Source organism: Flavobacterium restrictum (genome assembly GCF_007097245.1).
In the GTDB taxonomy this organism is placed as follows: Bacteria; Bacteroidota; Bacteroidia; order Flavobacteriales; family Flavobacteriaceae; genus Flavobacterium; species Flavobacterium restrictum.
On record NZ_VJZT01000017.1, the window covers coordinates 12,865 to 65,134 of the forward strand.

54 protein-coding genes are annotated in these 52,270 nt (G+C 35.8%); 26 read left to right on the top strand and 28 right to left on the bottom strand.

Annotated elements, in window-relative coordinates:
* The 3 genes from FNW21_RS16450 to FNW21_RS13835 form a co-directional block, all read left to right on the top strand.
* Positions 1-183 (top strand): hypothetical protein (locus tag FNW21_RS16450; RefSeq protein ID WP_221932065.1); only part of this gene is annotated, 183 nt, incomplete at its 5' end.
* A gap of 439 nt (positions 184-622) precedes the next feature.
* Positions 623-2,602, top strand: a complete 1,980-nt coding sequence (locus tag FNW21_RS13830) for a S9 family peptidase (protein WP_144257345.1) — start codon at positions 623-625, stop codon at positions 2,600-2,602.
* A gap of 202 nt (positions 2,603-2,804) precedes the next feature.
* The gene (locus tag FNW21_RS13835; protein WP_144257346.1) at positions 2,805-4,274 is read left to right on the top strand and encodes a peptidoglycan endopeptidase; all 1,470 of its coding nucleotides are present in this window, start codon (positions 2,805-2,807) and stop codon (positions 4,272-4,274) included.
* 4 nt (positions 4,275-4,278) lie between these two features.
* On the opposite strand, the gene FNW21_RS13840 is transcribed toward FNW21_RS13835, so the two are convergent.
* Together FNW21_RS13840 and FNW21_RS13845 are read right to left on the bottom strand one after the other, a co-directional pair.
* On the bottom strand, positions 4,279-4,731 hold the full coding sequence (locus tag FNW21_RS13840; protein WP_235889643.1) for a VOC family protein: 453 nt from the start codon (positions 4,729-4,731) through the stop codon (positions 4,279-4,281).
* Positions 4,732-4,742: 11 nt separating this feature from the next.
* On the bottom strand, positions 4,743-5,123 hold the full coding sequence (locus tag FNW21_RS13845; protein ID WP_144257347.1) for a hypothetical protein: 381 nt from the start codon (positions 5,121-5,123) through the stop codon (positions 4,743-4,745).
* Positions 5,124-5,529: 406 nt separating this feature from the next.
* Between FNW21_RS13845 and FNW21_RS13850 the strand changes: the two genes are divergently transcribed.
* A complete protein-coding gene (locus FNW21_RS13850) occupies positions 5,530-6,939 on the top strand; it encodes an APC family permease (protein WP_144257348.1) in 1,410 nt (469 codons plus the stop codon).
* 279 nt (positions 6,940-7,218) lie between these two features.
* Here FNW21_RS13850 and ald read toward each other — a convergent pair whose 3' ends face one another.
* Positions 7,219-8,343 (bottom strand): alanine dehydrogenase, encoded by a 1,125-nt coding sequence (ald, locus tag FNW21_RS13855; RefSeq protein WP_144257349.1) that lies wholly within the window; start codon positions 8,341-8,343, stop codon positions 7,219-7,221.
* 212 nt (positions 8,344-8,555) lie between these two features.
* Between ald and FNW21_RS13860 the strand changes: the two genes are divergently transcribed.
* Positions 8,556-9,014: an Lrp/AsnC family transcriptional regulator gene (locus tag FNW21_RS13860; RefSeq protein WP_144257350.1), complete on the top strand. Its 459-nt coding sequence runs from the start codon at positions 8,556-8,558 to the stop codon at positions 9,012-9,014.
* A gap of 72 nt (positions 9,015-9,086) precedes the next feature.
* Here the strand turns inward: FNW21_RS13860 and FNW21_RS13865 are convergent, their stop codons facing one another.
* Entirely contained in the window at positions 9,087-10,487 is a 1,401-nt protein-coding gene (locus FNW21_RS13865; protein WP_144257351.1) for a S1C family serine protease, read from the bottom strand.
* Positions 10,488-10,619: 132 nt separating this feature from the next.
* On the opposite strand from FNW21_RS13865, the gene dapF reads away from it, so the two are divergent.
* A complete protein-coding gene (gene dapF, locus FNW21_RS13870; protein ID WP_144257352.1) occupies positions 10,620-11,402 on the top strand; it encodes a diaminopimelate epimerase in 783 nt (260 codons plus the stop codon).
* 457 nt (positions 11,403-11,859) lie between these two features.
* Here dapF and FNW21_RS13875 read toward each other — a convergent pair whose 3' ends face one another.
* Both FNW21_RS13875 and FNW21_RS13880 read right to left on the bottom strand, forming a co-directional pair.
* On the bottom strand, positions 11,860-13,560 hold the full coding sequence (locus tag FNW21_RS13875) for a hypothetical protein (protein ID WP_144257353.1): 1,701 nt from the start codon (positions 13,558-13,560) through the stop codon (positions 11,860-11,862).
* A gap of 11 nt (positions 13,561-13,571) precedes the next feature.
* Positions 13,572-14,276: a hypothetical protein gene (locus FNW21_RS13880; protein WP_144257354.1), complete on the bottom strand. Its 705-nt coding sequence runs from the start codon at positions 14,274-14,276 to the stop codon at positions 13,572-13,574.
* A 416-nt stretch (positions 14,277-14,692) separates the two neighbouring features.
* On the opposite strand from FNW21_RS13880, the gene FNW21_RS13885 reads away from it, so the two are divergent.
* From FNW21_RS13885 to FNW21_RS13910, 6 genes are all read left to right on the top strand, one after another.
* Positions 14,693-16,027 carry a sensor histidine kinase gene (locus tag FNW21_RS13885; RefSeq protein WP_144257355.1) on the top strand — a complete coding sequence of 445 codons (1,335 nt, stop codon included), beginning with the start codon at positions 14,693-14,695 and terminating at the stop codon, positions 16,025-16,027.
* Positions 16,024-16,662, top strand: coding sequence for a response regulator transcription factor (locus tag FNW21_RS13890; RefSeq protein WP_144257356.1), 639 nt, complete (start codon positions 16,024-16,026; stop codon positions 16,660-16,662). Before FNW21_RS13885 ends, FNW21_RS13890 begins: the two co-directional genes overlap by 4 nt.
* A 118-nt stretch (positions 16,663-16,780) precedes the next feature.
* Positions 16,781-17,314, top strand: coding sequence for a GNAT family N-acetyltransferase (locus tag FNW21_RS13895; RefSeq protein ID WP_144257357.1), 534 nt, complete (start codon positions 16,781-16,783; stop codon positions 17,312-17,314).
* Between the two features lie 12 nt (positions 17,315-17,326).
* Positions 17,327-18,367, top strand: coding sequence for an endolytic transglycosylase MltG (mltG, locus tag FNW21_RS13900; protein ID WP_144257358.1), 1,041 nt, complete (start codon positions 17,327-17,329; stop codon positions 18,365-18,367).
* Positions 18,368-18,411: 44 nt separating this feature from the next.
* A complete protein-coding gene (locus tag FNW21_RS13905) occupies positions 18,412-19,284 on the top strand; it encodes a DUF2279 domain-containing protein (protein ID WP_144257396.1) in 873 nt (290 codons plus the stop codon).
* A 97-nt stretch (positions 19,285-19,381) separates the two neighbouring features.
* On the top strand, positions 19,382-20,017 hold the full coding sequence (locus FNW21_RS13910) for a peptidoglycan-binding protein LysM (protein ID WP_144257359.1): 636 nt from the start codon (positions 19,382-19,384) through the stop codon (positions 20,015-20,017).
* Positions 20,018-20,090: 73 nt separating this feature from the next.
* Here the strand turns inward: FNW21_RS13910 and scpA are convergent, their stop codons facing one another.
* From scpA to dnaA, 9 genes are all read right to left on the bottom strand, one after another.
* On the bottom strand, positions 20,091-22,223 hold the full coding sequence (gene scpA, locus FNW21_RS13915) for a methylmalonyl-CoA mutase (protein WP_144257360.1): 2,133 nt from the start codon (positions 22,221-22,223) through the stop codon (positions 20,091-20,093).
* 47 nt (positions 22,224-22,270) lie between these two features.
* Positions 22,271-23,635, bottom strand: a complete 1,365-nt coding sequence (locus FNW21_RS13920) for a methylmalonyl-CoA mutase subunit beta (RefSeq protein WP_144257361.1) — start codon at positions 23,633-23,635, stop codon at positions 22,271-22,273.
* 19 nt (positions 23,636-23,654) lie between these two features.
* Positions 23,655-23,978, bottom strand: a complete 324-nt coding sequence (locus FNW21_RS13925; protein ID WP_144257362.1) for an FtsB family cell division protein — start codon at positions 23,976-23,978, stop codon at positions 23,655-23,657.
* 62 nt (positions 23,979-24,040) lie between these two features.
* Positions 24,041-24,649 carry a uridine kinase gene (udk, locus tag FNW21_RS13930; RefSeq protein ID WP_144257363.1) on the bottom strand — a complete coding sequence of 203 codons (609 nt, stop codon included), beginning with the start codon at positions 24,647-24,649 and terminating at the stop codon, positions 24,041-24,043.
* A gap of 218 nt (positions 24,650-24,867) precedes the next feature.
* Complete coding sequence (locus tag FNW21_RS13935; RefSeq protein ID WP_185963938.1) at positions 24,868-25,749, bottom strand: SDR family oxidoreductase; 882 nt, start codon at positions 25,747-25,749, stop codon at positions 24,868-24,870.
* 66 nt (positions 25,750-25,815) lie between these two features.
* The gene (locus tag FNW21_RS13940; protein ID WP_144257364.1) at positions 25,816-26,532 is read right to left on the bottom strand and encodes an SAM-dependent methyltransferase; all 717 of its coding nucleotides are present in this window, start codon (positions 26,530-26,532) and stop codon (positions 25,816-25,818) included.
* Positions 26,533-26,627: 95 nt separating this feature from the next.
* Positions 26,628-27,218, bottom strand: a complete 591-nt coding sequence (locus tag FNW21_RS13945) for a Uma2 family endonuclease (RefSeq protein WP_144257365.1) — start codon at positions 27,216-27,218, stop codon at positions 26,628-26,630.
* 41 nt (positions 27,219-27,259) lie between these two features.
* The gene (locus FNW21_RS13950; RefSeq protein ID WP_144257366.1) at positions 27,260-27,727 is read right to left on the bottom strand and encodes a low molecular weight protein-tyrosine-phosphatase; all 468 of its coding nucleotides are present in this window, start codon (positions 27,725-27,727) and stop codon (positions 27,260-27,262) included.
* Between the two features lie 7 nt (positions 27,728-27,734).
* Positions 27,735-29,162, bottom strand: coding sequence for a chromosomal replication initiator protein DnaA (dnaA, locus tag FNW21_RS13955; RefSeq protein ID WP_144257367.1), 1,428 nt, complete (start codon positions 29,160-29,162; stop codon positions 27,735-27,737).
* Between the two features lie 184 nt (positions 29,163-29,346).
* On the opposite strand from dnaA, the gene FNW21_RS13960 reads away from it, so the two are divergent.
* Complete coding sequence (locus FNW21_RS13960; protein WP_144257368.1) at positions 29,347-29,751, top strand: acyl-CoA thioesterase; 405 nt, start codon at positions 29,347-29,349, stop codon at positions 29,749-29,751.
* A 29-nt stretch (positions 29,752-29,780) separates the two neighbouring features.
* Here FNW21_RS13960 and FNW21_RS13965 read toward each other — a convergent pair whose 3' ends face one another.
* The 3 genes from FNW21_RS13965 to ribD form a co-directional block, all read right to left on the bottom strand.
* A complete protein-coding gene (locus FNW21_RS13965; protein ID WP_144257369.1) occupies positions 29,781-30,401 on the bottom strand; it encodes an IMPACT family protein in 621 nt (206 codons plus the stop codon).
* A gap of 204 nt (positions 30,402-30,605) precedes the next feature.
* A complete protein-coding gene (locus FNW21_RS13970; RefSeq protein WP_144257370.1) occupies positions 30,606-31,208 on the bottom strand; it encodes an HAD family hydrolase in 603 nt (200 codons plus the stop codon).
* Positions 31,201-32,244 (bottom strand): bifunctional diaminohydroxyphosphoribosylaminopyrimidine deaminase/5-amino-6-(5-phosphoribosylamino)uracil reductase RibD, encoded by a 1,044-nt coding sequence (gene ribD, locus FNW21_RS13975; protein ID WP_144257371.1) that lies wholly within the window; start codon positions 32,242-32,244, stop codon positions 31,201-31,203. Before ribD ends, FNW21_RS13970 begins: the two co-directional genes overlap by 8 nt.
* A gap of 104 nt (positions 32,245-32,348) precedes the next feature.
* Between ribD and FNW21_RS13980 the strand changes: the two genes are divergently transcribed.
* From FNW21_RS13980 to prmC, 3 genes are all read left to right on the top strand, one after another.
* Positions 32,349-32,834, top strand: coding sequence for a GNAT family N-acetyltransferase (locus tag FNW21_RS13980; protein WP_144257372.1), 486 nt, complete (start codon positions 32,349-32,351; stop codon positions 32,832-32,834).
* Positions 32,835-32,895: 61 nt separating this feature from the next.
* Positions 32,896-33,738, top strand: coding sequence for a prolipoprotein diacylglyceryl transferase (lgt, locus tag FNW21_RS13985; protein ID WP_144257373.1), 843 nt, complete (start codon positions 32,896-32,898; stop codon positions 33,736-33,738).
* Between the two features lie 280 nt (positions 33,739-34,018).
* Positions 34,019-34,873 carry a peptide chain release factor N(5)-glutamine methyltransferase gene (prmC, locus tag FNW21_RS13990; protein ID WP_144257374.1) on the top strand — a complete coding sequence of 285 codons (855 nt, stop codon included), beginning with the start codon at positions 34,019-34,021 and terminating at the stop codon, positions 34,871-34,873.
* A gap of 56 nt (positions 34,874-34,929) precedes the next feature.
* Here prmC and FNW21_RS13995 read toward each other — a convergent pair whose 3' ends face one another.
* Positions 34,930-36,171 (bottom strand): ABC transporter permease, encoded by a 1,242-nt coding sequence (locus FNW21_RS13995; protein ID WP_144257375.1) that lies wholly within the window; start codon positions 36,169-36,171, stop codon positions 34,930-34,932.
* A 374-nt stretch (positions 36,172-36,545) separates the two neighbouring features.
* On the opposite strand from FNW21_RS13995, the gene hisS reads away from it, so the two are divergent.
* The 9 genes from hisS (at position 36,546) to FNW21_RS14040 (ending at position 45,856) form a co-directional block, all read left to right on the top strand.
* Positions 36,546-37,916 carry a histidine--tRNA ligase gene (hisS, locus tag FNW21_RS14000; protein WP_144257376.1) on the top strand — a complete coding sequence of 457 codons (1,371 nt, stop codon included), beginning with the start codon at positions 36,546-36,548 and terminating at the stop codon, positions 37,914-37,916.
* Between the two features lie 345 nt (positions 37,917-38,261).
* Complete coding sequence (locus FNW21_RS14005) at positions 38,262-38,837, top strand: nucleotide exchange factor GrpE (protein ID WP_144257377.1); 576 nt, start codon at positions 38,262-38,264, stop codon at positions 38,835-38,837.
* Positions 38,838-38,888: 51 nt separating this feature from the next.
* On the top strand, positions 38,889-40,004 hold the full coding sequence (gene dnaJ, locus FNW21_RS14010) for a molecular chaperone DnaJ (RefSeq protein ID WP_144257378.1): 1,116 nt from the start codon (positions 38,889-38,891) through the stop codon (positions 40,002-40,004).
* A gap of 191 nt (positions 40,005-40,195) precedes the next feature.
* Positions 40,196-41,116, top strand: coding sequence for an ABC transporter ATP-binding protein (locus FNW21_RS14015; protein ID WP_144257379.1), 921 nt, complete (start codon positions 40,196-40,198; stop codon positions 41,114-41,116).
* 61 nt (positions 41,117-41,177) lie between these two features.
* Positions 41,178-42,494 carry an ABC transporter permease gene (locus FNW21_RS14020; RefSeq protein ID WP_144257380.1) on the top strand — a complete coding sequence of 439 codons (1,317 nt, stop codon included), beginning with the start codon at positions 41,178-41,180 and terminating at the stop codon, positions 42,492-42,494.
* Between the two features lie 228 nt (positions 42,495-42,722).
* Positions 42,723-43,886, top strand: coding sequence for a sigma-54-dependent transcriptional regulator (locus FNW21_RS14025; protein WP_144257381.1), 1,164 nt, complete (start codon positions 42,723-42,725; stop codon positions 43,884-43,886).
* Positions 43,887-43,993: 107 nt separating this feature from the next.
* Positions 43,994-44,722 carry a DEAD/DEAH box helicase gene (locus tag FNW21_RS14030; RefSeq protein WP_144257382.1) on the top strand — a complete coding sequence of 243 codons (729 nt, stop codon included), beginning with the start codon at positions 43,994-43,996 and terminating at the stop codon, positions 44,720-44,722.
* Positions 44,723-44,739: 17 nt separating this feature from the next.
* Positions 44,740-44,958, top strand: a complete 219-nt coding sequence (locus FNW21_RS14035; protein WP_144257383.1) for a putative signal transducing protein — start codon at positions 44,740-44,742, stop codon at positions 44,956-44,958.
* 94 nt (positions 44,959-45,052) lie between these two features.
* Positions 45,053-45,856 carry a Cof-type HAD-IIB family hydrolase gene (locus tag FNW21_RS14040; RefSeq protein WP_144257384.1) on the top strand — a complete coding sequence of 268 codons (804 nt, stop codon included), beginning with the start codon at positions 45,053-45,055 and terminating at the stop codon, positions 45,854-45,856.
* 83 nt (positions 45,857-45,939) lie between these two features.
* On the opposite strand, the gene FNW21_RS14045 is transcribed toward FNW21_RS14040, so the two are convergent.
* Both FNW21_RS14045 and FNW21_RS14050 read right to left on the bottom strand, forming a co-directional pair.
* Positions 45,940-46,170, bottom strand: a complete 231-nt coding sequence (locus tag FNW21_RS14045; RefSeq protein ID WP_144257385.1) for a beta propeller repeat protein — start codon at positions 46,168-46,170, stop codon at positions 45,940-45,942.
* 101 nt (positions 46,171-46,271) lie between these two features.
* A complete protein-coding gene (locus tag FNW21_RS14050) occupies positions 46,272-46,691 on the bottom strand; it encodes a hypothetical protein (RefSeq protein ID WP_144257386.1) in 420 nt (139 codons plus the stop codon).
* 179 nt (positions 46,692-46,870) lie between these two features.
* Between FNW21_RS14050 and FNW21_RS14055 the strand changes: the two genes are divergently transcribed.
* The gene (locus FNW21_RS14055; RefSeq protein WP_144257387.1) at positions 46,871-47,233 is read left to right on the top strand and encodes a hypothetical protein; all 363 of its coding nucleotides are present in this window, start codon (positions 46,871-46,873) and stop codon (positions 47,231-47,233) included.
* 2 nt (positions 47,234-47,235) lie between these two features.
* Here FNW21_RS14055 and FNW21_RS14060 read toward each other — a convergent pair whose 3' ends face one another.
* The 7 genes from FNW21_RS14060 to FNW21_RS14090 all read right to left on the bottom strand — a co-directional run bounded on the left by FNW21_RS14060 (position 47,236) and on the right by FNW21_RS14090 (position 52,106).
* A complete protein-coding gene (locus FNW21_RS14060; RefSeq protein WP_144257388.1) occupies positions 47,236-47,643 on the bottom strand; it encodes a hypothetical protein in 408 nt (135 codons plus the stop codon).
* A 283-nt stretch (positions 47,644-47,926) separates the two neighbouring features.
* Positions 47,927-48,331 carry a hypothetical protein gene (locus FNW21_RS14065; protein ID WP_144257389.1) on the bottom strand — a complete coding sequence of 135 codons (405 nt, stop codon included), beginning with the start codon at positions 48,329-48,331 and terminating at the stop codon, positions 47,927-47,929.
* Between the two features lie 187 nt (positions 48,332-48,518).
* Positions 48,519-49,106: a PDDEXK-like family protein gene (locus tag FNW21_RS14070; protein WP_144257390.1), complete on the bottom strand. Its 588-nt coding sequence runs from the start codon at positions 49,104-49,106 to the stop codon at positions 48,519-48,521.
* Positions 49,107-49,190: 84 nt separating this feature from the next.
* Positions 49,191-50,507 (bottom strand): PDDEXK-like family protein, encoded by a 1,317-nt coding sequence (locus FNW21_RS14075; RefSeq protein WP_144257391.1) that lies wholly within the window; start codon positions 50,505-50,507, stop codon positions 49,191-49,193.
* 14 nt (positions 50,508-50,521) lie between these two features.
* Positions 50,522-50,992, bottom strand: coding sequence for a 3'-5' exonuclease (locus tag FNW21_RS14080; protein ID WP_144257392.1), 471 nt, complete (start codon positions 50,990-50,992; stop codon positions 50,522-50,524).
* Positions 50,993-51,003: 11 nt separating this feature from the next.
* Positions 51,004-51,204, bottom strand: coding sequence for a hypothetical protein (locus FNW21_RS14085; RefSeq protein WP_144257393.1), 201 nt, complete (start codon positions 51,202-51,204; stop codon positions 51,004-51,006).
* A gap of 2 nt (positions 51,205-51,206) precedes the next feature.
* Positions 51,207-52,106 (bottom strand): helix-turn-helix transcriptional regulator, encoded by a 900-nt coding sequence (locus FNW21_RS14090; protein WP_144257394.1) that lies wholly within the window; start codon positions 52,104-52,106, stop codon positions 51,207-51,209.
* Positions 52,107-52,270 lie beyond the last annotated feature (164 nt).

Consider the following 52,270-nt stretch of genomic DNA (forward strand, 5'->3'; position numbering starts at 1 on the left):
GCCCTAGCAATCCGTTTCATCTGTGTCCATTTTACTTCAACAACAAGAACAGCTAAACACAATAAAAATCCGTTTTTATCTGCGTTTTGCCCTAGCAATCCGTTTCATCTGTGTCCATTTACTTTAACAACAAGAACAGCTAAACGTAATAAAAAATCCGTTTTTGTCAGCGTTTTTCCCTAGCAATCCGTTTCATCTGTGTCCATTTTACTTCAACAACAAGAACAGCTAAACACAATAAAAATCCGTTTTTATCTGCGTTTTTCCCTAGCAATCCGTTTCATCTGTGTCCATTTACTTTAACAACAAGAACAGCTAAACGTAATAAAAAATCCGTTTTTGTCAGCGTTTTTCCCTAGCAATCCGTTTCATCTGTGTCCTTTTTTATTTGACAACAAGAACAGCTAAACACAATAAAAATCCGTTTTTATCCGCGTTTTGCCCTAGCAATCCGTTTCATCTGTGTCCTTTTGCGCAACAACCCGAGCAAATTCAGTTCTCATAAGCATCATTATTTAGAATCGTTTTGAACCGCAAAAAAGAGAGCCGCTACCTGAAAAATAAATCTTAAATTTAGACTCAAAACCAACCCAGTTACCACTAACGCCAAATAACAACCTTTATGAAATCTATGCTACCACTCTTATTCCTCCTTTTTACGGGGCTCACTTTTGCACAAAACAGTACAAAACGAACATTAAAACCATCGGATATCTACCGTTTACAAAACTTGAGCGACCCTCATATTTCGCCTGATGGCAATTGGGTTGCCTACACACTCTCGACAGTTGATTCGATAAAAAACAAACGAAATTCAGATATTTGGATGGTTTCTTGGGATGGGAAAGAGTCCATTCAGCTTACCAATAGCCCAGAAAGCGAATCCCAACCCAACTGGAGTCCTGACGGGAAATATGTGTCCTTTGTCTCGTCACGAAACGGACTCAAAGGCAGTCAAATATGGATAATGGATCGCCGTGGTGGCGAAGCGAAACAACTAACCGATTTGAAAAAAGGCGATTTGAATGACTATGAATGGTCGCCTGATGGTACCAAAATGGCTTTGGTTATCAAAACCCAACCCGATACCGCCAAAGTAAAAGTTCCAAAACCCATTGTTATCGATCGCTACCATTTCAAGCAAGATATTGAAGGGTATTTGACTAGAAAACCATCGCATCTTTATCTTTATGATGTGGCTACCAAAAAAATGGATACGCTTACTAAAGGAAGCTACGACGAGACCGATCCTAAATGGTCTCCTGATGGATCTCAAATCGCTTTTTTGAGTAATCGCACCACCGATCCTGATCGCAATGAAAACTCGGATATTTGGGTAATCGATGCCAAAGCCAAAGCATCAATGAAGCAAATTACCACTTGGACAGGAAGCGATACTGCACAACAATGGAGTCCTGATGGCAAACAAATTGCGTATTTAAGATCGACGGCTTCGGATAATTATATCATGTACGACCAATCCGTTTTGTGTGTCGTTTCTAAAGAAGGTGGTGAACCAAAACTGCTCTCAAAATCCCTTGATAGGCCAGTAAGCAATCCGCGCTGGACCAAAAATGGAACTTCTCTAATGGCTTTGGTTACCGATGACCGAACAAGATATGTTGCCGAATTTGCCGTTTCCGATGGGAAAACGACCAAAATTACTAGCGGCAATAGGAGTTTTACCGCATTAGAACGCCATCCGTCGGGCAGTTTTTTAACGGCGATGAGTGAACCACAAATGCCAACAGAAATCTATGCACTTGAAGGTGGAATCACGCGACGACTTACCAAACACCAAGATTCTTTTTTAGAAAAAATAACACTAGCAACCGTCGAAGGATTTACCTCAAAAAGCAAAGATGGCATGTTGGTTTCTAGCCTTTTATACCGCCCAGCAAATGCACCTGTTGGAAAAAAATTACCTACCATTTTCTTTATTCACGGTGGACCAGTGTCACAAGATGAATTTAGTTTTGATCTCACGAGACAAATGTTTGCCGCTGCAGGATATGCCGTTGTAGCCGTTAATTATCGCGGTTCAAACGGGCGTGGATTGGCGTATTGCAAAGTAATATCGGGCGATTGGGGCAATAAAGAAGTGCTGGATATCCTAGGAGCTGCGGATTATGTGATTCAAAAAGGCATTGCCAATCCAGATAAATTAGGCATAGGCGGTTGGAGTTACGGCGGCATCTTGACGGATTATACGATTGCTTCGGATACGCGTTTCAAAGCGGCTTCAAGCGGTGCTGGTGTTGCCCTAGTTTCATCGATGTATGGCGTGGATCAATATATCTTGCAGTATGATAATGAAATTGGACAACCTTGGAAAAATTTTGATAAGTATGTGGCGCTTTCGTATCCTTTTTTGAAAGCTTACAAAATCAAAACCCCCACGCAGTTTATGGTGGGCGAAAGTGATTACAACGTGCCAGCTGTGGGTAGCGAGCAAATGTATCAGGCCTTCAAATCGTTAGGAATTCCTACGGAGCTTATTATTTATCCAGGGCAGTTTCATGGGATTACCAATCCTAGTTTTCAAAAAGATCGTTTGGAGCGGTATTTAGTGTGGTTTAATACCTATTTGATGAAAAAATAAACAGAAAGAGTTGGGCTTTCAAAAGGTTCGTATGTTAAAAAGTAGATTTTATATACTCTTTAACATACGAACCTTTTAAAAAAAGTATATTTGCTTTTCTCAAAAAATAAGGTGTCTAGGAATCAAAATACCCTAATTATGGATTCATTTCGCCTTAAATTTAGGAAATTAGTAGTATTGTTGCCAAATTTAAAAAAATAGAATGAAGGGTTTTAAATGGATTGTATTCGTATGGATTGTAACTAGTTGGACTGTTTTTTCGCAAGAAAAATGGATCAAACACATGATTGTAAAAGGCGAAACGATAACGAGTATTGCTCAAAAATACAAGATCAGCCCAAAAGCAATTTACGAGATGAATCCCGATGCAGTGGGGACACTTAAATTGAATGCGGTGTTGTTGATTCCTGTTTTAGATGCAAAAAAAGGATCAAAGGTGGTAGTCCAAGAGTCAGAAATGGTAACCACACTTCATGAAGTACAAACCAAAGAAACACTATACGGAATTGCAAAACAATACGGAATTACAGTCGATGCCATCCAGAAAGCCAATCCAGTTTTAGAAAAATGCGCTCTGAAAATTGGTCAAAAAATCACCATTATTGCAAAACCCAAAGCAGCAGAAAATACTATTCCAGCAAGCAAACCCATTCCTGAAGTTCCTGTTGTACTAGTTCCTGAAAAAAATCCAACACCAAAAGGGCTACCAATAATAGAAAAGCCAGAAGCAACAAACGTAACAAATGATGCCAAAACCAGTATTCACGAGGTTTTGCAAAAAGAAACCAAATACGGAATCGCAAAGCAATACGGGATTACAGTAGCCGATTTAGAGCATGCCAACCCTGAATTGGAAAAAAAAGGATTGGAAATAGGTCAAAAAATAACGATTCCTCTAAAAGATGGTTTTGAAATAACAGCAAGCATCGAAAAACCGAAAGAAATACCAGTACCTCAAATCAGCATTCCCGAAAAAGAACTTCCTAAAACGGCAACAGTTGTAACACCCACAAAAACTCAAATTACGCCTCCTACACAAGGACAAATCACGCATGAAGTACTGCCTAAAGAAACCAAATACGGTATTGCAAAACAATACGGAATTACCGTTCCAGAATTAGAAAAACAAAATCCCAATTGTGCCAATAGATTAATTGTAGGTACACAATTAACCATTTTCGGTAGCCAAGTGCCACCCGAAACTAGTAGTGAGAATACCTCAATTGAGGTTCTTGACAACAAAAAAACAACCACAACAGTAGCGAAAATTTTGCCAGTTTACAGTGACGAATTGGTCAATGAATTAATAGATACCGCAACGGATAATATGGGGATTAGGTACAGAAGTGGCGGAACAACAAAAGCTGGTTTTGATTGTTCGGGTTTGGTTTGGTCTACTTTTGATGCCAATCATATCGATTTGCCACGATCTTCTGTCGAGCAAGCTAATTTTGGAATTAAAGTTGATATGACGCAAGCCAAAAAAGGAGATTTAATCTTTTTTAAAACCAATGGCAGCAGGCAAATTAGTCATGTAGGCATGATTATAGAAGTGCTTGACGACGAAATAAAATTCATCCATTCCGCTACTTCGACGGGAGTTATGGTTTCCTCGACCAAGGAGGAATATTACGAAAAACGATTTGTACAAATAAGCCGCGTATTGCAATAAACCGTTATTCGGCGCTATTGACTTCTATCCAATAGCCATCAGGATCTTGAAAATACAATTGTCTAATGCCATCAGCGCGAATGGTAATTTTATGAAGCGTTCCCGCCCAATCCAAATAAGGGATATGGTTGTTGTCAAGCATTTTTACCAAAGCTTCAAAATGAGTCGTTTTGAAAGCAATGTGTACCGCTTTATTAACAATCACGGGCTCTTTGATGGTCGAAACAAGGTGCAATTCTTTGGCATCGCCTAAAGAAACCCAGCGAATACCTTCTTTTTTTGTCTTATTCGTAATTTCGTATAGGTGTAACGTTTGGGTATAAAAAGCTACCGAAACATCCAGATTTTTTACCGAAAGTGCTACGTGATCTATTGTTAAATCAAAGTCAGTTGCCTCTTGAGCGCAAACAATGCCAATATGGAAAGTGGCCATTAGAAGAAAGATTATTTTTTTCATGGTATCGTTTTTTAGTTTGTTTTTCTAGCCATTAAAAATTTTCCTAAACCCAGTTGCAATCCGAGTCGTGTTTGGGTTAATTCTAAAATGGTCAATTCAGAAATTCCCAGTTTTTTGGTGGTTAGAACTATTTTTTTGCCATCAAAAGCCAGCACCCAAGTTCCTGCCATTTGCTGTCCCATGCAGTAGGCTTCGAATTTTCCATTTTCGATAAAGGTAAAGGTCATTTTGTTGATAATATCCGATTGTAACATTTTCAGTCCTTGTTCATTCATTTTGGATTTATCCAAAACGTCTTTGAAAACCCATTTCCCGGGAAGTAAAACAGCATTTTGAGCCTGTACTATGGATGCAGTTACAAAAAAGAGGAAGAGAAGAATTTTGACTCTCATTTTTTTTAGCGAATATACTAAAAATCAGCTTTCTATTTATGGATTTCTAATTTAAGCAGAGGATTTGGTATTGAAGTACCACGGTAGATTGCCTCGGCTGTTCATTATCGCTTAATGTCATTGAAGGAATGGGTTTTTTTATTTTCCCGCAGATTCGGCAGATTTTTTTATGATTATAACCGTTCAGATTCAATCTTCCAAACCAAATCAAGAGGCTTTGAGTTCATGGTTTATTTGAAATTTGTCATTTAAAGCAACACCTTTAGAATTTGAAAAATTGAATTTTGAAATTTGTCTTTTAAAGCAATACGGGTATTTTAAAAACGAATGCCCTGGTTCGTCATTGTGATTTTTTGAAGTTTCTAAAAAAAGTATACCTTTAGCCAACCAAAAAACCAAAATAGAAATGGAAGAGAATAAACCAGAAGAATTTAAGAGAGAACTCGGATTGCTAGACGGCACCATGCTGGTGGTAGGATCTATGATTGGTTCCGGAATATTTATAGTAAGTGCCGATATTGCCAGACAAGTAGGTTCAGCGGGTTGGCTGTTGTTGATTTGGTTGATTTCGGGATTGATTACGATTATTGCTGCGGTAAGTTATGGCGAGTTGAGTGCGATGTTTCCCAAAGCTGGCGGACAGTACGTTTATCTAAAAGAATCCTATAATAAACTGATTGCTTTTTTGTATGGTTGGAGTTTCTTTGCAGTGATTCAAACGGGAACTATTGCAGCGGTAGGTGTTGGTTTTTCTAAATTTGCGGCTTATTTGATTCCGCCTTTAAGCGATGAAAATGTGTTGTTTGTTGCGGGGAGTTTCAAGCTAAATGCAGCTCAAATTGTATCCATTATCACCATTATATTTCTCACGTATTTGAATAGTCGTGGTGTCAAGAACAGTAAAATTTTGCAAACTGTTTTAACGGTTATTAAAATACTTTCTTTGTTTGGATTAATTGTTTTTGGGTTTATTTTGGCCGCCAAAGCCGATGTTTGGAATGCTAATTGGGCTGATGCTTGGAGCACAAAAGCGTTTAATACCGAAACTGGTTCGTGGTTGCCCATAAGCGGAACCGCTTTGATTACAGGTATTTCGGCAGCGATGGTTGGGTCTTTGTTTTCGAGTGATGCTTGGGTTGGTGTGACTTTTATTGCAGGAGAAATTAAGAACCCCAAACGCAATGTTGGGTTGAGTTTGTTTTTAGGAACTTTTATTGTGACGGTTATTTATATGTTGGCCAATGTAATGTACTTGGCAGTAATTCCGATGCAAGAAATTGCTACTGCCAAGTCTGATCGTGTGGCTGTGGTGGCTTCGCAATATACTTTTGGCGATATGGGTACGATTATTATTGCGGTAATGATTATGATTTCGACATTTGCCTGCAACAACGGATTAATTATGGCGGGGGCGAGAGTTTATTACACGATGGCCAAGGACGGTTTGTTCTTCAAGAAAGCGGCGGAACTTAATGACGCAAGTGTTCCCGCTTGGGCTTTGTGGGCGCAGTGTTTGTGGGCATCCTTATTGTGTTTGACAGGAAAATATGGGGATTTATTGGATTTTGTAATCATCATTGTATTGATCTTTTACATATTAACTATTTACGGAATTTTTATTCTGCGCCACAAAATGCCAGATATTGAGCGCCCTTACAAAGCTTTTGGATATCCTTACTTGCCCTTTTTGTATATTATCATAGCTTCGGCGGTATGCGTTTCGTTGTTGTTTACTAAATTTTCGACCTGCGGCTGGGGAGTGTTAATAATGCTTACCGGAATTCCTATTTATTATTTGAGCAAACCGAAGGAATAATTTTAGGGGTATTATTATTGAGATGTTTTCAAAGAGGTTCACTGTTTCTCTTTAGCCCCGATAGGAGCGGCATCCTTTTTTTATTTTACCCTGTCAGGGTTTTGAACCCTGACAGGGTAAAATAAAAAAAGATATAGCGGATAGCGGGAACGATCTTTCCTGAAAAAGCCTATTTTTTTGCTCCTAAAAATAAGAATCGAATACCTGTTTCTAAAAAGCAGAAAACCCGCCTTGAGAACAAGACGGGTTTTTCTAGTGTAGTAAGCACTTTATATACTACTAGATAACGGTGTTTTCTAGTAGTAACTCTTCATTAAAAGGAAGGTTCCAAGCTTGGGCAACCCCTTTGTAAAGGATTTTTCCGTTGGCTATGTTCAATCCTTTTTTTAACTCTTCGTTTTCGGCACAGGCTTTTTTCCATCCTTTGTTGGCTAGTTGCAAGGCGTAAGGCAGGGTTGCATTTGTAAGTGCCAATGTGGAGGTATAAGGAACTGCACCAGGCATATTGGCCACGCAGTAATGTACAATGTCGTCAATTATAAATGTGGGATTTTCGTGTGTGGTTGGGGTACAGGTTTCGATACAACCGCCTTGATCTACGGCTACATCTACGACTACTGTTCCTGGGCGCATTAATTTGAGCATATCTCTGGTGATCAAATGTGGTGCTTTTGCTCCGGGAATTAATACGGCTCCTACGACTAAATCCGAATCGGTTATGGCTTTGCGAATGTTGTATTGGTTGGACATAATCGTGGTTACGTTAGCTGGCATCACATCATCTAAATAACGCAAACGAGCCAAACTCACATCCATTATAGTAACTTGTGCACCCAGTCCTGCAGCCATTTTGGCGGCTTGCGTGCCTACGATACCGCCACCAAGTACCAAGACTTTGGCTGGAGGAACTCCCGGAACGCCACCTAATAGAATACCGCGTCCTTTTAATGGTTTTTCGAGGTATTTTGCGCCTTGTTGAATCGCCATACGACCTGCCACTTCGGACATTGGTACTAATAATGGTAGGCTTCTATCTGTTTTTTCGACGGTTTCATAAGCCAAACAAATTGCTTGTCGCTCTATCATAGCGTGCGTTAAGGGTTGGGACGACGCAAAGTGGAAATAGGTAAAAAGCAGTTGGTCTTTTTGGATCAATTCGTACTCCGAAGCAATGGGTTCCTTTACCTTGATAATCATTTCGGCAATGTTGTAAACTGCCTCGATGGTGGGAAGTATTTGGGCACCTGCAGCAATGTATTCGGCATCATCAAAACCGCTTCCCTCTCCAGCCGTAGCTTGAATGTAGACTTGGTGTCCGTGGTTTTTCATTTCGGCTGCTCCTGCTGGAGTTAGTGCCACACGATTTTCGTTATTCTTGATTTCTTTTGGTACGCCTATGATCATAGCTAAAGGATTAAGTGATGGAGACAAAATAGAAGTACAAATTTAAAGAATAAAGAAAAAATTAGTGCGTTATGCTTTTAAATAAGAAAATATTGTTTTTATTAATTATATTAGCAAAAATATATTCTGTACAAAGCCTTTTTTGCATTTGTAAAAAGAAAAATAATCTGATTGCTGTTCCCAAACCAGCATGCCTAACTCCTGTAAGCATTATGACTATTGACGAAACCGACAAAAAAATCTTACGTCTTTTGCAAGAAGATGCGCATTTGACCTTGAAAGATATTTCGAATCAAATTAATTTATCGCTCACGCCAGTGCATGATCGGGTGAAACGATTGGAGAAAGAAGGTATTATTGAGAAGTATGTTTCGATTTTGAACAAAAAGAAATTGGGCAAGAACCTAACGGTGTATTGTCAAGTGACGTTGGTCAAACAAACCTTTGATATTTCCGAGGGTTTCAATCAATCGATTCTCAATTTACCCGAAGTGGTAGAGTGTAATTTTGTTTCAGGAAGTTTTGATTATATGCTCAAAATTGTCTTGCCTGATATGGAAAGTTACCACCATTTTCATCAAAAAAAGTTATCGATATTATCCGAGGTTTCTTTGATCAACAGTTTTTTTGTTATTTCCGAAGTGAAGAGTACGACGGTTTTGGCAATTTAAAGGGTAGTGAAAAATTTTAAAAAAAAAGCCACAGATTTAAAAACCTGTGGCTAAAAATGGAATTGCAATCCTTTAAATAATAATCCTAAAAACTTCTCCGTTTTTATTAATCATCTCAATTCGGATGCTTTGGGAGTCGTCTTTGTCTTTAAAAATTTTAGAAACGGCTTCGATATTGGTCGCTTTAACATTATCAATATTCAAAATAATATTTCCTTTGAGTTCCTCGTTGTATTGCAATAAATTCTCGTTGGTAATGGCTTTTATTTTTACACCATAATCAATTTTGAATTTCTTTTTGTCATTGGCATCAATATTTTCTAGTTCGATTCCTTTGAATTCGGTGGTAAAAAATTCATTTTTGCTCAAAGTAACAGGAACGACTTTGTTTTTTCCGTCCCGAATATAGGTAACTTGCACCTTGTCATTAGGTCTTTTGGTATTAATATAGCCCGATAAATCGGCATAAGTTGCTATGTTTTGATCGTCAAGTTTTACAATGATATCTCCTTTTTGAAGCCCTGATTTTTCGGCACCAGAATTTTTAGATACTTTGTTGATGTAAAAACCTTGCGTTTGAGCAATCCCCAATTCTTTGGAGGCTGATCCATTGAGTTCGCCACCTTCAACTCCTAGAATGCCGCGTTGCACATTGCCAAATTCCATAATATCCTCGATGATTTTGCGGGCATTATTAGACGGAACGGCAAAGGAATAACCCGTATACGATCCTGTTGGCGATGAAATCATGGTGTTAATCCCTATGAGTTCGCCACGGGTATTGACTAATGCGCCACCGCTATTACCTGGATTTACAGCAGCATCGGTTTGAATGAAAGACTGAATCCCGTTTGAATCTAAATTTCTAGCCTTGGCCGATACGATTCCTGCCGTAACAGTAGAGGTCAAATTATACGGATTTCCAACGGCTAGCACCCATTCGCCAATTTTTACAGCATCCGAATTGGCAAAAACGCTGTAAGGGAGTTTCTCCTCGGCGTTGATTTTTAGGAGGGCGATATCCATTTTTGAGTCAGTGCCTATGAGTTTGGCGGTATAGGATTTTTTGTTGTTGAGTGTGATTTCAATCTCGGTTGCGTCCTTTATAACGTGATTATTGGTTACAATATAACCATCTTCAGAAATGATTACGCCAGATCCAGTACCCACTTGTTCTTGCTGTTGTTGCCCGCCGTAGCCATAAAAATACTCTAGCATGGGGTTCGAAACGGTGCGTCTAGAGACATTTTTTACGTGAACAACGGTGTGAATGGTTTTGTCAGCCGCCTCGGTAAAATCAAGCACTTCGGAGGATAAACCCACGTTTTTTCCGTAGGATTGGGATGCTGTGGTAACAATACTGTTTTTGGTATTAGAAAAATAACCATTGCCTTCAAACGCTAATTTGTAAGCACCTAGCGTTGTTGCTCCGCTTAACAAAGAAATCAAAAATAGGGATGAAAATTTTTTCATAATAGATTTTGGTTTTAAAATTATAAGGTAAAAATAAAAGTTATTTTTTGTGTGCAAAAATGCTTTAACGCTCTTTAACAATGATTAACATTTCATTAATAATTGTACTTTTGTATTCCAATAAAGACTAAAATGCAAATAGAATTTTATAAATACCAGGGCACAGGAAACGATTTTGTGATGATTGATAATCGGACTACTTTTTTTCCAAAAGAAAATACCAAACTCATAGCACATTTATGCGATCGGCGATTTGGTGTTGGTGGCGATGGACTTATTTTGTTAGAAAACGACTCCGAGACCGATTTCAAGATGGTCTATTACAATTCCGATGGGAACCAAAGCTCGATGTGTGGCAATGGAGGACGCTGTTTGGTGGCTTTCGCCAAAAAGCTACAGGTTATAGACAACACCACAACCTTTATCGCCACCGACGGTTTGCACCATGCAACAGTTGCCGAAAACGGATTGGTTTCGCTCCAAATGATTGACGTTACAACCATTGCCATAACACCTGATTATGCGTTCTTGAACACAGGTTCGCCACATCATGTGCAAATAGTTGCTGCTTTAGCGCACTACAATGTAAAGGAAAACGGAGCGGCAATTCGCTACGGGGAGTTGTATGGTAAGGAAGGCAGTAATATAAATTTTGTACATAAAATAGACGAAACAACTTTTTCGCTTCGCACCTACGAGCGAGGTGTTGAGGACGAAACCTTGGCTTGTGGTACTGGTGCAACCGCAGTTGCCATTGCGATGCATGCGACAGGACAAACTACTGCCACCACGCTAGATTTGACAGTAGAAGGCGGGGAATTAGTCGTTTCTTTTGATGAAAATCAAGGAAAATATACGAATATTTTCTTGAAAGGGCCTGCGGAGTTTGTGTTTAAAGGGAGTGTTGGGGTGTGATTCAGTGGGTTATTTTATGGTTATTAGGATTAGGGTAAAATTACTCAATTTAGTGTTACATGGCGATATAAAGTATAATTTTATGAAATGACATCAATTTTCATGGACTTTCGTTGCTTTGTTATAGCATAATAAAAACCTCGCAATTTTTACTTTGCGAGGTTTTTATTTTGTGTCTGATCAACTTTGGCAGGAGTCAGAGGTATTGCGTAAGCCGTTTATTTATTTTTGCTCGTGTCAGCTGGGGAATTGATTTTTTCTTTGTTACTAATTAACAGTAATAACTTTTTTTAATTTCTCATTTTACCATCCATTTCGATTCAAAATTGGCATCTTTTGGATTGCCATATTTTGTGGTCAATTTATCATGTACTATCATTTTTTTAAATGTTTTGGTTATTGCTTACTCTATTTACACTTTTCGGTTTGCGAGGGTAATATTGATTAGCTGAAAACTCTAATCACAAATGTTAGTATTGTTATTGCAATTAATTTTAAAAATAGTATTAGGCACATTTGATGTCTTTACGCTTGTTTGCCAAGGGCTATTATTTTTTCTTGCCCAATATCTTTTAAACCAATTAAATGAGTCTGGATTAACGGCATTCTCAATAGATGATTTGTGTGCTAAAAATAAGTGCTTAAGCTTCATTTTTTTACATACTCTTGATTTCCACTCAACAAAATTATAAACACCTTGACAATTACATGTTTGATGATTAAAGTAAAGTGGTCCATTCATTTGTCCATTAATATCCGCTTTATTCCTTTTAAATTTACCATTCGAGTTTTTAATAAAACTTCTAATAATTGTAACTATCCTATTATTTCTTTCTCTCATTTTAACACTTAATCGATAAATTCCATTTGAACTTGTTATATTATTTTTACAATAATTTCGTTTGGGATGAGTCTCACAACACAAACTCGGGTCTATAGGATTAACTATTATCTCCTTTGATTGAGGACAATTTGGGTCAGTACTTTTAATAATAATTTTTTTTGCACCTGCACAATTATACCTTAATTGAATTGAATTAGGGCTTTGCCCAATTATCTGTGGATTTCCATTTGTAACATCGAAAAGAAAAGAATCATTTCCTGCTGTACATAGATTGTCAACCTTTTCAATCGCTACTTCAAAATTATTGACATATGCAGGGGATACATTAATATCACAAGGATATGGAACACTAAATGTAATCGGTTTTGTAGTTTTACATGTTTCTACTTTTCCATCAATTGTGTAACTAAAATTCGCAGTTACATTAATTACATGCGTTGAATTTATCCCTGGAAAATATTTCGGCAATAAAATTCCGTAATTAACAATAGCTATTCCACATTGATTTGATGAGATAGAACTCATATCAGTTGGTAGATAAACTGTACTAACGCCATCAATATTTACATCACAACTTGTAAGGTTGTAAAAACCTTGATAATAATTAGGAAATGTAATTTCAATATTGACATATTCAGGATGGCATTTGTCTGGTATGCAGAGCCCAACAGATACTTTTTGACAAAATATATTTGTATTTAAAACCCTATAATTTACTTCGTCATTACAAATATCGACTTGTACAAAATTGAAAAGTGGTTTAACATTGTTTTGAACATTACTACTATATTTTGAAAAATACTCTTTTGCCAGTCGGATTGATTCATTACAGTCTTTTCCAACTGGAAATTTAAATAATGTACAGTCGTCAAAATAATAATAAACAATACCGTCAATGACTAGCATTCGATCTTGATTTAACAAAGTCTGTAAGATTTCATCATCTTCTAATATTTCAGGAACTGGGTTTACTGAAAGATCTACACCATTATTTTCTGCAATATCTTCTTGATTTTTAATAAAAGTTCTGTAAGAAGTATGTAGTTTAGAGATTTCAAAATCTGTTAATGGTTTTTCCTCGTCTAATGCTGTAGGATATGATGCTGAATTTTCAAACGTTTCCTGTTGGTATTCAAGATAATCGTGAATTAGATTATATTGGATAGAATCTTTAAAAACCAGTAATCCACAATTATTTTTATAAACAATGGACGACTCTTTAACAAAAACTTTTTTCATTAAATCACATGAAACAACAGATGTCAAAATAATTAAATATATTGAAAGTTTAAATATAATTTTTATTTTTTTCATAATTTCTATATTTATTTTTTTGTTAGGTCGGGCATTTCTCCAAGACATCCTACTCCTGCACATCTATAACAATACGCGCCACGGCAATCCTGTTCCGTAATACTCACCCCAACCCCAAATCCACCAAAATTGGAGTAACTTGCTTTTAAATTAACAAAAATCTTACTTGTTTTTATCACATTTACTATTAAGGCAGGACTATAAACAAAACTCATTGCATTGGTTTTTACTTCTGTGCTTGGTGTTGTTTGTCCTAAATAAAACTCTAGATTTTGTTTGTTGCTAAATAATACACCTGCTTTTAAGTCAAGCCACATCAACGGTAGTCTTTTGTTTTGCGATTTTGGGAATAACATAAATTGTGGACTTGCCATTATACTAAAGCCACCTGGATTTTTTTTAGTAAATTTATAGGTGTCATATTCTATGTTATTTGCTTTAGCATAAGCAACAACTACGTTTTCGTCATTGGATCCAGTAATATAATCTAGTGCAAGTTTGTATCTAGTGGTTCCTGATTTTGGAAACAACATAAAATCAAGTCCTGCTGATTGACCATTTTTAAAAAACAGTAATGGGCTAGTGCCTTCTTTTTGAATACCAGTTCCAATATGGTAGGCAGCATTTCCTCCAAATGTTATTTTGGACTTTGTTTGCGAATACACTTGTATTTGTAAAAATAGTAGTGTAAAAATTAAAATTTTTAGATTTTTCATTGTTTTGGTTTTTTGTTTCCCCTACTCTTGGTTTGGCTTTTCGGGTTGCGCCAATTATTTTTTATATTCATACTACCTTGTAATCCACGCCCAGATTTTGTGCAGTAGCTGTAGACTTTTTGTTAGTTTTTGCATTAGTTCTTTTTTTCATAATTGACATGAATTCAGTTTACTTCCTCTATTCGCAACGCTCGGAGGTATTATTTTTACTGAAATAATTTTTTAAAATTTCTTTAGTAAAATTGCTCTTAAACTTGAAAAAAATCGATGAGTGATTAACTATAAATAGTAGGGTTAATCAACCTATTTTTATACCGTTAATTCACGGTATAAAAAATGTTTGATTGCCCGTAGGAACTATAAAATATTTAGACAATATTTGTTGTACGTAATAGTTTTTGTAATAGGATGTAGTTATGAGTTTAAACAGTAGTCAATTTGAAATAGTTTCCTTTTTCTCTTTGGGTTTTTTATGTCTTGTTGGCTGTATTAGCTTGTACTTAAGCATATTGTTTAAGTCCAAAATTTATTATTATTACTGTGGTTATGTTGTGTCGGTTTTAATTTTTATCGCTAGTGTTTATTTCAAGGCTACAAATTATTATCCCAATTATTCCCAAGGTCTCTATGTTTTACAACTTCTTATAGATGTAGTGCAAATGATTGCTAGTTTTATGTTTGGAGCCTTTATATACCACGCATTAATTCTAGAGGATTTAAAGTTCAAAAAATTAAAATTTGTATTTCAATTCTTCGGAGGATTTACTCTTTTTTATGTGCTAACCGTAATTTTTTTTCCCAGTTTTGTAAAGGAAAGCATACCGTACTTTATGGTGTCTAGGGCTGTTGTAGTGCTACTTTCATTACTTTTTTATTATTTTATTAGCAAAGAACTTAAAAAAATATATTTCAGATATTTGTTTCTAGCCATTACCTTTTTGCTTTTATGTGGATTTTTTGCATTTTGGGATTCGGTTACTAATTATAATTCCGATCCTTATCTAGGATTTGAATACCTCTGCTTGGGCTATATTCTCGAAAACATTTGTTTTGCATGTGCTTTTATTTATAAATATTTTTCGACTGATCGACAAAAAAAAGATGATGAAATCCAACATAAATTTCAATTAAACGTTGTTCAAATCGAAATGCAACAGCAAACCATGCAACATATTGGTCGAGAAATTCATGATAATATTGGACAGAAACTTACCCTAGCCAGTTTATATACCCAACAATTGGGATACGAAAATAAAGCACCACAAATAAATGATAAAATAGAAAATATAAGTTCGATTATCAATCAATCGCTCAATGATTTGCGACAATTGTCAAAATCATTAACAGATAATGCTATAAAAATCAATACTTTGTATGATTTGTTAGAGTTGGAATGTAAAAAATGGCACGAGATTAAAAATTGCGAAATGAATTTAGAAAGTAATTCAAAGAGCATAATTTTGCCTTACCAAACCAAGAGTGTTTTGCTTCGGATCTCGCAAGAATTTATACAAAACAGCATTAAACATTCGGGTTGCAAAAACATAAATATTACGCTAAATACTGTAAACAACAAATTACAACTTTGTTTGCAAGACGACGGAAAAGGCTTTGATGTAAATATAACATATGACGGAATAGGTTTGAAAAATATTAAAAAACGAATCGAGATAATTGACGGTAGCTCTATTCTTGAAAGTCACGAAAAGACAGGTACAAAATTACTAATAGACATCCCCTTTATAAAATGAAAAAAACCATTGTAATTGTCGACGACCACATACTTATTGCAAAAGCTTTGCAAAGTATAATTACAAACTTTAGTCAATTTGAAGTGCTGTACGAATGCCAAAACGGCAAGGAACTACAAGAAATATTCGCTGTAAAAACTAACGTTCCCAATGTGGTTTTATTAGACATTAGTATGCCTATTATGAATGGTTTTGAAACCGCAAAATGGCTAAAAGAAAACCACCCCAATGTCCTCATAATGGCATTAAGCATGCAAGACGATGAGCAAAGTTTGATAAAAATGATAAAAAATGGAGCCAAGGGTTATTTGCTCAAAAACGCACACCCAGCAGAACTTGAAAACGCCTTGAATTTATTGCTAAAAAACGGCTATTATTACCCAGATTGGGCTGTAAATAGATTGTTTGCAAACATTAATAATACCTCTTCTAATGAAGTGGAAATCTGTTTTAGCGACAGAGAAAAAGAATTTTTAAAATACACAATAACCGAATTGACCTATAAAGAAATTGCCGATAAAATGTGCTGTAGTCCAAGAACCGTAGAAGGGTATCGAGACAATTTGTTCGAAAAATTAGAACTAAAGAGTAGAGTAGGGCTAGCCGTTTATGCTATGAAAAATGGATTTATATAAAAAAATAAAATTTCTAGAATTGAAGTTTGTAAAATCCTATTTTTTATTAAATTTATAGCAACATATAGTGCTGCTGTTATTTATAAAGGTAGCGCAAAAACTATGCTAACTATCAATAATGATCACACTAAAAGGCGATACCATTTACCTCCGAGCACTTGAACCCAATGATTTGGAGTTTGTGTATGCTATGGAAAACGACCAAAGCATTTGGGAAGTAAGCAATACCCAAACGCCTTACAGTAGGTTTTTGGTAAAGCAATACCTCGAAAATGCACATCAGGATATTTACGAAGCCAAGCAGTTGCGGTTGGCAATTTGCCAAGATCAAGATTTTCCAGCCATTGGATTAATCGATTTATTTGATTTTGATCCCAAGAACAATAGGGCAGGGGTTGGGATTGTCATACAAGCTTTGGAAAACAGAAAACAAAATTGGGGCTCCGAAGCATTAGAACTGCTTATTGACTATGCTTTTTACAATTTAAACCTGCATCAATTGTACGCAAATATTGCGACAGAAAATACCGCAAGTATGGCTCTTTTTACTAAATTTGGATTCCAGAAAATAGGTGTCAAAAAAGAGTGGACTTTGGTCAACGGAATTTACAAGGACGAAGCCGTTTTTCAACTCATCAATAATCAACTTTAAAAAAATATCGTTTTGAATTTAAAAAAAATAATTTCAATCGCATCTGTAGTATTGGTTTCACTATTAATTCTTTACGGATTGTTTTTGGTGCGTCAGATTTTTTCAAGCAACACTAAATTTGCCGAAAATAAAGTATATGTTTATGTGCCAACGGGAGCCAATTATGGCGAAATAAAAAAAATAATAGCCCCTTATGTGGAGAACATGAACCGTTTTGAAATGGTAGCCGCCAAAACCAGTTACCCAGAAAACGTAAAATCAGGTCGCTTTTTGTTCAAGAAAAACATGAATAGTTACGAATTAGTGAAAACCTTGCGAATTAATGATGCCGTAAAATTAGCTTTTAACAACCAAGAACGGTTAGAAAATTTTGCGGGTCGTGTGGGATCTCAAATCGAACCCGATAGCTTGAAATTACTAAATACGTTCAAAGACAGTATTTTCCTGAAAGAAAATGGCTTTACCGAAGAGAATGTTTTGACAATGTTCATCCCAAATACCTACGAGATTTATTGGAATATTACCGCCGAAAAGTTTCGGGATAAAATGATTAAGGAATACCGTAATTTTTGGAACAAAGAGCGAACAGACAAAGCCGCCAAACAAGGATTAACACCCATTGAAGCTACTATTTTGGCGTCAATTGTTCACAAAGAATCGGTTAAAAAAGACGAAAGACCACGCATTGCTGGCGTGTATTTGAATCGTTTGCACCAACAAATGCCCTTGCAAGCAGATCCAACGGTTATTTTTGCCATCAAAAAGAAATCAAATGACTTTGACCAAGTTATCAAAAGAGTTTTCTACAATGATTTATTTTTGATTTCGCCATACAACACTTATAAAGTGATTGGTTTGCCTCCAGGGCCAATAGCGATGCCAGATATTACGGCACTTGAAGCTGTTTTGAATCCCGAGAAAAACAATTTTATATACTTCTGCGCTAGTGTCGATCGGTTTGGGTACCATGAATTTGCAGCTACTTTAGAGGAGCACAATGTAAATGCCAAAAAATATTCGGATTGGATTACTAGCCAAGGCGTAAAAAGATAGTTTTGATTGTGAAATCAAGAGTTGTTTTTTTGCTACTGCTGGTAATGCAATCGGTTTTTCCCCAAAAAACTACTGAAAGTTTCTTCAAACCTTCGGATTCTTTATATAAAAAAAGACAAAATACTGTCTTCCTTTCCGAAGCAATAGTAGCTTCGGCGGCACTTATTGGGTTGAATCAAGTTTGGTATGCGGATTATCCGCAATCTCATTTTCATTTTATAAATGACAATTCGGAGTGGCTCCAAATGGATAAAATGGGGCATTTTTACTCCTCCTACCACCTAGGTCGTGCAGGAGCCGAATTGTTGCATTGGAGTGGCGCAAGCAAAAAAAGTCAATTGTTATATGGAGCGCCGCTTGGTTTTGCTTTTTTGACGGCCGTTGAGGTTTTAGATGGCTTTTCGTCAGAGTGGGGTGCCTCCGCAGGCGATGTGATTGCAAATGCGTCTGGCACGGCTTTGTATGTTTCGCAAGAATTGATTTGGAAGGAACAGCGCATTATCCCAAAATTTTCTTTTCATACCACATCCTACGCCCCCTATCGCCCTGATGTTTTGGGGAGCAGTTTATCAGAGCAAATTCTAAAAGATTATAACGGTCAAACCTATTGGCTTTCGACCAATTTGTATTCGTTTTCCAAAGGGTCAAAAATACCCAAATGGTTGAACCTTGCTTTGGGCTACGGAGCTAACGGAATGCTAACTGGAAATAACAGTTCCACGGGGCTAATTCAAGACGAAAAAGCGATAAGATACCGACAATTTTACTTGAGTTTGGACGTAGATTTGTCTAAAATAGAAACAAAATCCCACTTTTTGAAGACTATTTTTTCGGTTTTAAATACCATCAAAATCCCTGCGCCAACGATTGAATACTCGGCTCACGGCGGATTTCAATTCCATTCCTTCTATTTTTAAAAAAGTTTAACCAGTTGATCTTCAGTGCTATTTATTTTTTTGTATATTTGCACGTAGAAATTTCATAACGGGACAGCGTTTTGAAGAAAAACAATTTATGATAAAGAAATGGTATTTTTATTCTGGTTTAACAGTTATTATTGTATTTTTAAGCTCGGGTTTTAAACCCTTAAAGTTAGATTCCAACTCTTGGTTTCTAGTCCATGAATCCGAAGGGACACACTACTTATTTCCCTCGGAAAAACAAAAAGAATTCTCCAATTTGAACATCCCTTTTACTGGAAATTTTTTTATTGGTTACAAAGAAGCAATTGGCTTCAAAGAATCTCAAGGCAAATACAAAAAAATTAATTCGCTAGGGTATTTAGGTAAATATCAGTTTGGTATGGAAACCCTAAAAACGGTGGGTGTAACAAACCGAAGTCAGTTTTTGAACAACCCAGCCTTACAAGAAAAAGCATTTATTGCACTTTTGTCCAAAAATAAATGGGAACTAAAAGACGTCATTGACCAATACGAAGGCACCATAATAAACGGAATTGTAGTGACGGAATCTGGGATTCTGGCTGCGGCACATCTTGGTGGTGTTGGGACAGTCAAAAAATATTTCAAAAACAACGGAAAACGTTTTTTTAAAGATGCTTATGGTACTTCCATTAGAAGTTATATGAAAGTTTTTGGCGGGTATGACACCTCGTTTATTATTGCCGATAGCACGGCGAGAGTGCTCTAAACCTATTGGTTAAAAATATAAAAAAGCAAAGCCTGTCAATTGATAGGCTTTGCTTTTTATGGTTATTATTGATTTATTGCAAAAGGGCTAAAATTTTTATGGCTGTTTCACTAATTTTTGTTCCAGGGCCAAAAATGGCTACGGCACCTGCTTCAAATAAAAAAGAATGGTCTTGTACAGGAATTACACCGCCCACAACAACTAATATGTCTTCACGACCATATTTTTTAAGTTCTTGAATTACTTGTGGTACCAGGGTTTTATGTCCAGCTGTCATGGACGAAATGCCTAAAAAATGCACCTTGTTTTCTATGGCTTGTTGTGCAGCTTCGGTGGGTGTTTGAAACAAAGGGCCAATTAGTACCTCAAAACCCAAATCGGTGTAGGCTGTTGCTACAACTTTGGCACCACGGTCATGACCATCTTGCCCCATTTTTGCAATTAGGATACTCGGTTTTTTGCCTTTTTGTTGTGTGAATTTGTGAGCTAATTTTTGGGCTTCTGCAAAACTTTCGTCCTCTTTTATAGCGGTACTATACACACCGCTAAAGGATTTTATTGTAGCTTCATATCTCCCAAAAGCCTGTTCTAACGCCTCGCTAATTTCACCAAGAGTGGCTCTACAGCGTGCGGCTTCTATGGCTTTATCAAGTAAGTTCCCTTCTCCTGATTGGGCGCAAAGCGTTATATCATTCAATGCTTTTTTTACTTTTTCGGCATTGCGAGTGGCTTTAAGGAGCTCTAGTTTTTGTATTTGTTGTTGGCGAACCATGGCATTATCTACGGCTAGAATAGCAATTGGATCTTCTTTTTCTAATCGAAACAAATTGCTACCTATTATGCTATCTTGATTGCTGTCTATTCTAGCTTGTTTTCGAGCAGCAGCTTCTTCAATTCGGATTTTAGGAATTCCTGTGGCTATTGCTTTGGTCATGCCACCTAATGTTTCGATTTCTTGAATTAGTTTCCATGCTTTTTCTGCCAAATCGTGCGTTACACTTTCGACATAAAAACTTCCTGCCCAAGGATCGACTGTTTTAGTAATTTTTGTTTCTTCTTGCAAAAAAAGTTGGGTATTTCGTGCTATTCTTGCCGAAAAATCCGTTGGTAGCGCAATGGCTTCGTCAAGGGCGTTGGTGTGCAGCGATTGTGTGCCACCAAATACTGCTGCAGTGGCTTCAATACAGGTTCGTGCCACGTTATTAAAAGGATCTTGGGCTGTTAAACTCCAACCCGAAGTTTGGCAATGGGTTCTTAAGGCTAATGATTTTTCGTCCTTTGGTTGAAATTGGTTCATTAATTTTGCCCAAAGCATTCGTCCAGCTCTCAATTTGGCAATTTCCATAAAATGATTCATGCCAATGGCCCAAAAAAAGGAGAGCCTTGGTGCAAATTCGTCTATTTTCATTCCAGTTGCCAGTCCTGTTCTAATGTATTCTAAACCATCGGCAAGTGTGTAGGCGAGTTCAATTTCGGCGGTGGCACCAGCTTCTTGCATGTGGTAACCTGAAATGGAGATGGAATTAAATTTGGGCATTTTCTTACTCGTATAATCAAAAATGGCAGCGATAATTTGCATGGACGGCAATGGCGGGTAAATATAGGTATTGCGCACCATGAACTCTTTTAGAATGTCGTTTTGAATTGTACCGGATAGTTTTTCAGGCAACACGCCTTGTTCTTCGGCAGCTACAATGTAAAAAGCCATAATGGGCAATACCGCACCGTTCATGGTCATAGAAACGGACATTTCATCTAATGGAATTTGGTCAAACAACAGCTTCATGTCTTCAACCGAATCTATGGCAACCCCCGCTTTTCCTACATCGCCATGCACCCGTTCGTGATCCGAATCGTAACCCCGATGGGTGGGTAAATCAAAGGCTATTGACAATCCTTTTTGGCCTCCTGCAAGATTGCGTCGGTAAAATGCGTTGCTTTCTTCGGCCGTCGAAAATCCTGCGTATTGCCTGATTGTCCATGATTTTTTGACGTACATAGTGGTATATGGTCCCCGAAGATAGGGCGCAAAGCCTGCTCCAAAATCCAAATGATGCAGGTTTTCAATATCCTTTTCGGAATAGGTTTCTTGGATTACAATACCTTCTGCGGTCAAAAAAGGCGTCTTTTTATCGATAGCAATTTCGTCATTCATGGAATCATTCGAAGCATTTATTTGAAGGTGTTGCAGGTCTTTTCGTTTCATTTTAAATGGTTTTCCAAAGGTTTTTTGTGGCAAAATAGAAGTCGTTTTTATTCTTTTGACAGTCTTTCTTGTTCTGTCTTTTCGGCTACTCTTTTTTCGATTAGGGGTGTAATCAACGTTTTTCGAGGTTTTATTTTTACAAAAGGAAAAAGTTCTAAATCCGCTTTCATGCGATCTTCGGTATTGCGATACTTGTTTGTTCCTACTAAAATTTCTTTGCCAGAATCGAATAATTCTTGTTCTTTATCGGCACTTTCTTGGATTTTTCTTTTGATTACTCCTTCGTTCAATTGCTTGAGAAATCCACCATTTTTTTCAATGTCTTTAAAGAGTACTAATGCTTTTTCGGCTATTTGGTTGGTGAGATTTTCTATGTAATAACTGCCGTCTGCTGGGTTGTTTACTTTATCAAAATAGCTTTCTTTTTTCAAAAGTAACAATTGATTTCGTGCCAATCGATCGCCAAATTCATTGTCTTTGTGGTACAAGGAATCGTAGGGCAAATTAGCAATAGCATTGGCACCACCAAGTACGGCACTCATACATTCGGTAGTGGTTCGCAGTAGGTTTAGATTGAAATCATACAAGGTTTTATTTCGTTTAGTGGGCGAGGCCAAAATATGACACGTAATTTTGGAATCGTATTCCTTGGCAAGTATTTCAAATAACAATCGGATGGCGCGAAGTTTAGCAATTTCAAAAAAATAATTGCTACCAACCGCAACTTCAAAAACGATGGCTTTTTTTAAACTTGGAATTCGATTAAAATATTCATTGGCATGCGACAAACAGTACCCAATTTGCTGGACGATAGTGGCTCCAGCGTTTTGGTATAATGCTAAATTTACGCTTACCAATCCTGCTATATTTGTCTCTTTGGAAAGTAAATTTAGAGTTTCAAAATTATTTTTTTCATTGGTTTTGAACCAATTCCCCTCTTTGGCTAAATGTCCTATTGGGTCTAGGGTACAGTAAAAATTAGTTTTTCTAGTCCTTGAAATAGCTTCAATTCTTTTTACGAAATCGATTGAAATGAAACTAAAATGAAAGTAAACGGTACAGGTTTCTAATGGTAATTGTTCCAATAGTTTTTCAATAGCAATACTGTCGTCATCAATGGTAAAACGAATGCTTTCGGCACCTCGTTTTAGGGAGTTCAAAGCTCTTTCGATTGATTTTTCGACATCAAAAACATAAATATTTTGACATATTTTGAAATCTGTTGCTTTGGTTTTTAGGGGATAAACTTTGGTGTAATCTTCATCGGTATAAAACGGTTTTACTTTGATATCGTCTGGTGCATTCCAGATTAGTGTATCATTGTAATCGGCTCCATTTAATTCAAATTGAATTTTTTGTTTCCATTGTTTTGGGGAAATAGGGTCAAAATCATCAAATAGATTTGCTGCCATTTTTGGGGTGTACTTAACGTTATTTTTTGGGAATGGTGTCGCCTTCGAATTCTATAATATAAATATCTTCGCTGTCTTTTTTCATAAAGTATTTTTCACGAGCATATTTTTCTATTTGTTCTGGATTTTTGAGTTGCTTGATATGCTCTTTGTCTTTTTTGATTTCGTCTTGATAATACGTTTTGTTGTCTTCGAGTTCTTCTATTTGCTTGTCCAAAATACGGTGGTCAAAATAGGAGTAATTGTCTAAAAATAGCATCCAAACCAAAAAAAAGGATAAGACCCAAATGTATTTATTACTCAAGTGTTTGAACCATTTCTTGTCTTTATACGGGTTTTTCATTGGACTTTTAAATAGCAATTAGGAATAGTTTGATGGTAATTTGAGGTTAAATTTACGATAAATTATAATATCCTTTGGTTTATTACCGCACGAACTACATCGATGGCAACGGTGTTGAATTTATCGTTTGGAATGATGATATCCGCAAAGGCTTTGGTGGGTTCAATAAACTGTTGGTGCATGGGTTTAAGGGTGTTTTGATACCGATTCAAAACTTCGTCCATGTCTCTGCCACGCTCGGAAATATCTCTTTTCAAACGCCGAATCAATCGCTCATCTGAATCTGCATGAACATATATTTTGATATCAAAAAGTGCTCTCAATTCTGGATTTGTCAGGATCAAAATCCCTTCTACCAGCATCACTTTCCGGGGATGCGTGAGAATGGTGTCATCAGTCCGATTGTGTTTTATGAACGAATATACGGGTTGGTTGATGGCATTTCCTTTTTTTAGCTCCTGAAGATGCTCGACTAATAATTCAAAATCAATTGATCTAGGATGATCAAAATTAATATTAGATCGCTCTTCGTAACTTAAATTAGTTGTTTCCTTGTAATACGAATCTTGGGCAATTATGCCCACTTCGGCCTCGGGTAGTTCATTCATGATTTGATGCACTACGGTAGTTTTTCCGCATCCAGTTCCTCCAGCGATTCCTATTATTAACATTTGGGTTGTATTAAAATTGTGGTACAAAAATAGGAATTTTAAATCGAGCCACTTTTGTTTTGGCAACTTTTTATGTCTTTTTAAGCTTCCAATTGCTGTAACTTCTTTTTTTTTTTGTTTAAAAATGAATTACGTCCTTTATGGTATTTTGATTCAAAATGGTTTTGTGGGCTAGTTTTTTTTCAAAAAAAAAGAGCCTTACAAAGACTCTTTACTCATTATTTATTTTTCTTGGCTTTAATCATCATTTCCAATTGATCCCAAAGTTCTTCGGGGATGGCTTCGAGTAAATTGAATTGTCCTGCACCTTTTAACCATTCGCCACCGTCAATTACTATTACTTCGCCATTGACATACGCCGAAAAATCCGAAACCAAATACGCAGCTAGATTTGCTAATTCTTGATGGTCACCCACCCGTTTTAAGGGCACTTTTTTGGCCATATCAAATTTTTCGGCTAAATCTCCAGGTAATAATCGATCCCAAGCGCCTTTGGTTGGGAACGGGCCTGGTGCAATGGCATTGGTACGAATACCGTATTTTGCCCATTCAACCGCTAGACTTCGAGTCATGGCTAGTACGCCTGCTTTTGCAGTGGCACTTGGTACCACATAAGCGGATCCGGTCCATGCGTAAGTGGTCACTATATTTAATACTGTTGCCGATGTTTGTTTGGTATCAATCCAATGTTTTCCAAAAGCAAGGGTGCAGTTTTTAGAACCTTTGAGGACAATATCGATTACGGTGTCAAAAGCGTTAGCCGACAATCGCTCGGTTGGTGAAATAAAATTTCCAGCGGCATTGTTGAGTAAAACATCCACTTTGCCAAAGTTTTTTAAAACCTCCTGAAGCATGTTTTCTACTTCGTCATAATGACGCACATCACATTGAAGTGGCAAGCAAGTACCGCCTGTTTCGTTGGCTAATTCTTTGGCGGTATTTTGTAATTTTTCTATATCTCGGGAAGTAATGGCAACCTTTGCGCCCAATTCCAAGAAATATTTAGTCATTGCTTTGCCTAAACCGCTTCCGCCTCCTGTAACTACAATCACTTTGCCTTGTAGGGCATCGTCTCTCAACATTTTATCTGTATAACTCATAAGATTTTATTTTGGATGGTAAATATAATGAAATAAAATAGTATGCGCGCATAATAAAATGTTTTTTTACATTTTATGAATGATGAAAATAGTAGGTCGATTGTGTAAATCTACGGTTTCTTTTTTCCAAGCTGCGGCTCTTTTGGTTTTAATATATTCGGTCGGTAAGGTGATATCGGTGGCAATGCAAAGAAAGGTTTCGGGATGAATGGCTTGCAAAATATCCTCTACCATTTTGTTATTTCGATAGGGTGTTTCGATAAAAAGTTGGGATTGATTTTTGTCGTGAGACAGTTTTTCGAGATTTTTTAAAGCGGTTTTTTTTTCTCCTTTTTCTATTGGCAAATAGCCATTAAAAGTAAAACTTTGTCCATTCATTCCTGACGCCATCATGGCCAAAAGTATCGATGATGGTCCCACTAATGGTACTACTTGAATTCCTTTTTCGTGAGCTAGCTTAACAATTACAGCACCAGGATCGGCTACGCCAGGGCAACCCGCTTCACTCATTAAACCTACATTTTTGCCTTCTAACAAAGGTTTTATAAATTCTAAATGGGCTTTGGTTTCGGTATGTTTGTTTAAAACAAAAAGTACTAATTCCGATTGTTTTTTTTCGGGATGAACCCCTTTTATTGATTTTCGAGCCGTTTTTTCGTTTTCTACGATGTAATGGTCAATAAAGTCAATACTTCTTTTTATGGTTTGAGGCAACACATCCATTGGGTCGCAATCGCCCATGGTTGTTGGTATTAAATATAGTTTTCCTAAAGTAGTTTTCATTTTATTTTGGGTCTAAAAGGGATCGTTTTGTAAAGTAGGTAACCAAATGGCGGTTTAGCATTTTATAGTAGTTTTTAGTCCCTACGACTTGGATTTTAATTGACTTTATAAAATACGTCTTCTACAGCGATGTCTAAATCTGGAAAAAGTGGACTAGCAACATATTCGCCTTCTACCAGTGGTTTGAGTCCTATGTATTCGCCATTGCGAAGGGTATATATCAAAATTATTCGTTGTACAGGTTCTACTAACCAATATTCCTGTACTCCAGCTTCTAGATAGAGATTAAATTTGGTATGAATATCATGTTTGCTATTGTTAGGAGAAATGATTTCAACAATCAAATCAGGAACACCATTGCATCCTTTTTCGTCAATTTTGCTTTCATCACAAATTACACAGAGATCTGGTTGTACTACTGTGGTATCTTTTTTTGTTGATTTAATAGATAGCCGAACATCAAAAGGAGCTTCAAAAACACGACACGGTTTTCTTTTGAAATTATTATAAAAACAACCACCTAAATTATGAGATATGGCTTGGTGTTTAGAGCTTGGTGCAGGACTCATTTTTAAGATAAATCCTTTTATAAGCTCTACTCGTTCTTGAAACTGCCACAAAACATAATCAGCATAGGTGTAGGTTTTGGATAAATCTAAATCGGAAAAATGAGTTACTAGTGGCATAATAATTTTGTTTGAAACAAAGTTAGCTAAACCAAGCTAATTTAGGAATGGTTTGCCATCAATTTTTCGGCAATTACCTCGCAGGCTTCGTCTAGCATGCCGTAAATAATGTTGAATCCGTTGGTCAGTCCAAAATAAGGATCGGGAACATCTACGTTTTCATCTGGAAACAAAACATTCAAAATGAGTTGTACTTTGTTTTTTTGGATTTCATTTTCGGCCAATGCGATAACATTGTCATAATTAGAATTGTCCATGACGTAAATATAATCGAATTCTTCGAAATCTTTTTGGGTAAATTGTCGTCCTTTTTGATTGGAAATAGTCAATCCATTTTTTTTGGCTACTGCGATAGAACGCTCATCAGGTGCATGACCAATATGCCAAGAACCGGTTCCTGCCGAGTCAACTGTGAATTTGTCTTTTGGTAATTTTGAAGCAAGAATGCCTTCTGCCAACGGTGAACGGCAAATATTTCCCAAACAAACCATTAGGATTTTTATGGACATGAGGCGTTTAAAGCGTTAATTTAGAATTGATATCGTCGACAAATTTTTTGAATTGTTTGTCTGTAGCAACAAGATTATCCACGGTTTTACAAGCGTGTAATACGGTTGCATGGTCGCGATCGCCTATTTGAGACCCAATATTGGCTAACGAAGCTTTGGTAAATTTTTTGGCAAAAAACATCGCTAATTGTCGGGCTTGTACCACGTGTCGTTTTCTAGTTTTGGATTGTAAGGTTTCTAAATCCAATTGGAAATAATCCGAAACAATTTTTTGAATGTAGTCGATAGAAATTTCGCGTTTTACATTCTTCACAAATTTTTCGACAACGCTTTTGGCCAGTTCAATAGTGACTTCTTTTTTGTTGAAAGAGGATTGTGCAATCAAAGAAATAATAGCACCTTCTAGTTCCCGAACATTCGATTTGATATTGCGAGCAACATATTCGATGATTTCATCAGGGATTTCTACACCATCACGGTACAAAATATTCTTAAGGATCGAAATTCTAGTTTCGTAATCTGGTTGGTGCAACTCGGCTGATAATCCCCATTTGAAACGAGACAATAAGCGTTGCTCAATATCTTGCATGTCAACAGGGGCTTTGTCCGAGGTCAGGATAACTTGTTTACCGTTTTGATGCAAGTAGTTAAAAATGTGAAAAAACACATCTTGAGTTCCTGATTTTCCGGATAAAAACTGCACATCATCAATAATCAATACGTCAATTAATTGGTAAAAATGAATAAAATCATTTCTATTATTTTTCTTAACGGAATCAATGTATTGTTGGGTAAAAATTTCTGCCGAAATGTATAAAACGGTTTTTTCAGGGTATTTATCTTTGATTTCCACACCAATGGCGTGGGCTAAATGCGTTTTTCCTAATCCTACACCACCAAAAATCAATAAGGGATTAAAGGAGGTACCACCCGGTTTATTAGCAACTGCCATACCGGCTGAACGAGCCAGTCTATTGGAATCTCCTTCCAAGAAATTGTCAAAACTATAATTGGCATTTAATTGAGATTCGATTTTAAGATTGCGAATACCAGGAATTACAAAAGGATTTTTTAGTTCAGGATTCAAGTTTTTGAATGGTGCGTCCACTTCTTGGGGCTTCATAGGAACTCTATTGGCACTTGGTAATTGTTCCGTAAACGGTTGTTTGTTGCCATAAGTGTTCTCCATTTTAATTTTATAGAGTAACTTTGCATTTTTACCAAGTTCTTTTGTCAAGGCTACTTTTAATAATTTGACATAGTGTTCTTCCAACCATTCGTAGAAAAATTTACTAGGTACTTGAATATATAATGCATTATCGGTAAGTTCAACTGATTTGATTGGCTCGAACCAAGTCTTGTAAGCTTGATCCTGAATGTTGTCTTTTATAAAAGACAAACAGTTTTCCCATACTGATTGAGCAGTTTTGTTCATATATTCGGTTAAATTATTTTTATTGGCAATTTTTATCTTACAAAAAAAAGAGGGTAGATTTCGTTTTTTTCGGGGTAACAAAAGTGTGAATAATATTCTGTAAAAAAAAATAATTTTGGCAATAATTTTATAAAATATTGTTGTAAGGAGTGTTTTTTAATTTAAAATTTTTAATAAAAAAATAATGAGAGATCATCAAATTCAAGTACGTGTTCGCTATTCCGAAACCGATCAAATGGGAGTCGTTTATCATGGGAATTACATCCCTTATTTCGAAATAGGTAGGGTCGAATGGCTTAGAAACAAAGGGGTTTCGTATAAGAGTATGGAAGAAAGTGGAATTGCCTTGCCAATTGTTTCTATGACTATAAATTATAAAAAATCAGCTCGTTATGATGAGTTGTTAACGGTTCATACTAAATTTAAAAGTCAGTCCTCTGTGAAGATAGAATTTGATTGTGCTATATATAATGAATTGAATGAGTTATTAACAACTGCCCAGTTTATTTTGGTTTTTGTGTCCTTAAAAACGGGTCGTCCTACAGCTCCACCAGATTACATTTTGGAATTGTTAAAAACATTGGAATAAAGGTGTAATATCGTAAAATTTAAGGCTAATTATAGTTTTTTTATCTCTATTTCAAACATCAAATTGAAAGTGTCGAATACTATTTCGGCATTTTTTTTTCGTGTTTTGAGCTCAATTTTTCCAAAAGGAAACCCCGAATCAGCGTTTAATTCCATTTCTTGGGTCACAATGTCCAGCTTTTTTTCTTTGATTACCCGCATGACTTTATTCATATTTTTATAATCAAAAGTAACTGTAAAGTGTTCATCAATCGTTTTCTCTATGATTTCGCATTGCGCTAGGGTGAGTAGCGCAGTAGTTCTGTAGGCGGCAATCAATCCGCCAACGCCCAGTTTTACACCGCCAAAAATACGTACCACAACCACAAGCACATTGGTAACCAAAAAAGACTGAATTTGTCCATAAATAGGCATTCCTGCCGTATTGCTGGGTTCGCCATCGTCATTGGCTCGGTAGGAAACGGTTGCGGTCCCAATTTGGTACGCATAACAATAATGTCCCGCATTGGGATGAATTTTTTTGAGCTGTTCTAGAATGGGTTTTACGTCCTCTTCGGTTTGAATGGGGAATGCGTAACCAAAGAATTTACTGTTTTTTTCTTTGAATAACACTTCTTCCGATGGGAATGCTATGGTTTTAAAGGTGTCCATTTTTTTTGAGTCAAAAGTCAATTTCAATTTCAAAAGTCAATTTCAAAAGTTAAAAATCAAGCACAATTTCAAAAATTAATAGTGTAATTGTGAAGTGGTGCTTTTTTAAATTCGTTTACGCTTTGATTTTTACTATTATTAGTTGAAATTGATTTTCCTGTTTTCGTTTGAAATTGAAATTGAAATTGAAATTGATTTTTGGCATTATATCATTTTTTTATCAAATAAATCCACGACATCTTCCGTGCCTACCTGTAAATTCCAAACGTGAATGCCTAGGCTTTGAGCGGCATCGGTATTTTCTTTTTTGTCATCCACAAATAAGGTTCTTTTGGGCGATAATTCGTGTTTGTTTAGGACATAATTGTAAATGGCAACATCGGGTTTTCGCATGCCAATTTCGAACGAAAAATATACTTTTTCAAAGCATTGGTAAAAAGCACTGTAAAACGAAATCCCCACTTTTTGTTCAAAAGTCGTGATGTGAATCGCATCGGTATTGCTCAATAAAAACAAGCGGTATTTTTTGGAAAGCATTTGCAAAAACTCCAATCGGTACAGCGGAAAATCAAGCAATATGGCATTCCAAGCCACTAGAATTTCGTCGATTGTGGCGTTTGGCATTTGTTTTTTAAACCCATTTAGAAACCCTTCCTCGGAAATTTCGCCTTTTTCAAAAGCTAAATTTAGAGTGTTCAACTCATCATTCCATTCCTTCAATCCTAATTTTTGCAAGCCATCAAGGGTTGCTTGCTTGTCAAGATTGATAAAAATATCGCCAAAATCAAAAATTATTGTGTTAATCATGATTGCTAATTATTTGGAGTTCGTCGTCTAGAATGGTATGTTTTTGGGTATTGCCTTTGGGTACTTCTGGGGCTTTGATTCCTGTTTTAAATTCTTTTTTTCCAATAAAAACTCGTGCTTCATCCCAAATATTGGCTGCTAAAAAAGTATTTAGAAGTTGTGTTCCTCCCTCAATAAGCACCGATTGTATTTGGTACTGATACAACACCTCTAATATTTGTGGTACTGTATTTTGTTCAAAATCAATCGTTTCAAAGATAGTGTTTTCTTGGTTGAATAGTATTTCTTGCTTCGTAAAAATAATTGTTTGCGTCTGATTGTCAAATATATGACTTGATTTTGGGATTCTGTTATGCTGATCCAGCACCAACCGAATGGGATTTTTGCCGCTCCAATCCCGAGTATTTAATTTGGGATTGTCGTCAATTGCGGTTTGCGTTCCTACAAGAATCGCTTGCTCTTCGCTTCGCCATTTATGTACCAATTGCCTCGAAATGGGATTCGTAATCCAAACGGGTTTGATTTCATCCTTAACTAAAGGAGCAATAAATCCGTCTTGACTTTGTGCCCATTTTAGGATAATGTAGGGGCGTTTTTTTTCGTGAAAAGTAAAAAAGCGTTTGTTGCTTTCGTAACAATCCGCTTCGAGTACCCCAACGGTCACCCGTGTGCCCGATTCCCGTAGTTTTTGAATCCCTTTTCCAGCTACTTTTATATTCGTGTCTAGAATGCCCACCACCACATTTGGGATTTTGTATTGAATAATCAAATCGCAACAAGGCGGTGTTTTGCCAAAATGACTGCACGGTTCCAAACTCACATAAAGGGTAGCTTTCTCGAGCAACGTTTTGTCTTTGACTGCGTTTATGGCATTCACTTCGGCGTGTGATCCGCCATAAGGAGCCGTGTAGCCTTCGCCAATAATACAATCGTCAACAACAATTACGGCGCCAACAGAAGGATTGGGCATGGAGGCTGGCAACCCATTTCGGGCTAATTCCAGGCAGCGTTTCATGTATTTTTCGGGACTATTCATGGTACAAAAATACTATTTTTGAGTATCACATTTAGTTTCATTTCTTTGGAAAATAACAATAAACTATTTCTATTTTTGTAGGGCACTAAACACGAGTGAAAAGTATGGAAAATGCAGTCATTAGAAAAATAAAAAAAGAAGACAACCAAGCTGTTGCACAATTAATTCGGGATGTTTTTGATGAATTAAATATTCCAAAAGTGGGCACTGCTTATGAAGATCCGTATTTGGATTTGATGTTTGAGGAGTATAGCAAACCAAAATCGGTTTATTTTGTGGTTGAAAAAGAGGGAATAATTATTGGATCGGCTGGAATTGCACCGCTAGAAAACGAGGAGGAGAGCATTTGTGAGTTGCAAAAAATGTATTTTTTGCCCCAAACTCGTGGATTAGGAATTGGTAGCCAAATGATGGCTATTTGTTTACAAGCTGCAAAAGATTTTGGTTTTCAGAAATGTTATCTCGAGACGATGCCATTTATGCACGCCGCTCAAAAATTGTACAAAAAATCAGGTTTCAAATCCATTTGTTCGCCTATGGGAAGCACAGGGCATACGAGTTGCCCAGTGTGGATGATTAAAGAGCTGTAGCATTTAGTTGTGGCTAGTTTGCCAAAAAAAATCGTAGAAAATAGAAATTAATAAAAAAAATATGATTGCATTATACATAAATTGGAATTTTGACTCTGAAATAATTAACATTTTTGGGTTTCCATTAAAATATTACGGTCTTTTATTTGGTTGTGGTTTACTTTTAAGCACTTATATCCTAAAAGGAATTTACAAAAAAGAAAACTTAAAAGATAATGCACATAAAGCATTGTTTGTATATGGAATAATTGGAATTTTTGTTGGGGCTAGACTTGGACATTGTTTATTTTATGACTTTGAATATTATTCGAAAAATATTTTAGAAATGTTTTTACCAATAAAAATAAATCAAATTGGAGAAATAAAATTTGTTGGTTATAGCGGATTAGCAAGCCACGGGGGAACAATTGGACTAATTATTTCACTTTATTTATATTCAAAAAAATACGAAATAAAATATCTTAAAATACTTGATTTAATTGCAATAGTTGCACCACTTGGAGCAACATTTATTAGACTTGCTAATTTAATGAACTCGGAAATGATTGGTAATCCAACTACAATGCCTTGGGCATTTATTTTCAGGAAAGTTGACAATATACCAAGACACCCAGCCCAACTTTATGAAGCAATCGCATATTTAATAATTTTCATTATAGTTTTTACAGTTTACAAAACTGCAAGCATAAAGCTAGGAAATGGTTTTTTGTTTGGTTTAGCAATAACTTTAATTTTTACAATGAGAATTTTAATCGAGTTTGTAAAAATAAATCAAGTGGAATTTGAAGATGGAATGAAATTAAATATGGGACAAATATTAAGTATTCCATTTGTAATAATCGGAATGTATTTTATGGAAAAAAATTTAATTAACAAAGAAACGGAACAAAAAACCAGCCACTAACCGCCGTTTGGCAATATGGTGGGTATAGGCTTAATTTGAAAATGGTTTTGTACTTGTGACATTAGTGATTTACCGAAAGTTTATGCTTCCTTAATCCGATACATCGCCAAGCAGTCAAGCGGTTTACTAGAAATACAATACAAGGATAACTGCAAATTACACCAAGTAACATTTCTTAAAATCATTTTAATTTCTGCTTAAAAAATATGCGCACAAGCCGCAATAGCAGTACAAAAAAACATAGAAATCAAGGATTTGATTTCTGACAAGAAAGTAAAACATGAAAATAAAACACTATAAATCTCAATTTATTCAAGAACTCACGCCAATTTACGATGCTGGCGAGGCCGAAAGTTTTTTCTATTTAATTTTGGAACAAAAACAGCAGTTAAAGCGAATTGATTTGGCTTTGAATCCTGAATTGTGTTTTTCGGAGGCCGAGATTACGGTTTGGAATTCGATTTTAGAAGCTTTAAAACAAGAAATTCCAGTGCAATATGTACTCGGTACAACTAGTTTTTATGGATTGGATTTTGAAGTCAATCCAGCAGTTTTGATTCCAAGACCCGAAACCGAAGAGCTGGTAGCATGGATTATTGAAAGTCAAAAGGGAAGAGCTAAAACTGAAAAATTAAAAATCCTAGATATTGGTACTGGGAGCGGTTGCATCGCTATTGCGCTAGCCAAAAACCTTACTAATGCGGCTGTTTTTGCCATTGATGTCTCGGAATTGGCATTGGCAACAGCCCAAAAAAACGCAGGCAACAATGCGGTAAACGTTACTTTTCTTTCCAAAAATATTCTGGAAACCGATGATTTAGAACAAGAATTTCAAATTATCGTTTCGAATCCGCCGTACGTACGCCATTTAGAAAAAGTAGCAATCAAGAAAAATGTTTTGGACTACGAACCGCATTTGGCTCTTTTTGTAGGCGATGATGATGCGCTTGTTTTTTATAAAAAAATAGCCCAATTAGCCCAAATCAATCTCTCGAAAAAGGGACAATTGTTTTTCGAAATCAATCAGTATTTAGGAAAAGAAACGGTTGATTTACTTGAAAAAATGAATTTCAAAAACATTCAATTAAAACAAGATATTTATGGGAACGACAGGATGATTAGCGCCTATTTTTGATTATTTTTAGCTATTTTTTTAGTAAAAACACAAAAAAAAGATTGCTAAATCCTACTTTACTCATAACGCAAGGCTTCAATTGGATCTAATTTTGCCGCTTTAATCGCAGGATACAATCCAGAGACTATGGCGACTATAAAACTAGTCAAAAAAGCCGCAACTATCGCTCCCCAAGGAATGACAAATGAAAAGTTTATAGCAGTAGCAATAACAAATCCAATTAAGATTCCAAAAATTATTCCAACCAAACCGCCCAATTGCCCAATAAGCAAGGTTTCTATAAAAAACTGAAAAGCAATAGTTGTTTTCTTGGCGCCCAATGCTTTACGAACCCCAATTTCTCTCGTGCGTTCTGTAACCGAAACAATCATGATATTCATCAACGCAATAGAGGAACCCAATACGGTAATGATCCCAATCAGCCAGGAAGCCATGCCTAAATATTGTGTAATCCCTAAAATTCTATTAATCAAATCATCGCTGCGCACTACTGCAAAATTGTTGTCCTTAATAGGAGTCAATTTACGCACCCGGCGCATGGTACTATTCGCATTGTCAATCGCTTGATCCAGCAATTCTTTTTTGGCTACCATTATGCTCATGGTGTAATTGATATTGGGCGTGCTAAACAAGGAACGCGCCACTTGTATGGGAATCAAAACCCTTAAATCTTGGCTATTACCAAACGTAGATCCTTTCTCTTTCAGGGCACCAATCACTCTAAATTTTGCCCCGCGAATCGAAATTGTTTTGTCAATTGGGTTAATATCTTTCAACAATCCTTTTTGAAAATCGGATCCTACAATACACACAAAAGCGTTGTTTGCAATATCAAATCCAGTAAAATTCCTGCCCAAACTCAACTCTAGACCAGAGTTGGTAATAAAATGTTCGTCGACACCTACAATGGTATTTTCGGGATCTGTTTTGGTGGCGAGGTATTTAATTTCGGCGGTTGAAGTAGCCGAAAATGACAGCGAAGTCTCCGTAAAAGGATAATTGTATTTGTTCTTGAAAGCAACAGCTTCAGGATACGAAATAATAGGATTTATAATTTCGCGTTCCTCACCACCCCGTCTTCTAGAGGTGTTTTCGTATTGATTGATGTTAAAAGTATTGGCACCCATCGAAGCAAAATCCGATGAAATCGTATTCTCCAGTGCCGAAACCACCGTCAAAATAGCCACCAAGGACGTAATACCAATGGCAATAATCAAAACCGTGAGGATGGTTCGCAACAATTGTGTTCGGATAGAACCCAATGCAATTCGGATATTTTCTTTGAATAATTTAAACATAGTGGCTATTTGACACGAAAATACAATTTTTGTTACAAGTTTGTTTTCCTAAAACAATAATTTATTTTTTCAGGAGCTATTTCCAGCTTTCCATTACAAGTCCTCCCTCAAAAAACTATTTTTATATGCCCTAAAAGGAGCTTCCTTTGGTCGCTCTTTTAGGACAAGAAAAATTAGTTTTTTTCAGTCCGAGCTTTCCATTGCAATCTGGGCTGGGGATCTCATTAATAAAAGAACCCTTTTTTTAACGAAATTATTTTAAAAATTGGATATTTGCAAAACGAAATAGGAAGTTAGCGAGTAGGAATAAAAAGCAGCAATGCTTACATTTTTTTGACCGCTACCTTTTGACCTATAACTTCTAACTTAAAAAAATGGCATCCAAACCCAGTATTCCCAAAGGAACTAGAGATTTTTCACCAACCGAGGTGGCAAAAAGACAGTACATTATACAGATTATAAAAAGCAATTTCGAGAAATTTGGTTTTCAACCCATCGAAACGCCATCCTTCGAAAACTCCGAAACCCTGATGGGAAAATACGGAGAGGAAGGCGACCGTTTGATTTTCAAAATATTAAATTCAGGCGATTATTTAGCCAAAGCCAATACTACCCATTTAGACGCTAAAGACAGCACGAAATTAACGGCAAGCATCTCCGAGAAAGCCTTGCGTTACGACCTAACCGTGCCTTTTGCACGATACGTAGTGCAACATCAAAACGATATTGAGTTCCCCTTTAAACGCTACCAAATCCAACCTGTTTGGCGTGCTGATCGCCCACAAAAAGGACGTTTTAGAGAGTTTTTTCAGTGCGATGCTGATGTTGTTGGGTCGCAATCCTTGTGGCAAGAAGTAGAACTAGTACAATTGTATGATACCGTTTTTACCGCTTTGGGTTTACAGGGTGTGACTATTAAAATCAATAATCGCAAAATATTATCTGGAATTGCACAAGTTATTGGCGCATCGGATAAGTTGATTGATTTTACTGTTGCCCTAGACAAACTCGATAAAATAGGCGAGGATGGCGTAAAAAAGGAAATGATAGAAAAAGGAATATCCGAAGAGGCGATTCTAAAAGTGCAACCGCTTTTTAATTTCACAGGAACCATTTCCCAGAAAATAGAACAACTCTCTACATTACTTGCTACATCTACCGAGGGAATGAAAGGAGTAGAAGAACTTCGTTTTATATGTGATAACGTATCAAAACTGGGTTTGAATACCGCTGTTTTAGACCTTGATGTTACCCTTGCAAGAGGATTAAATTATTATACAGGTGCAATTTTTGAAGTCGCTCCGCCCCGAGAAGTGGCTATGGGTTCCATAGGTGGTGGCGGTCGTTACGATGATTTAACGGGGATTTTTGGACTCAAGAATATGAGTGGTGTGGGAATTTCTTTTGGTTTAGACCGCATTTATTTGGTGGTCGAGGAGCTGAATTTGTTTCCTGAAACCGTTACCGCTACTTCCAAAGCATTGTTTCTCAATTATGGCAATTCCGAAGCCTTGTATGCTTTGCAAGCCATTCAAAAACTTCGTGCGGCGGGTATAAAAGTAGAGTTGTATCCGGATGCTACAAAAGTGGTCAAACAATTCCAACATGCTGATAAACGAAAAATAACCTATGCCGTACTTGTAGGTGAACAAGAAATGGCTTCCAATACTTTTTCGTTAAAAAATCTAGTTTCTGGAGAACAGGTTTCGTTAGATTTTGAAGGTTTAAAAAAGGCTTTGTTGTAAACTCAAAATAGTAAGACACAAAAAAAGCTTCGTTATCATAACGAAGCTTTTTTTAATATAAGGCAATAGTGAATTAATAATTATGTAGAAACAAACCTTAAGTTCTTTTTTGAATAATACTGGTTTTGTTTAAAAACCAAAACAAATTTACTCAAACTATTTCGTGATAGTCTTAAAATTTTATTAAAGTTTTACACAAAATAAAGTTGCTCGTTTCTCCCTTTTTTTAAAGGTAAAAATAGAATATTAGCAACAATGCTATACCGACTTTAGGAAACTATGACAATTTGACATTTTATAAGATTTGGCAGTACTTTTGCAATCCAAAAAAAGAATCAAAAAAAGATGTTTAAGAATTTTTTTAAAAATAAAAGCAATATGACTACTGAAAATACAGAGTTCGATCAAGAAATAGATGAAGTGACATTAGAAAATAATGCCAATGGAGAACAAATTATTATTGAAGAATTAAGTGTAGAAGAGCAATTAGCACAAGATTTGGCCAAAGAAAAAGATAAGTTTTTACGCTTGTTTGCTGAATTTGAAAACTACAAACGTAGAACTACAAAGGAACGTATCGAATTGTTTAAAACTGCCAATCAAGAGGTGTTGTTATCCATGCTTCCAGTTTTGGATGATTTTGACAGAGCCATGGTCGAAATCAATAAATCGCAAGATGAGTTGTTGACAAAAGGAGTGGAGTTAATTCATGAAAAGTTAAAAAATGCTTTGGTTTCCAAAGGGTTAGAACAAGTAGACGTAAAAGCTGGAGACGCATTTGATGCTGATTTTGCTGAAGCAATTACGCAAATTCCTGCTGCATCTGATGCGATGAAAGGAAAAATTGTAGATGTTCTTGAAAAAGGATACAAATTGGGCGAAAAAATAATTCGTTTCCCAAAAGTGGTTATTGGACAATAATTTAGAATTCGTTACGGCACACGTCCTAACGCATAAAGCACTATACTGAAAATGAAAAATGATTTTTACGAAATATTAGGTGTCACTAAAGGCGCTTCTGAAGCGGAAATAAAAAAAGCCTACCGAAAAAAAGCCTTGGAGTTTCATCCTGATAAAAACCCAGATAATCCAGCAGCCGAGGAGAAATTTAAACTAGCTGCCGAAGCGTATGAGGTTTTGAGTGATCCAGCCAAGAAAGCCAAGTATGATCAATACGGTCACCAAGCTTTTGATGGTTCTGGTGGTTTTGGTGGTGGCGGTCACGGTGGCATGAATATGGATGATATATTCAGTCAGTTTGGCGATATTTTTGGTGGAGGCGGTTTTGGAGGATTTGGCGGCGGCTCACAACAACAGCGTCGTGCCAAAGGGAGCAACCTTCGCATCAAAGTAAAACTGACTCTCGAGGAAGTGGCGAATGGTGTAGAGAAAAAAGTTAAAGTAAAACGCAAGGTTCAAGCACCCGGAGTTTCGTATAAAACCTGTTCTACCTGTAATGGTCAGGGGCAAGTAATGCGAGTGACCAATACTATTTTGGGCAGAATGCAATCGGCTTCAACGTGTCCTTCTTGTGGGGGTTCAGGACAAATTTTAGATAAAAAACCAGCCAATGCGGATTCCCAAGGAATGATTCTTGAGGACGAAACCGTTTCTATCAAAATTCCTGCAGGAGTTGTTGATGGCATGCAATTAAAAGTGTCCAATAAAGGAAATGATGCCCCAGGCAATAGTATTCCTGGTGATTTAATTGTGGCAATCGAGGAATTGGAACACGAATTCTTGAAACGCGAAGGAGAAAATTTACACTACGATTTATACATCAGTTTTGCCGAGGCGGTTCTGGGGATTTCCAAAGATATCGAAGCCGTAAACGGAAAAGTACGTATCAAATTAGAAGAAGGAATTCAGTCCGGTAAAATTTTGCGATTGAAAGGAAAAGGAATTCCAAGCATTAACGGATACGGAAGTGGCGATTTGCTGGTTCATGTAAACGTTTGGACGCCAAAGACTTTGAATAAGGAACAAAAACAGTTTTTTGAAAACGCTTTGTCCGATGAAAATTTTATTCCAAATCCTGAAAAATCAGATAAATCGTTTTTTGAGAAAGTAAAAGATATGTTTTCGTAACATAAAATTATAATTTTTGATTAACGTTATTTTTAAAACCTATTCTTGATTCTACAAGAATAGGTTTTTTTATAGCATCACTGTTAGTGAAATTATTTAAAATACGAACTTTACAAACAGTAATGGTTTTGTGTAACAATTTCCCTATTTAGCTACTAATTCCTTACTTTTACACCAATTAAAATAGCAACATGAGTACCATTCTTGAAGTCAATAAAGTTGTAAAGCAATACGGAGATTATGTGGCGCTAAACGAGGTTTCGTTAACCGTTCCCAAAGGAAGTATTTACGGACTTTTGGGACCCAATGGCGCAGGCAAAACCTCGCTAATTAGAATCATCAACCAAATTACTTTGCCAGATAGTGGTGAAATAATTCTGGATGGCGAAAAACTACAACCCAAACACATACAATACATAGGCTACCTTCCCGAAGAACGTGGGCTATACAAAACCATGAAAGTAGGCGAACAATGTTTGTATCTCGCCCAAATGAAAGGACTCTCTAAAGCCGAAGCCAAAATTCAACTCGATTATTGGTTCGAAAGATTGGATATTAAAGAATGGTGGAACAAGAAAATTCAAGAATTATCCAAAGGAATGGCACAAAAAATTCAATTTGTTGTTTGCGTTTTGCACCAACCTAAATTGTTGATTTTTGACGAACCTTTTTCTGGTTTTGATCCCGTTAATGCTAATTTAATAAAAGATGAAATCTTGGCTCTCAAAGAACAAGGTGCGACCATTATTTTTTCGACACATCGAATGGAAAGTGTCGAAGAGTTGTGCGATCACATTGCGCTAATTCATCAGTCGAATAAATTGATTGAGGGCAAGTTAGAGGATGTAAAACGCCAATACAAAACCAATACCTTTGAAGTAGGAATTCTATCGGATAGCGTAGAAGGGTTAATGTATGATTTGACTCAAAAATTCACCGTGGGTCAAGCTAATTTCAAGTCGCTCAACAACGAGCTAAAGCTTGAAATTCAGTTGGGTACAGCTGCGCCAAACGAGTTGTTACATATTCTCACGCAACGGGGTCAAGTCACTCATTTTCTAGAAAAGATACCAAGCGTAAACGATATTTTTATTCAAACGGTTAGCCCGTAAATTTAGAATTTAGATTGAAAATCTAGTACAAAATATAAAATCATAACGCTAAAATCTAAAAATGAGTATTATAACTTTAATTATAAAAAGAGAATTCATTGCCAAGGTGCGCAATAAATCCTTTATCGTAATGACTTTTTTGAGTCCATTGCTTTTTGTGGGTATAGCAGCTTTTGTTGGGTATTTGAGTTCCATGAAAGCGGATACTAAACGAATAGGAATTCATGACGAAACAGGACTTTTTGTAAAAGAATTTGTTTCAAAAAACACCAAAGACGGCGAATATGAATACCTCGATTTATCCCAAATTGACATCAAATTCATAAAGGACAGCATCACGAACGAGCGTTACGAAGGACTGCTTTATATCCCCAAAACGGCAAATTCTAAAGCGTTAGAAAACAAAATACAGTTTATTTCGAACGATAGTCCCAGTATTTCTTTTATAGAAAGTGTTCAGGACGAAATTGCTTCCAAACTGACCAAAGCCAATTATCAAACCGCTAATTTAGACACACTAGCCATACAAAACGCAGCGGCAAATATTACCATAAACCTATCCAAATCCTCGGGAGAGCAGAGCTTGAAAGGACTTAATGAAATCAAGATTGCCATTGGTGGTGCCTTTGGTTACCTGATTATGATGTTCATTATTATTTACGGGAATATGGTCATGCGCAGCGTAATCGAGGAAAAAACCAATAGGATTATCGAAATCATTATTTCCTCCGTAAAACCGTTTCAACTCATGATGGGCAAAATTATTGGCACCTCATTAGCGGGTATTTTACAGTTTTTCATCTGGGCAATAGTCGGTTTGCTTTTAATGGTTTCGGCATCGTTATTTTTTGGGGTTACTATTTCGCCTACCGCAAAAATCCCACCCGAAATGCTGCACGTCGCCCAACAGGAATTTGCGGCAACCGCCCAGATGTATATTAAGGAATTATGGAATTTACCCATAGCCACCATACTCATTAGTTTTGTAGTATACTTTATAGGAGGTTATTTTTTATACAGCTCTTTTTACGCCGCGATAGGAGCCGCAGTGGATAACGAAACTGATTCGCAACAATTTCTTTTACCCATCATCATGCCACTAGTTTTGGGCGTTTACATTGGTATTTTTACCGTAATACATGATCCAAATGGAACAATAGCTACTGTTTTCTCCATGATTCCGCTTACATCGCCCATAGTAATGCTCATGCGAATTCCATTTGGAGTACCTTTGTGGCAAATTAGTATTTCGGTAGCATTATTGTTTGGTACTTTTTTTGGAGTGGTTTGGTTCGCTGCCAAAATTTACCGAGTTGGAATATTGATGTATGGCAAAAAACCAACTTGGAAAGAATTGTATCGATGGTTGCATTATTAACGTGACCAGAGCATAGTCGAAGGAGGAGCTATTTCCCGCTTTCCGTTGTAAACGAAGTTCACTGAAATCTGATTAAAATAAAAAGTATATGAAGTAATCGCGGCTAGGGCACTAGGTTTCCATACAGAGTTTGCAATTACTATTTTAAATATAGAAGGATGGCACAACTTAATTAGAATTAAAAAAATCGCTACAGACTTGCGCCTTTGTGGCAAAAATAATAAACGTATGAGCAAAATATTAATTATAGAGGACGAAGCCGCCATTCGAAGAGTGCTTACCAAAATCCTTTCGGAGGAAAACGATACCTATCAAGTCGATGATGCCGAAGACGGTCTCATTGGACTCGAAAAAATAAAAAATAACGACTACGATCTCGTTTTGTGCGATATAAAAATGCCCAAAATGGACGGAGTTGAGGTGCTAGAAGCGGTCAAAAAAATAAAACCAGAAATCCCGATGGTTATGATTTCAGGTCATGGCGATATGGAAACTGCTATCAATACGATGCGTTTGGGCGCTTTTGATTATATTTCAAAACCACCAGATTTGAATCGGTTGTTGAACACGGTACGCAATGCTTTGGACAAAAAACAACTGGTGGTTGAGAATAAAATTTTGAAGAAAAAAGTCAGTAAAAACTATGAAATGATAGGAAACAGCGACGCTATCAATCACATCAAAATCATGATTGACAAAGTTGCTCCTACCGAAGCCAGAGTTTTGATAACGGGACCCAACGGTACTGGAAAAGAATTAGTAGCGCATCAATTGCACGAAAAAAGTGAACGTGCCAATGCGCCCATGATCGAAGTAAATTGTGCTGCAATTCCAAGCGAATTAATAGAAAGTGAATTGTTTGGACACGTAAAAGGCGCCTTTACATCGGCGGTGAAAGACCGTGCTGGAAAATTTGAAGCAGCGGATAAAGGCACGATTTTTTTGGACGAAATAGGCGATATGAGTCTTTCGGCGCAAGCCAAAGTATTGCGAGCCTTGCAAGAAAGCATGATTACTCGAGTTGGTGCGGATAAGGATATTAAGGTCGATGTGCGCGTGGTGGCGGCTACCAATAAAGATTTGAAAGTAGAAATTGCCGAAGGGCGTTTTAGAGAAGATTTGTACCACCGATTGGCCGTGATTTTGATAAAAGTACCCGCTTTGAACGATAGGCGAGACGATATACCAAGTTTGATTCATCATTTTTCCGAAAAAATTGCTTTGGAGCAAGGCAATGTCGTTAAACGATTTTCGCAACAAGCCATTCTTTTGTTGCAAGAATACGATTGGACAGGAAATATAAGGGAATTGCGTAACGTAATCGAACGCTTGATTATCCTTGGCGGAGCCGAAATTTCCGAGAATGATCTGACCCTGTTTGCGAGTAAATAAGAACTATCAAAAAAAGTAAAAAAAGCAAAAAAAGTAAAAGAATCTAAAGATGCGAAATGAATTTTTTTTTGATTTTTTAGACTTTTTTAATTCTTTAGATTAAATATATGAAACTAAAAAAAATAAACCAAAAGCTGCAAGAAGCTTTAATTGAGAACGGTTTGACCGAGGCTAATTCCTTGCAAAAAGAAACTTTTTCTACCCTAAAAAGCGGTTCCGATTGTATTATTATTGCCGAAAACGGAATGGGAAAATCGACCACAATTGCAATCAATGTGATTCAGCAATTGGCTGGTTCTAATGAGGAATCACCACGAGCTTTGATTATTGTGGAGGACAAAACAAAAGTATTAGAAATGCAAGAAATGTTCGCAAAGTATGCCAAAAATAGCGGTTTAGAGATTTTTGGTGTGCACGACAAAGGCGATATGGATTACGACAAAAACTACATTTCGACAGGAATCGATGTTTTGATCGGTACGCCAAATAAATTGAGCGAGATGTTTACCACAGCGGGATACAATGTAAACCGATTGCGAATGTTCATTCTTGATGATGCCGATCCCATTTTGAAATTGCGTCATGAAACTAAAATTATGCGCATTTCAAATAGTATTGCTAAAACCCAGCGTATTATTTTTGCGGATCAACTCACGGAACGAATCGAGATTTTGGCCGAAAAAATGCTTGTTGAACCTTACGTTTTTGATTTTGATTTTGAAGAAGAAGAAGAAGAGGAGGATGAAGAGAATCTTGAGGACGAAGAAAATGCGGAAAGTATAGCAGAAAATGATTTTGAAGAATTAGAAGACAGCGACCAAGAAGGAAAAGAATAATTTAAAATAAAAACAGAATGGGATTAATGAAAGTGTTTTCGGGAAGTGAAATTTTGGCAACTGTATTGCAAGCACAAATTGAAGCAGTAGGCGTAAGTACAGTAGTAAAAAACAACATACAATCCGCTCGATTGGGAGGTTTTGGCAATACTGATTTGGCTGTTGAGTTGTTTATTCAAGAAATTGATTTTGGCAAAGCCAATCCAGTAATTGAGGAATTTAGATTGAGTATTTAATACCGTTATATTACTATATTCGTGAAATTTGTGGCGACTTTTTTTAAGCGTTTGACATGCAGTTAACAGTAATAAAACAAATTAAATTATAAAAATGAAATACAAAATGTTAGTGGTCGATATGGATGACACTTTGTTGACAGATGATCACAAAATTTCAAAGGAGAATGCAACCATGCTTTTGAAAGCACAGGAAATGGGTGTTTACGTTGTTTTGGCATCGGGGAGACCCACATCGGCAATGATTGCTTATGCCAAAGAATTGCAATGTGATGTCAATAATTCCTATATGATTTCGTTTAATGGTTCTACAATTACGGATTTAAAAGCAGACAAAGTACTTTTTGAACATTCGTTGACCAAAGAACAAATTCATGCTATTTACGATTTTAGCAAGCAAAATAATACGCATGTCATCACCTATTTAGACAATAAAATCATCAGCGAAAGCCATTCGGAATATATTGATATTGAAAGTACGATTACGGGATTAGAGCATGTAATTGTGCCTAGTTTTAAAGATGCGGTAACTACATCGGCGGTAAAATGTTTGTTGCTAGAAGAGCCAAACTATCTCAAAGGTATTGAACCCTTGTTGAAAGCCGCCATGCCCGATTTGAGTGTTTGTATGTCGAAACCTTTTTTCCTTGAAGCCGCACCAAACGGCGTTGACAAAGGAGCAGCGATTCAAATTTTGGCCAAAAAACTCAATATCCATCAATCCGAAATCATCGCTGTAGGCAATGCAGGCAATGATTTAACGATGGTGCAATACGCTGGATTGGGTGTTTGGGTAGACAACGTAGATGCGGATTTAAGAGAATTTGGTGATGTTATAGTCGCTTCCAATAACAATCATGGCGTAGCCGAAGTGGTAGCGCGGTTTATATTGAATTGATTTTAGATACCGTTTTAAAATAAAAAGCAACCGTTATTTTACAGGATATACAATGTAAAATAACGGTGCTTTTGTTTTAAATTCTAACTTCTTTTCATCCAACTTCTGCCTTCGTTGGTGGAATAATAAAATCCTTTTGTAGTTAATCCTAATATTTCTTTGCTGTTGTCAGTCAAATCATTAAAATCGCCACAGCTGCTGGAATTATACCTTGAAATCCAACTTCTTCCTTCATTGGTTGAGTATTCAATTTTGGTTTTCGTTGTTGGGTTAATGCGAATCATTTCTTTTCCTTTTAAAATCATTTGTGCCATAATAGTTTGTTTTTAGTTTGCCTACTCTAAATTGGTTTTCGGCTTTTCCCATCAGACAAAGAAAGTAGGGAAGTGTGCCAAAGGGTGGCAGTTAAAAATGATTATTTGTCTAAATGATAAACAGTATTGTTTCCTCTTAAATTCATAAGACTCAAAAACTCTCTTATTTTTTTGTCTTCTGTTCTCGCCAATGACATAAAAAATAAAGCCGTATAATCGATAAATTTTAATGGTAATTTTTCAAATTCACACAAACTTAACATAATTGATTCAAAAACAACAATATGAAAGTTGTTTTTTACTTTTACCGCTTCATATTCTTCTCTTTCAAAGCCCACATAAAAAATAACTGCAATACAAATTTCAGCATTAGAAATTTCGATGGAATGCGGTTTTGGAATAACAACAAGATTTTCGTGTTCCTTAAAATCAAGCATATAAGCCAATGTTTTGCTTATTTCTTCATTTTTTAATTTGTCAAATAAAATGCAATTGTCAAGTCTTGAATAAATAAATTCCATAATAGTTAAATTTTAAATTTTGCCTACTCTAAATTGGTTTTCGGCTTTTCCATAAGACGAAATTAGGAGCGGTGTAAGCCAAAATGTGGCAGAATGAAATGATTTAATATATGGAATATGTTTTTTAGTCTGTCGTATATTGGCAGTTCGTCAGCTTATATTTTGAATAAAAAAACGAAATGAGAAAAATTAAGATTCAAAAGCAAAGTTTTAAAACCCAATTGCGTTTCAGAATTGCAAAAGTCTTACTGTTTTTGAATGGTGTCGAAGTGATAGATGCAGAACAAATCAATGTGCTTTTTTCTCAAATCAAGAGCGAAGATAATACAGTAATAAAGAAACTGCAACAAGGCAAATTGACATTGGATATTGTCGTAGCCGTCAACTGCAATTATCAATATCATTTTTTTGATTTCAAATTAATAAAGACAGGAAACAGAGCCCTTTTAAAAGCAGCCATTCGATTTGAAATTCCTTTATCTGCAAAGAAAATTAGTTTGATGGAATGGTGGATTCGTCAGGAAATTATAGTTGAAGTTTAAAATTATTCAATCGTTGAAAAACGCTGGTAAGTAACCATTAATTCCACCCAAATACTATCAATATTGCATAAATCGAACCAAGTTAAATGGCAGTGGTCATACAAATTATGAATGCTGTAACAATGTTTCATTTTGGGCATTGTGGCTTTCAGAATCGTATCGTTAAAATCGAGTTCGGTGTAGATTGCCGATTCTTGCAAGGTCATAAAATTGCATTCCGTTTCAAAGAAAGGATTGCCCTCTATTGAAGGGTCAAATTTTTTGTAGTAGTTGTCGTTCCAGAGTTTTAGTACTATTTCTATCTCGTAATAGTCTATGACTTTACTGTAAACCAATTCTTTGCATTGCTTTTGGATGTTTTGGTACAAGCCGAATATCCTTTTTTCTTCGTCAAGAAGTTTTTGGTTCAAGAGCAACAATTTTTCTCAAACGGCTGGTGTAAATTCAAAAACTACGTTTACATATTTGTTTCTTTCTACCAAAGATTTTTGCTCTTCAATAGTTATATCACGGCTCTTTTTTTGAATAATTTTAATAAAACGGATTTCTCTTTTACGGTTAAGTTTCATCTTTTTTTTGACAAATCTATGCAGGTGGAGTGCCAAAGGGAGACGGTGGAGAAAATTACTTGTAAAAAAAAACGACACTCGGGTGGAAGTGTCGTTTGGATTATGAGAATTAAATTATTTTCAGTTAAGAATTAATCAAACTTTCAAAAAGCTGATTAATTTTAGTAACAATTCCATTGATATTATTATCTTCTAAAACTTCATCCAAATTAATGGAATTAAGGTGTTCTTCAATATCAACTATTCTGCTCCAATTGTCATTTTCATAGACGCCTAAAAGTAATTGATTGTAATCAACGCCAAACCAAAGTATGATATTAAATTTTTTAGAAATATACATTCCTGAAAATTGTTTACCAATGGGATATGAATTATAATTTTCACAATCAAAATTAGTTCCTAATTTGGATTTTATACGAATAAAAAATTCTTCACAAATAATCTGTTTTGGATCTGAGTCAAAAACCGATAAGGCTCCTTTTATGTTTTCACGATTACTTAAAATAGTTTTTTTTATTTCATCACTCATATTGTTATTTGTTGTTTGGTTTGTTATTTTTTTGATTAAATGAAGGTATTGCACTAACGTTTCTCTAATAATTGGTAGAGAATGTGTTTTTTCAAGACATTTTTTAATCCAATCTCTTATATGAATTTCAAATGAAATTGGATAGTACAGACAATGATGAACATTCCCATTATAAATATACTCTTCTTTAAACTTTAAATATTCTTATTTCATTATGTCTAAAATTATATCCCTCAATTTTAATATCTTTTATTAAAAATGGCTCTTCTTCTTTTTTCAAATTTCTACCATCTAATGTCAAATAAAGTAAAATTATTTTTTTTGGACTTTTTGTTTTAGCATAATTATTATATCTAATTAATTGATAAGGTTGATCTTGGAAACCTGGTTTGTTTTCTATGATTAGAATTTGATTATTATCTTCAATGATTATATCAATTCTTCCTCCTGAAACATCTTCCCAATCGTTAGTGCTTGTTATTGTTCTTTCGCAAATTTTATCATTTACAAGATTCTCAAAATCATTTAATAAGATATATGAGCCAAAGTGATTACGAATTTCTTCAACAAATAGTTTCAAAAAAGTATCTCCTTGTCCGTGTGAACCTTTAGGATTTAAAAACTCACCTATAATTGCTGAATGAGTATTAACTTCTTTATATTCCATATTCATAACAGAAAAAATATTGAAATTCTCTCCAGTAATTTTAGCTATTTCATCATATTTCTTTTGAATGATTGTAACTTGTTGTAATAGATTATTAATTTTGTCCATATACTTTTTAGTTCTTATTTTCGATTTCTTAAATGCAATTCCGCATTAGATTTTTAAGGAGTTATTTTTGAATTAAAAAAATGATTAATTGTTGTTTATTTCATTTATCTCTTTATAAATATTGATTAAAAAATCCTCTCTTAATTTTATGAAGTCAATCATTTGTTTTGCAACGGTTTCTATTAATTCTACTTGTTTTTTCGGATTTTGACCTAAATAGCTAATCAATTCAGAGTCATTGAAATTTATTCGGTTGTTTTTAAAACCTTCCAGATTCTCAAATAATTGAACATCTCTCCACCAACCTTCGCATTTAAAATTATGATTTCTGAAAATACTATTATGATTGTTTCCTAGATCTAAAATTCCATAAAATAGTTCGTTGCGAACATTTCCTTTCCCATTAAAAGGTTCAATTCCAAAATATATTCCTGAATTTTGATACTCTTTTAATCCCAACCATACTCCAGAATTTTTTTCTCCTACTTTTTCTTTAGCTTTAATCACATTGTATTTTGAACCCAATTCTGTAACCAATTTATCAACAAGTTTTGTTCTTATATTTCCTAAAATTTTATATTTTACTTTTTCAAATTCTTTTGTAATTTGTTCTGCTGCTGAATAATTATTTAAAATTATATTCTGTATTTCGTCACTCATTTTTTTATTAATTGTTTGTCCTGTTAGTTTTTTGATTAAATAAATATACTGTTTTATTACTTCTCGAAGCATTGGTTTATCAGATGCTTCTTTAATACAAAGTTCTAACCAATTTATTATATCCTCCTTGTAAGAGATATTAAAATAATGTTCTTTTTCAATAAGTCCTTTTCCAGAAGTTGGAGAACTTCCATCTAATGTCAAATATAAAATAGGTGCTTCTTTTTGGAAGTTTTCTTTACTGTAATTGTAATATCTTATAAGTTGATTTTCTTGTTCTCCTGCATATATTTTGTTTTCAATAATAAGCGCATTCTTTCTACTATTATCCTCGATAATAATATCAATGCGCCCTCCTTCAGTTTTATCTTCATTTAATTTTTTAATAGTTTTTTCAACTGTAGTAATAGCAGTTTCAGTATTGAATTTAAATTTATCAGAATGAATAATCTTTTCCGATTCATCAACTTCATTTGGTATGAATTTCTCTTCTAATATTCTGATAAAAAATTTCAAAGGAATATCTTTTAAACCGTGCGATCCTCTACTGTTTAAAAGTTCTCCAATAAATGCAGAATGAGTTCGTACCTCATTACTCGTTAAATTCAAAACACCAAAAATGTTGAATTTTTCGCCTGTAATTTCAGCTATATCATCGTATTTGTTTTGAACAATATTTACATTTTCAAGTAGGTTTTTTATACCAGATAAATTTGTTTTTTCTTCAATTTGTTTTTCCATTATATTTTTAATAGTTATTGTAAACTCCTCAACCACAACTCCGCACAAGCCCGAGCATCGCTCAACGCATCGTGATGATTAAGAGGTATATTATATTCTTGGCACAAGTTAGCTAAATTTGACCTATAAATCTTATAAGGACAGAATTTATTGTAGTCGGGAGTGGGTAAATTATAATAGTCGAGTGTTTTATCCAAAACAGGAAAATCAAAACCAAAACCATTGTGTGCCACTACGTTTTGGTTTTCGATATAAGGTGCGATTTGATGCCAAATTTGGTCGAAAGTGGGTGAGTTCAAAGTGTCTTTTGCGGAAATCCCGTGTATGTTCGTAAAGCGACTCCAATAATAATTATCGGGAGGTTGTACCAATATATTGACTTCTTTGGTAATGATTCCGTTTTCTATTTTAATCAATCCAACTTGGCAAATGCTATTTCGGTAACCTGTTGCCGTTTCAAAATCTATTGCGGTAAAACAATCCATAAATTTAATTGCTATTCATTACAATTTGTAATTTCCATCCCTGAAATTTCTATCTTATATAATCTACCATCAATTACTAATCGATTCAGAAACCCCAACGGAATAGTCGATGTCGTTCTATCATCAATCCCATCAGGGAGTTTTTCTTTAAAAGAAAGCTCAAGCTTATCCATCCGTTTTGAAAATAAGCGTACAAATTCTTCTTTTTCCATAATTATTTATAAAGATTTGACATTTCTGAAATTCTATTTTTGATTTCATTTTGAAGTAAAATAGGAGTGAGCACTTTTACAGCACTACCGTATTTCAACAATTCCATTTTAATATCGTTGGTAGTATGAATGAAGATTTCCAAGATTACAGTATCTTCGGTTTCTTCAATAATGCGTTGCGATTCGTGTAACGGAAAGGTTTTGATGTAATTTCCTTGTTGCTTGGAAAATTCCAAAACCACTCTTTCGGCTTCCTCATAAGTCTCCACTCCAAAAGCGTGTTGGAATTCCTTTTCGACGTTATATCCAATGGGTTTAAACTTGGTATCAGTAATTTTTAGATTGGAGATTCGATCCAGTCCAAAAGTCTTTACGGTTTCTCCTTTTTTGTCCCAAGCTACTAAATACCATCTTTGTTGCGATTCTTTAATAGCAATGGGTTTTACTTCCCGTTGCGTTATCTCGTCTATCCAATGTTTTTTATGAGTAAATTTTAGCACGACACCATTTTGTATGGCGTGAATAATTCCGTAAATATGTTCGGTTCCTAGTGATTTTCGTTTTTCCAAAAATATACTTGGCGACAATTTATTGCCTTCTTGCAAGGCGTGATGTATCGAGAAAGCATCAATCATTCGGGTTACCGATTGGTCTTCAATTTCGGCTTCATCAATAGCGTAGGTTTTGTCTTTGCGGTTGTAGTGAATATCAATCCCAAAAAGAGTCGAAATGTCTTTTTTGTCCCGCTCAAAAGTGCGAATAGCATATTCGAAAGTCGAATCAATATCGTCATTTTCAAGTTTACGCATTACGTGTTCCTGCAATTCAGCGAAACTACAAGGTCGGCTTCGCAAGCGGTCGATAACGTACAAATACCTTTTGAAATAAATTAATTTTGACATACTGTTTTAGCTTTATTTTTCAAAGATAATTAGTTTGTCTGCCGTTTTATGACGGACTAAAAAAAATATTGAAACACCAAAGGATTGATCAGGGCAAACGCATCATAATTTGATTAATTTTTCCAGATATTGATTGTCCCATCCTGCTTTTAGGCGCTTACTTT

Coding starts and splice junctions, on each gene's coding strand:
- FNW21_RS13830 (WP_144257345.1), top strand. CDS start 623: ATGAAATCTATGCTACCACTCTTATTCCTCCTTTTTACGGGGCTCACT.
- FNW21_RS13835 (WP_144257346.1), top strand. CDS start 2,805: ATGAAGGGTTTTAAATGGATTGTATTCGTATGGATTGTAACTAGTTGG.
- FNW21_RS13840 (WP_235889643.1), bottom strand. CDS start 4,731: ATGAAAAAAATAATCTTTCTTCTAATGGCCACTTTCCATATTGGCATT.
- FNW21_RS13845 (WP_144257347.1), bottom strand. CDS start 5,123: ATGAGAGTCAAAATTCTTCTCTTCCTCTTTTTTGTAACTGCATCCATA.
- FNW21_RS13850 (WP_144257348.1), top strand. CDS start 5,530: ATGGAAGAGAATAAACCAGAAGAATTTAAGAGAGAACTCGGATTGCTA.
- ald (WP_144257349.1), bottom strand. CDS start 8,343: ATGATCATAGGCGTACCAAAAGAAATCAAGAATAACGAAAATCGTGTG.
- FNW21_RS13860 (WP_144257350.1), top strand. CDS start 8,556: ATGACTATTGACGAAACCGACAAAAAAATCTTACGTCTTTTGCAAGAA.
- FNW21_RS13865 (WP_144257351.1), bottom strand. CDS start 10,487: ATGAAAAAATTTTCATCCCTATTTTTGATTTCTTTGTTAAGCGGAGCA.
- dapF (WP_144257352.1), top strand. CDS start 10,620: ATGCAAATAGAATTTTATAAATACCAGGGCACAGGAAACGATTTTGTG.
- FNW21_RS13875 (WP_144257353.1), bottom strand. CDS start 13,560: ATGAAAAAAATAAAAATTATATTTAAACTTTCAATATATTTAATTATT.
- FNW21_RS13880 (WP_144257354.1), bottom strand. CDS start 14,276: ATGAAAAATCTAAAAATTTTAATTTTTACACTACTATTTTTACAAATA.
- FNW21_RS13885 (WP_144257355.1), top strand. CDS start 14,693: ATGAGTTTAAACAGTAGTCAATTTGAAATAGTTTCCTTTTTCTCTTTG.
- FNW21_RS13890 (WP_144257356.1), top strand. CDS start 16,024: ATGAAAAAAACCATTGTAATTGTCGACGACCACATACTTATTGCAAAA.
- FNW21_RS13895 (WP_144257357.1), top strand. CDS start 16,781: ATGATCACACTAAAAGGCGATACCATTTACCTCCGAGCACTTGAACCC.
- FNW21_RS13905 (WP_144257396.1), top strand. CDS start 18,412: ATGCAATCGGTTTTTCCCCAAAAAACTACTGAAAGTTTCTTCAAACCT.
- FNW21_RS13910 (WP_144257359.1), top strand. CDS start 19,382: ATGATAAAGAAATGGTATTTTTATTCTGGTTTAACAGTTATTATTGTA.
- scpA (WP_144257360.1), bottom strand. CDS start 22,223: ATGAAACGAAAAGACCTGCAACACCTTCAAATAAATGCTTCGAATGAT.
- FNW21_RS13920 (WP_144257361.1), bottom strand. CDS start 23,635: ATGGCAGCAAATCTATTTGATGATTTTGACCCTATTTCCCCAAAACAA.
- FNW21_RS13925 (WP_144257362.1), bottom strand. CDS start 23,978: ATGAAAAACCCGTATAAAGACAAGAAATGGTTCAAACACTTGAGTAAT.
- udk (WP_144257363.1), bottom strand. CDS start 24,649: ATGTTAATAATAGGAATCGCTGGAGGAACTGGATGCGGAAAAACTACC.
- FNW21_RS13935 (WP_185963938.1), bottom strand. CDS start 25,749: ATGAGTTATACAGATAAAATGTTGAGAGACGATGCCCTACAAGGCAAA.
- FNW21_RS13940 (WP_144257364.1), bottom strand. CDS start 26,532: ATGAAAACTACTTTAGGAAAACTATATTTAATACCAACAACCATGGGC.
- FNW21_RS13945 (WP_144257365.1), bottom strand. CDS start 27,218: ATGCCACTAGTAACTCATTTTTCCGATTTAGATTTATCCAAAACCTAC.
- FNW21_RS13950 (WP_144257366.1), bottom strand. CDS start 27,727: ATGTCCATAAAAATCCTAATGGTTTGTTTGGGAAATATTTGCCGTTCA.
- dnaA (WP_144257367.1), bottom strand. CDS start 29,162: ATGAACAAAACTGCTCAATCAGTATGGGAAAACTGTTTGTCTTTTATA.
- FNW21_RS13960 (WP_144257368.1), top strand. CDS start 29,347: ATGAGAGATCATCAAATTCAAGTACGTGTTCGCTATTCCGAAACCGAT.
- FNW21_RS13965 (WP_144257369.1), bottom strand. CDS start 30,401: ATGGACACCTTTAAAACCATAGCATTCCCATCGGAAGAAGTGTTATTC.
- FNW21_RS13970 (WP_144257370.1), bottom strand. CDS start 31,208: ATGATTAACACAATAATTTTTGATTTTGGCGATATTTTTATCAATCTT.
- ribD (WP_144257371.1), bottom strand. CDS start 32,244: ATGAATAGTCCCGAAAAATACATGAAACGCTGCCTGGAATTAGCCCGA.
- FNW21_RS13980 (WP_144257372.1), top strand. CDS start 32,349: ATGGAAAATGCAGTCATTAGAAAAATAAAAAAAGAAGACAACCAAGCT.
- lgt (WP_144257373.1), top strand. CDS start 32,896: ATGATTGCATTATACATAAATTGGAATTTTGACTCTGAAATAATTAAC.
- prmC (WP_144257374.1), top strand. CDS start 34,019: ATGAAAATAAAACACTATAAATCTCAATTTATTCAAGAACTCACGCCA.
- FNW21_RS13995 (WP_144257375.1), bottom strand. CDS start 36,171: ATGTTTAAATTATTCAAAGAAAATATCCGAATTGCATTGGGTTCTATC.
- hisS (WP_144257376.1), top strand. CDS start 36,546: ATGGCATCCAAACCCAGTATTCCCAAAGGAACTAGAGATTTTTCACCA.
- FNW21_RS14005 (WP_144257377.1), top strand. CDS start 38,262: ATGTTTAAGAATTTTTTTAAAAATAAAAGCAATATGACTACTGAAAAT.
- dnaJ (WP_144257378.1), top strand. CDS start 38,889: ATGAAAAATGATTTTTACGAAATATTAGGTGTCACTAAAGGCGCTTCT.
- FNW21_RS14015 (WP_144257379.1), top strand. CDS start 40,196: ATGAGTACCATTCTTGAAGTCAATAAAGTTGTAAAGCAATACGGAGAT.
- FNW21_RS14020 (WP_144257380.1), top strand. CDS start 41,178: ATGAGTATTATAACTTTAATTATAAAAAGAGAATTCATTGCCAAGGTG.
- FNW21_RS14025 (WP_144257381.1), top strand. CDS start 42,723: ATGAGCAAAATATTAATTATAGAGGACGAAGCCGCCATTCGAAGAGTG.
- FNW21_RS14030 (WP_144257382.1), top strand. CDS start 43,994: ATGAAACTAAAAAAAATAAACCAAAAGCTGCAAGAAGCTTTAATTGAG.
- FNW21_RS14035 (WP_144257383.1), top strand. CDS start 44,740: ATGGGATTAATGAAAGTGTTTTCGGGAAGTGAAATTTTGGCAACTGTA.
- FNW21_RS14040 (WP_144257384.1), top strand. CDS start 45,053: ATGAAATACAAAATGTTAGTGGTCGATATGGATGACACTTTGTTGACA.
- FNW21_RS14045 (WP_144257385.1), bottom strand. CDS start 46,170: ATGGCACAAATGATTTTAAAAGGAAAAGAAATGATTCGCATTAACCCA.
- FNW21_RS14050 (WP_144257386.1), bottom strand. CDS start 46,691: ATGGAATTTATTTATTCAAGACTTGACAATTGCATTTTATTTGACAAA.
- FNW21_RS14055 (WP_144257387.1), top strand. CDS start 46,871: ATGAGAAAAATTAAGATTCAAAAGCAAAGTTTTAAAACCCAATTGCGT.
- FNW21_RS14065 (WP_144257389.1), bottom strand. CDS start 48,331: ATGAGTGATGAAATAAAAAAAACTATTTTAAGTAATCGTGAAAACATA.
- FNW21_RS14070 (WP_144257390.1), bottom strand. CDS start 49,106: ATGGACAAAATTAATAATCTATTACAACAAGTTACAATCATTCAAAAG.
- FNW21_RS14075 (WP_144257391.1), bottom strand. CDS start 50,507: ATGGAAAAACAAATTGAAGAAAAAACAAATTTATCTGGTATAAAAAAC.
- FNW21_RS14080 (WP_144257392.1), bottom strand. CDS start 50,992: ATGGATTGTTTTACCGCAATAGATTTTGAAACGGCAACAGGTTACCGA.
- FNW21_RS14085 (WP_144257393.1), bottom strand. CDS start 51,204: ATGGAAAAAGAAGAATTTGTACGCTTATTTTCAAAACGGATGGATAAG.
- FNW21_RS14090 (WP_144257394.1), bottom strand. CDS start 52,106: ATGTCAAAATTAATTTATTTCAAAAGGTATTTGTACGTTATCGACCGC.